The organism is Massilia sp. CT11-137, from assembly GCF_047302885.1.
In the GTDB taxonomy this organism is placed as follows: Bacteria; Pseudomonadota; Gammaproteobacteria; order Burkholderiales; family Burkholderiaceae_D; genus Telluria; species Telluria orientalis.
Map to the genome: position 1 here is coordinate 629958 of NZ_JBKYMP010000002.1, position 57671 is coordinate 687628.

Here is a 57671-nt window from a genome sequence, read left to right on the forward strand (position 1 = left end):
CGCAGGCCAGGCCCACGCCATCGGCACGGCGCGGTTCGTCGACACGGAGGGCAAGGCCGGCGTGGCGCTGGTCCAGGCCGGACGTGCCGCGCCCATCGTCGTCGGCACGGACGAGTATCCCGGCGTGCTGCGCGCGGCGCGCGACCTGCAGCGCGACATCGGCAGCGTGACGGGCAAGACGCCGCAATGGCAGGTCGACCGTCCGGCGGCGTCGGGCGACGTGATCATCGTGGGCACGCTCGGGCGCCATGGCCTGATCGACCGCCTCGCGCAACAGGGCAAGATCGACACGCGTGCGCTGGCCGGCCAGTGGGAAGGCTTCGTCATCCAGGCGGTCGCGGACCCGATGCCCGGTGTGCAGCGCGCCCTGGTCATCGCTGGCAGCGACAAGCGCGGCACGATCTACGGGATCTATACCCTGTCGGAACAGATCGGCGTCTCGCCCTGGTACTGGTGGGCCGACGTGCCGGTCGTGCATCACCGCTCGCTCAGCGTGCCGCTCGACACGCGCATCATGGAAAAACCGACCGTCCAGTACCGCGGCCTGTTCCTCAACGACGAGGCGCCCGTGCTGACCAATTGGGCGAAGGAGCGCTTCGGCGGCTTCAATCACAAGTTCTACGAAAAGCTGTTCGAACTGATGCTCCGCATGCGCGCCAATTACCTGTGGCCGGCCATGTGGTACTCGTCGTTCTATGACGACGACAAGGAAAATGGCAAGCTCGCCGACACGATGGGTATCGTGATGGGCACGTCCCACCACGAACCGATGATGAGGGCGCAGCAGGAGTGGAAGCGCTACGGCAAGGGGCCGTGGGATTACCACCGCAACGGCGAGGTGCTGCGCGAATTCTGGGCGCAGGGCCTGCGCAATACGCGCGATTACGAAAAGGTGATCACGATGGCGATGCGCGGCGACGGCGACGAGCCGATGTCGGAAGACGCCAACGTCGACCTGTTGCAGCAGATCGTCCGCGACCAGCGCGCGATCATCAGGAAGGAGCTCGGCCAGGAACCGGAGAAGGTGCCGCAGTTGTGGGCCCTCTACAAGGAAGTGCAGGACTATTACGAGAAGGGCATGCGCGTCCCGGACGACATGCTGCTGCTCTGGTGCGACGACAACTGGGGCAATATCCGCCGCCTGCCTACCGCCGAGGAACGCAAGCGCAGCGGCGGCGCCGGCGTTTACTACCATTTCGATTATGTCGGCGGTCCCCGCTCGTACAAATGGTTGAACGTGACCCAGATCGCCAAGGTGTGGGAGCAGATGAACCTCGCGAACGAGTATGGCGCGAACCGGCTGTGGGTCGTCAACGTGGGCGACCTGAAGCCGATGGAGGTGCCGACCGAATTCTTCATGGCGTATGCGTGGAACCCGCAAGCGTGGCCGGCGGAGCGGTTGCCCGAGTACCTGCGTGCCTGGGCCACCCGTGAATTCGGCGCGGCGCATGCGGAAGACATCGCGTCCATCGTCGACAAGTACACGCGCTACAACGCGCGGCGCCATCCGGAACAGCTGGAGCCCGAGACCTACAGCCTCACCAACTACGATGAGGCGGAGCACGTCGTCGCGGACTACAACGCGCTCGCCGACGAAGCGGTGCGCGTCGGCCGCACGCTGCCCGCGAACATGCGCGACGCCTACTTCCAGCTCGTGGAGTATCCCGTGCGCGCGTCCGCGAATGCGCTCGACATGTACGTGTCGACCGGCCTCAATCGCCTGTACGCACGCCAGGGCCGCGTGACGACGAACGACATGGCGGCGCGCGTGCGCCAGCTGTTCCAGCGCGACGCTGATCTCGCGAATCAATACCAGCGCGAGATCAGCGGCGGCAAATGGAATCACATGATGTCGCAGACGCGTTTCGGCTACACCAACTGGGACCAGCCCTACCGCGACGTGATGCCGGCCGTGTCGGAGCTGCGCGTTCCCGCGCCCGGCCAGCTGGCGGCGCCGAACGGCATTCACCCGTCCGACCAGATGGGCGTCGCGGTGCAGGGCGACGCCATCGCCTGGCCCGTTTTCCCGATCCGCCAGCTCGTCTTGCCGCCGCTGGACGTCTTCGAAAAGCAGCCGCGTCATCTGGAGCTGTTCAACCGGAGCGCCCAGCCGTTCGACTATGCCATCACGGCGAGCCATCCGTGGATCCGCCTGAGTCACAAGGCCGGCCGCGTGAGCAAGGAGCAGCGCATCGTCGTCGACGTGGACTGGAGCGCGGTCCCCGCCGGCACCACGGTGGCATCGCTGACGATCAGCGGTCCGGCCAAGGCGCAGGTCGAGGTCAAGGTGCCCGTGCACAAACCGGCCGGCCTGGCGCCCGATACGGCGCGGGGTCACGTGGAAACGCAGGGCGTCGTCGCGATCGAGGCGGAGCATTACACTCGCGCGCTGGCGCCATCCGGCCGGCAGTGGCTGAGGATTCCCGGCTATGGCCGCACGCTGTCCGGCATGACCACTTTGCCGGTCGCGGCGGACGCGCTGAAGGTCGCGGATGGCATGCGGCTCGAGTACGAGGTGCACCTGTTCACCGCCGGTGAGCTGAAACTGCAGGCCGTCCTCGGACCGACGCTCAAGTTCCAGCCGGGCGCGGGCTTCCGTTACGCCGTCTCGATCGACGACGAGGCGCCGCAGGTGGTCAACGTCCATGCGGACGGTTCCGAACGCCACTGGAGCAAGATCGTCTCGGACGGCGTCGCGCAGTTCGTCACCACGCATCGTGTCGCACGCCCCGGCCGCCACACGGTGAAGTTCTGGGCGCTCGATCCGGGTCTCGTGCTGCAACGCCTTGTCATCGATGCGGGCGGGCTGCGGCCCAGTTATCTCGGGCCGCTCGAAAGCCCGTACTATCCGGTCACCGGATCCCCAGCAGCGCAATCAGCCCCCAACTGATCGCGCCCAGCCCGACCAGCGACACGACGACGGTCGCCGTCACGTTGCCGCCCGCGCGCAGTACGGCGCGGGCGTCGACGCCGAGGCCGAGGGCCGCCATCGACATGCTGGTCAGCCAGCCCGAGGCCACGTGCGCCGGTTCGAGTACGACGGCCGGCAGGGCATCGACGGACCGTAGCGTCATCAGCGCGAGAAAGCCGACGATGAACCACGGGACGAGTTGCGCCAGCGGCAGCGCGCCGCGGCGCGCGCCGTCGCGCCGGAACAGCGCCAGCCCGAGCACGACGGGTCCCAGCATCAGCACCCGCACCAGTTTTACCAGCGTCCCGATGTGCAGGCTCGCCTGCGACACGGGCGCCGCCGCGGCCAGCACCTGCGGCACGGCATACACGGTCATGCCGGCGAAGATGCCGTACTGGAGGGGCGTCAGCCCGAGGACCCGCTCGAGCAGCGGCAGCACGAGCACGACGACGACGCCCAGCACCGCCGTGAACGCGATCGACGACGCGACGTCCTTGCCCTGCGCATCGATGACCGGCGCGACGGCGGCGATGGCCGAGTTCCCGCAGATCGAATTCCCGCACGCGACCAGCACGGCCATCTCGTGCGGCAGCCGCAGCAGCCGGCCGACGGTGTAGCTGAATGCGATCGCGAGGACGACCGACAGCGCGATCCCGCCCAGCAGCGGCAGCCCGTGCGCGGCGATCGCGCCGGCGCTGATGGATGCACCGAGCAGCATCACGGCCAGTTCGAGGACGACCTTGGCGGAAAAGCGCACGCCGGCTTCGCACGCGGCGGGGACGGTCGCGACGGTGCGAACCAGGCTCCCCAGCAGGATGGCCAGGACGAGGCTTTCGAGCCATGCGCGGCCGAAGAGGGCGGTCTCGCCGCGCTCCAGCAGGACGGCGGCGCCCGTGACGGCGGCACTCAGCGCGATCCCCGGAATGAGCGTGAAGATCTTATTATTCATGGTGTTCTCCTGGTTCGAGCCCGCAGTATCGGCTCGACAGGATCGTTCGGTCCATCTTAAAATTTCGCACAGATCATTCACTTCAATCGAACGATGACCCTCGACCAGCTCCGCATCTTCGTCGCCGTCGCCGAACGCCAGCATCTGACGCAGGCGGCGAATGTCCTCGCGCTGACACCGTCCGCCGTCAGCGCATCGCTGCGCGCGCTGGAAGAGCGTTACGGCACGCCGTTGTTCGACCGGGTCGGGCGGCGCATCGAAGTCAATGCCGCCGGCCGCATCTTCCTCGAGGAGGCGCGCGCCACGCTGGCCCGCGCGGCCGGCGCCGAACGCGTGCTCGTCGAACTGGCCGGGCTGGCGCGCGGTGTACTCGCGCTGCAGGCCAGCCAGACGATCGCCAGCTACTGGCTGCCGCCGCTGCTCGTGCGCTTTCGCGAGACGCATCCGCAGATCGACGTGAGGCTGGACGTCGGCAATACGCAGTCCGTGGCGGACGCGGTGCGCGAGGGCGCGGCCGATCTCGGACTCGTGGAGGGCGGCATCGACGATGCGGCGCTGGTCGCGGAGCGCATCGGCCAGGACCGCATGGCCATCGTCGTCGCGCCCGGCCATCCGTGGGTACGCAAGCGCAGGCTCGCCGCCGCCGACCTGCAGGCTGCCCGCTGGATCATGCGCGAGCCGGGATCGGGCACGCGGTCCGCGCTCGAAGAGATGCTGGCGGCGCAGGGCGTCGACCTGGCCGCGCTGCAGGTCGCCCTGACCCTGCCGTCCAACGAGGCCGTGCGCGCGGCCGTGATGAGCGCGGGCTTCGTGGCCGTCTTGTCGGAACTGGTCGCGGCGCCGTACATCGCGGCGGGTTTGCTCGCCAAGGTGCGCGTGGACCTGCCGCCGCGCGACTTTTTCCTGCTGCGCCACCGCGAACGCTATCGCAGCCGCGCGGCGCAGGCGTTCGAGGCGCTGGTGCGCACTGCCTGATCCGCGCCAGATCGGCAGGATCGGGCAATCCTTCGTCAGTATCCTGCTACCGCCGGGCGGGCCCGGACTCCTATGATGAATCCATCGTTCACGAGGAGTCCTGCCATGAAAACCATCGATACCATTTATATCAACGGCGCGTTCGTTGCCCCGCACGGGCGCGAGCCGCTCGTCCTGCTCGACCCGGTCACCGAGCGCGAAACGACGACCGTGATCCTGGCCGACGAGGTCGACGCGCAGCGCGCGATCGCAGCGGCGAAGGCGGCGTTGCCGGCCGTGGCGCGCACGACGCGGGAAGAACGCATGGACTGGCTGCAGCGCCTGCACGACGCCGTCGCCGCCGCCGAACAGGACATCGTCGACATCATGGTCGCCGAATACGGCGGCACGACGGCGATGGCGACGGGGACCGCGCGCCGCGCCGCCGCATCGTTCGCGATCGCGCGCCGGCTGCTGGGTGAATATGCCTTCGAGCGCGAGGTCGGCGGGGCGCGCGTGACGATGGTGCCGCATGGCGTCGTCGGGCTGATCACGCCGTGGAATGCGAACATCGGTTTCATCGCGACCAAGCTGTCGATGGCGATCGCCGCCGGCAGCACGGCCGTCGTCAAGCCCAGCGAACTGAGTGCCGCGCAGACGGAGCTCATCACCCGCGTGATGCACGGTGCGGGACTGCCGCCGGGCGTCTTCAATATCGTCACGGGCCGCGGCGACGTCGTCGGCGCGGAGATCACGCGCCACCCCGACATCGCCAAGATCTCGTTCACGGGGTCCACGAGCGTCGGCAAGGCGATCGCGCGCGGCGCCGTCGACACCATGAAACGGGTGACGCTGGAACTGGGCGGCAAATCGCCGACCGTCCTGCTCGACGATGCCGACTTCGCGAAGGCGATGCCGCTGGCGGCGCTGGCCGCCGTGATGAACAGCGGCCAGGCGTGCATCGCGGGCACGCGGCTGCTGGTGCCTGCGAGCCGCGTCGCCGAGGCGCATGCACTGGCGGTGCGCGCGTTCGAGGACCTGGTCGTCGGTCCGACGAACGACCCGCGTGTGAACGTGGGGCCGATGGTCACGCGCAGGCAGTACGAGCGCGTGCAGGACTATATCCGCAAGGGGATCGAGGAGGGCGCGACCCTGCTGGCGGGCGGGCCTGGGCGTCCGGACCGGCTGGAACGGGGCTATTTCGTGCGGCCGACCGTGTTCGGCGACGTCCGCAACGACATGACGATCGCCCGCGACGAGATCTTCGGGCCCGTCCTGTCCATCATCCCGTACCGCGGCGACGACGAGGCGATCGCCATCGCCAACGATACGCCCTATGGCTTGCACGCGTACGTGTTCGGCGCGGACCTGGCGCGCGCGAACCGCGTGGCGGCCGGCATTCAGGCAGGGCGCGTGTTCGTGAATGGATTGTATGATGCACCGGAAGCCCCGTTCGGCGGCTTCAAGCAGTCCGGCCTGGGACGCGAGTTCGGTGTCTTCGGCCTGGAGACCTATCTCGAACCGAAAGCCATCATGGGTCATGACACAGCACTCTGAAACCCGGCTCCTGGACCTCGTCGGGCAGGCGATGCGCGGCGCGGACGCGGGCAACCTCGACCTGGCGACGGGTCTGCCCTGGCTCTGGCTCATACGCCGGCCGGCGCCGACGCCCGCCGGGCGCGGCATCCTGACGCCGTCCGTCTGCCTGCTCGTGCAGGGCGAGAAGGAGATGCTGGTCGGCTCGCAGGTGCTGCGCTACGGCCCCGGGTGTTATGTGCAGGCGGGGGTGGCGATGCCCGTGTCCGGCCAGGTCATACGCGCAACCGATGCGGCGCCGTACTACGGCATCCGCGTCGACATCGACCCGAAGGAGGTGGCGGCGTTCGTGCTGGAGATGCAACTGCAGCTGCCGCTGGCGGACGCCGACCCGCCCGCGATCACGGTCGAACGTGCGGACGATGCGATGCTGGACGTGTTCGTGCGGCTTCTCCGTCTGCTCGACCGGCCGCGCGACCTGCCCGTGCTGGGCCGCCTGCTCAAGCAGGAGCTGATTTATCGTCTCGTAACGGCGCCGGGCGGGGCGACGCTGAGCCGGGGCGTCGTCGGCGGCCAGCGCGAGCGCGCGGTGGGCGAGGCCATACAATGGATCCGCACGCACTACAACGAACCGCTCAGCATCGACGCGCTGGCGCGCACGGTGCACATGAGTCCCTCGGTACTGCACCGCCGCTTCAAGGCCGCCACCGTGATGAGTCCTTTGCAGTACCAGAAGCAGGTGCGGCTGCTCGAGGCGCGCAAGATGCTGATGAGCGGCGACGTCGAGGCGGCCAGTGTCGCCTACGAGGTGGGCTATGAAAGCCCGTCGCAGTTCAGCCGCGAGTACCGCCGCCTGTTCGGCGCGCCGCCGTTGAAGGATGCGGAGCAGTTGCGGCGACAGCCCGTCGGCGCACAACCGTAGGAGTCGAGATGACGGAAACAGACCTGGCACTGGATGACGGGCGCACGCTGCACGTTTACGCGCAGGAGAGTGGCCGCCCGGCGGTTTTCTGGCTGCACGGGACGCCGAACATCGGTCTGCCGCCCGAGCCGCTGTTTGCCGACGCCGCCAGTCTGGGGCTGCGCTGGATCGGCTACGACCGCCCTGGCTATGGCGGCTCGACGCCGCGACCGGGGCGCGATGTCGCGTCGGCTGCCCACGACGTCGCGCGGATCGCCGACCGGCTCGGCATCGGCCGATTCGCTGTTGTCGGCCACTCGGGCGGCGGTCCGCACGCGCTTGGCTGTGCCGCGCTGTTGCCGGACCGCGTTCTGGCTGCCGTCAGCATCGCCGGGCTGGCGCCCTTCGACGCCGCGGGATTCGACTGGTTCGCCGGGATGCGGCCGTCCGGCATCGCGGGCCTGCGCGCCGCGCGGGCGGGCAGGGCGGAGAAGGTCGCGTACGAAGCCGCGTCCCCGGAATTCGATCGGGAATCGTTCATCGCGGCCGACTGGAATGCGTTGGCGGGACCGTGGTCGTGGTTCGATCGTGTCGTCGGGCCGGCGCTGGCGGCCGGGTCCGACGGCCTGATCGATGACGACGTCGCGTATGTCTCGCCGTGGGGTTTTGATTGCGCGCGTATTGCGCGGCCGGTGCTCCTGCTGCACGGCGGGCAGGACCGGATGGTGCCGACGTCGCATGCCGAATGGCTGGCGCGTCACTGTCCTTCGGCCGTGTCGTGGCTGCAGCCCGAAGATGGTCATATCTCCATATTGAGTGCGGCACCGCGTGCGCTGGCGTGGCTGAAACAGCATGCCGCGGCGCCGGCAATTTGATTGCGGCTGAGCTTGCAAGGTTGCGGGGCGGTTGCTATACTGCGCGTCCGCTTCACGGCACGGTCGAAATCCAGAGGAAATCGACGCCGCGAAGCGAAAAAAGAAGTTGACGAACATCGCGAAACACTGCATAATCTCGCTTCTCTGCTGCTGACGAACAAAACGATTCGCAAGCGCAGCAAGGCAGTACCGAATACAGCTCTTTAACAATCAACAGTCGATAAGTGTGGGCGTTTGATGAAGTGCCAGCAGCCGCGTAAGTGGCTGCTGAATGCTTAAATTATCAAATGTTCACACAAAAGAAATACGTTGCTCAGCAATGAGTAACGGTCAGTATTTTGAGTGAGCGATCTGCTACGAAAGTAGCAAAAACAGAGATTAAACTGAAGAGTTTGATCCTGGCTCAGATTGAACGCTGGCGGCATGCTTTACACATGCAAGTCGAACGGCAGCGCGGGGCAACCTGGCGGCGAGTGGCGAACGGGTGAGTAATATATCGGAACGTACCCAAGAGTGGGGGATAACGTAGCGAAAGTTACGCTAATACCGCATACGATCCAAGGATGAAAGTGGGGGACCTTCGGGCCTCATGCTCCTGGAGCGGCCGATATCTGATTAGCTAGTTGGTGAGGTAAAGGCTCACCAAGGCGACGATCAGTAGCTGGTCTGAGAGGACGACCAGCCACACTGGGACTGAGACACGGCCCAGACTCCTACGGGAGGCAGCAGTGGGGAATTTTGGACAATGGGCGCAAGCCTGATCCAGCAATGCCGCGTGAGTGAAGAAGGCCTTCGGGTTGTAAAGCTCTTTTGTCAGGGAAGAAACGGCTCAGGCTAATATCCTGGGCTAATGACGGTACCTGAAGAATAAGCACCGGCTAACTACGTGCCAGCAGCCGCGGTAATACGTAGGGTGCAAGCGTTAATCGGAATTACTGGGCGTAAAGCGTGCGCAGGCGGTTTTGTAAGTCTGTCGTGAAAGCCCCGGGCTTAACCTGGGAATTGCGATGGAGACTGCAAGGCTTGAATCTGGCAGAGGGGGGTAGAATTCCACGTGTAGCAGTGAAATGCGTAGAGATGTGGAGGAACACCGATGGCGAAGGCAGCCCCCTGGGTCAAGATTGACGCTCATGCACGAAAGCGTGGGGAGCAAACAGGATTAGATACCCTGGTAGTCCACGCCCTAAACGATGTCTACTAGTTGTCGGGTCTTAATTGACTTGGTAACGCAGCTAACGCGTGAAGTAGACCGCCTGGGGAGTACGGTCGCAAGATTAAAACTCAAAGGAATTGACGGGGACCCGCACAAGCGGTGGATGATGTGGATTAATTCGATGCAACGCGAAAAACCTTACCTACCCTTGACATGTCAGGAACCTCCGAGAGATTGGAGGGTGCCCGAAAGGGAGCCTGAACACAGGTGCTGCATGGCTGTCGTCAGCTCGTGTCGTGAGATGTTGGGTTAAGTCCCGCAACGAGCGCAACCCTTGTCATTAGTTGCTACGAAAGGGCACTCTAATGAGACTGCCGGTGACAAACCGGAGGAAGGTGGGGATGACGTCAAGTCCTCATGGCCCTTATGGGTAGGGCTTCACACGTCATACAATGGTACATACAGAGGGCCGCCAACCCGCGAGGGGGAGCTAATCCCAGAAAGTGTATCGTAGTCCGGATCGCAGTCTGCAACTCGACTGCGTGAAGTTGGAATCGCTAGTAATCGCGGATCAGCATGCCGCGGTGAATACGTTCCCGGGTCTTGTACACACCGCCCGTCACACCATGGGAGCGGGTTTTACCAGAAGTAGGTAGCTTAACCGCAAGGAGGGCGCTTACCACGGTAGGATTCGTGACTGGGGTGAAGTCGTAACAAGGTAGCCGTATCGGAAGGTGCGGCTGGATCACCTCCTTTCTAGAGTGGCACGGGAGCTAACGCTCCATCATCAAGCGCCTACGCTTATCGACTGTTCAAAGTTAAACGAGAAGAGTTTTCGGGGCTGTAGCTCAGCTGGTTAGAGCACCGTGTTGATAACGCGGGGGTCGTTGGTTCGAGTCCAACCAGCCCTACCACGTTACACTGGGGGATTAGCTCAGCTGGGAGAGCACCTGCTTTGCAAGCAGGGGGTCGTCGGTTCGATCCCGTCATCCTCCACCACTATCTTTACGTAAGACGCTGGTTTTAGGTAAGTGTAGTTCTCGTTCTTTAACAATCTGGAAGAAGTAAAGTTTTCTTTAAGCGTGTAGCTGGTCTAACGATCAGATGCACACTTAGGGTAGTAATCTGTATGTATCAACAAACATAGTAAGCTGAACTCTTGTCGATATGACGTTCCCTGATACTCATGCAGGGGCCAACGTTATAGGGACAAGTGAATAAGTGCACATGGTGGATGCCTTGGCGATTACAGGCGATGAAGGACGTAGTAGCTTGCGATAAGCTGCGGGGAGTGAGCAAACACACTTTGATCCGCAGATTTCCGAATGGGGAAACCCGGCCTTTTAGGTCATTGCATACTGAATACATAGGTATGCAAAGCGAACGCGGCGAACTGAAACATCTAAGTAGCTGCAGGAAAAGAAATCAACCGAGATTCCCAAAGTAGTGGCGAGCGAAATGGGATGAGCCTTGTACGTGATAGTCGATCGAATAGTGGAACAGCCTGGAAATGCTGGCCATAGAGGGTGATAGCCCCTTACACGAAATTCGAACGGTGGTACTAAGCGTACGACAAGTAGGGCGGGACACGAGAAATCCTGTCTGAAGATGGGGGGACCATCCTCCAAGGCTAAATACTCGTAATCGACCGATAGTGAACCAGTACCGTGAGGGAAAGGCGAAAAGAACCCCGGGAGGGGAGTGAAATAGATCCTGAAACCGTGTGCATACAAACAGTCGGAGCCTCTTCGTGGGGTGACGGCGTACCTTTTGTATAATGGGTCAGCGACTTACATTCAGTGGCGAGGTTAACCGAATAGGGGAGCCGTAGAGAAATCGAGTCCGAACAGGGCGACAGTCGCTGGGTGTAGACCCGAAACCAGGTGATCTACCCATGGCCAGGATGAAGGTGCGGTAACACGCCCTGGAGGTCCGAACCCACTAATGTTGAAAAATTAGGGGATGAGCTGTGGGTAGGGGTGAAAGGCTAAACAAACCTGGAAATAGCTGGTTCTCTCCGAAAACTATTTAGGTAGTGCCTCAAGTATCACCATCGGGGGTAGAGCACTGTTATGGCTAGGGGGTCATTGCGACTTACCAAACCATTGCAAACTCCGAATACCGATGAGTGCGAGCTTGGGAGACAGACGTCGGGTGCTAACGTCCGGCGTCAAGAGGGAAACAACCCAGACCGCCAGCTAAGGTCCCAAAGATTGGCTAAGTGGAAAACGAAGTGGGAAGGCTAAAACAGTCAGGATGTTGGCTTAGAAGCAGCCATCATTTAAAGAAAGCGTAATAGCTCACTGATCGAGTCGTCCTGCGCGGAAGATGTAACGGGGCTAAGCCAGTCACCGAAGCTGCGGATATGTGCTTGCACATATGGTAGGAGAGCGTTCCGTAAGCCTGAGAAGGTGTCTTGTAAAGGATGCTGGAGGTATCGGAAGTGCGAATGCTGACATGAGTAGCGATAAAGAGGGTGAAAAGCCCTCTCGCCGAAAGCCCAAGGTTTCCTGTTCAACGTTCATCGGAGCAGGGTGAGTCGGCCCCTAAGGCGAGGCAGAGATGCGTAGCTGATGGGAAGCAGGTTAATATTCCTGCACCGTCGTATGATGCGATGGGGGGACGGATCGCGGAAGGTTGTCCAACTGTTGGAATAGTTGGTTCTTGACTCATAGAAGGCGCTTAGGCAAATCCGGGCGCGTAATTCAAGGGGTCGAGACGTGTGTCCTTGTGACACGAAGCAATCGGAAGTGGTTCCAAGAAAAGCCTCTAAGCTTCAGTCATACGAGACCGTACCGCAAACCGACACAGGTGGGCGAGATGAGTATTCTAAGGCGCTTGAGAGAACTCGGGAGAAGGAACTCGGCAAATTGGTACCGTAACTTCGGGATAAGGTACGCCCCGGTAGCTTGAATGGTTTACTCCATGAGGGTGAAAGGGTTGCAATAAACTGGTGGCTGCGACTGTTTAATAAAAACACAGCACTCTGCAAACACGAAAGTGGACGTATAGGGTGTGACGCCTGCCCGGTGCTGGAAGATTAAATGATGGGGTGCAAGCTCTTGATTGAAGTCCCAGTAAACGGCGGCCGTAACTATAACGGTCCTAAGGTAGCGAAATTCCTTGTCGGGTAAGTTCCGACCTGCACGAATGGCGTAACGATGGCCACACTGTCTCCTCCCGAGACTCAGCGAAGTTGAAATGTTTGTGATGATGCAATCTACCCGCGGCTAGACGGAAAGACCCCATGAACCTTTACTGTAGCTTTGCATTGGACTTTGAACCAATCTGTGTAGGATAGGTGGGAGGCTTTGAAGCGGGGACGCCAGTTCTCGTGGAGCCAACCTTGAAATACCACCCTGGTTCGTTTGAGGTTCTAACCTTGGCCCGTGATCCGGGTCGGGGACAGTGCATGGTAGGCAGTTTGACTGGGGCGGTCTCCTCCTAAAGTGTAACGGAGGAGTTCGAAGGTACGCTAGGTACGGTCGGACATCGTGCTAATAGTGCAATGGCATAAGCGTGCTTAACTGCGAGACCGACAAGTCGAGCAGGTACGAAAGTAGGACATAGTGATCCGGTGGTTCTGTATGGAAGGGCCATCGCTCAACGGATAAAAGGTACTCTGGGGATAACAGGCTGATTCCTCCCAAGAGTTCATATCGACGGGGGAGTTTGGCACCTCGATGTCGGCTCATCACATCCTGGGGCTGTAGCCGGTCCCAAGGGTATGGCTGTTCGCCATTTAAAGTGGTACGTGAGCTGGGTTTAAAACGTCGTGAGACAGTTTGGTCCCTATCTGCCGTGGGCGTTGGAAATTTGAAGGGGGCTGCTCCTAGTACGAGAGGACCGGAGTGGACGAACCTCTGGTGTACCGGTTGTCACGCCAGTGGCATTGCCGGGTAGCTAAGTTCGGAAGAGATAACCGCTGAAAGCATCTAAGCGGGAAACTCGCCTTGAGATGAGATTTCCCGGAGCCTTGAGCTCCTTGAAGGGTCGTTCGAGACCAGGACGTTGATAGGTCAGGTGTGGAAGTGCAGTAATGCATTAAGCTAACTGATACTAATTGCCCGTACGGCTTGTCCCTATAACCTTGGCAGTCATTGCCAATGCAAGGGTTCAGCTGTTTGTTGAGACAACAGATTACGAAAACTGCTTCTTCCGGATTCAGAGTGACGCATGCACTATGCAAGCGGCACTCGTACAAGTTATGCCTGATGACCATAGCAAGTCTGTACCACCCCTTCCCATCCCGAACAGGACCGTGAAAAGACTCTGCGCCGATGATAGTGCTGCAACCAGTGTGAAAGTAGGTTATCGTCAGGCTAGTTATTAAGAAAACCCCGTCGAGTGATCTCGACGGGGTTTTTCGTTTTGGAAAAACGAAGCCCGCTCGCCCGGATTGGCACTGCCAATCCTCGCACTGAGCGGGCTTTTTGCTTTTCTACGACAAAAATGCCGAGGATTAAGCGCATGTCCTGCTCGACCCTGCTGGTACGTCCGTACAAACTGGCGAGCGGGGACATGCAGGTGGAAGCGAGCATCGGCGTGGCCCTGCAGTGGCCGTATGAACTGCAGGACCCTGTCCACCTGCCGGCACGCGCGGACCAGGGCCGCGTCGCGCCGGTGGCGGAAGCGCTGGAACGGGAAGCGTCCCGATTGGACGGGGTCAGACGCCCCAGAGCACGTCGGTCTGCTGGTCGCGCGAGGCGCGCAGCATTTCCAGCAGCGGGAACGCGCGGGTCGAGAACGTCACGGTCTCGATCGGCTGGTGTTCCGCGTCCTCTTCGCCTTGATGGGCCTTGACGTCCTGTTCCATCTCGTCGGTGGCCTGGTGCTTCCGGCTTTCTTCGATCTCGTTTTCCAGCAGTCTGACGGCTTGCGTCGCTTCTTCGGCGGTGATGACACCGCGTTCACTGTCCTTGTGCAGGAGGTCCAGGATCCGCTTGGCGTGGTCCTGGTACATCATGACGTTCGGGTAAGCCTTGGATTTAAAGGTGATTAACATAGTTGTCTCATTCTATTGTGAGTAGCCCAACGATATCACGAGTCGGGCCTGGAGGTCAGTGGGCTACCTCTCACACCGGGCGCCGCCGCATTGCGCGGGCCAGCAGCAGCACGAGCAGCCCCGCCGCCAGCACCGCCGCCGCGGCCGGCAGCATCCAGGCCGGTCCGTCCGCCGCCAGCGCGACGAGGAGCCAGCCGAGCCCGCCCCAGCACAGGCTGCTGACCAGTTCCAGCATCGTGCACAGGAAATTTTCCTTGCCGCGCGTCTTGAAATCGCTGCGGGGAGCGGGGCGACCCGTCCACTGCACGATCAGGCCGGCGCTCAGCACGGCCGCGCTGACCGGGAACGCGACGAGCAGGCCCGTCAGCGGCGTGCGCACGACGAGCCATAGCAGCGGCAGCGCGACGAGCAGCAGGGCCGGCATCGTCGCCGCCGCCAGCTTGGCCAGTTGCAGCGTGCGGCGCGGCGCCGGAGCCGACAGCAGCAGGTCGGGCGCATCTTCGGCCGAGATCACGATCCACGCCAGGCTACCCGTCAACGAACTGCACAGCAGCGTGAGGCCGGCGCCCAGCGCGGGGCCGGCCGAGTCGCCGCGCAGGATCAGGAACAGCAGCGGCACGAGGTAGACCAGCTGCAGCAGCACCTGCGCGATCAGGTGCGGGTCGCGCGCGATCAGGCGCCATTCCTTGATGACGACCGTGTCGAACAGGCTGGCGCGGAAACCGAAGCGCAGCGCGCCGGCCGGGCGGGCGCGGACGCGGCCCATGCCGGCGGCCTGCTGCAGGCCATGGACGAAGAAGCGGTGCGTGCGGGCCAGGGTCAGCATGAACGCGAGTCCCGCCAGCAGGACGGCGCCCAGCAGCGGCAGCGGCGCACCGAGGACGGCGTGGCCGGGCAGCCACAACACGCTGTCCGGCCCGAACAGGGACTGGTGCGTCATCATCTCCATGATGCGCGGCCCCACGGTCCCGTCATGGCGCGTGAAGTTATATGCCTGCGACAGCAGGAAGATCAGCGCGCCCGCGATGGCGCCCAGCACCTGCGCCACCACGCGCGTGCGGCGCGCGCCCAGCACGCGCACGAGGCCCAGCGTCAGCAGCATGCCTGCGCAGGCCGTCAGCGTCGCGCAGGCGGCGATCGTCACGTACACGCCGAGCCAGCCGGGATGGCCCAGCACCAGCGCGACGTTGGCGAACGGGCCGGCCAGGTACACGTAGGGCAGGGCGGTGGCGGCCGCGATGCCGAGCAGACGCACCGCGAAGACGCTGCGCGAGGGCAGGGGCGACGACAGCAGCAGATCGAGGTCGCCGCGCTCGAACAGCGCCAGCACGCAGGCCCGCAGGCTGCTCGACAGCATGAAGGTCGAGCACACGACCACCAGCAGGCTGACAGGGATCGCGAGCAGCGCGTCGCCCATGCCGTCGCGGCCCAGTGCGCGCAGCAGCGCGAACGCGATCAGGTGCAATCCGATGAACCCGATCACGAACATGGCGATGGCGGGCCAGCCCGGACGCCGCCTGCCGCCCTTGTTGATGGTCGCGCCATACCAGGCCAGGCGCAGCTCGTGGCCCAGCAGCCAGCGGATGCTTCCGGGCGCGGCACTCACCCTGGCTGTCCTTCGGTCAGGTGCAGGAATACGTCTTCCAGGCTGCCGCCCTGCGTGCGCTCGCGCAGTTCGGCCAGCGTGCCCTCGGCGATCAGGCGGCCCTGGCGGATGATGCCGATGCGCTGCGCGAGACGTTCCGCCACCTCGAGGATGTGCGTCGTCAGGATCACGGTGCCGCCCTGCTCGACGTGCGACACGAGCAGGTCCTTCACCTGGCGCGCGGCGGCCGCATCGAGGCCGGTCAGCGGTTCGTCCAGGATCAGGAGCTCGGGCTCGTGGATCAGCGCCCCGGCCAGCGCCAGCTTCTGCTTCATCCCCCGCGAAAACCCTTCCGTCAGCTCGTGCGCGTGCTTCGTGAGGTCGAGCCAGTCGAGCAGGCGGCGCGCGCGCGGTTCGGCGTCCTGCGCGCGGATGCCCCACAGGCCGGCGACGAATTCCAGGTATTCCGTCGGCCGCAGTTTCCCGTACAGCAGCGGGTCGTCCGGAAGATAGGCCATGCCGCGCTTCGCGCCCGCGGGATCGCGCGCGAGGTCGATGCCGAGCACTTGTACGTCGCCGGCATCCGGGGCCAGCAGGCCGGTGACCATGCGCAAGGTCGTCGTCTTGCCGGCGCCGTTGGGGCCCAGCAGCGCGTACAGTTCGCCGCGCCGCACGGTCAGGTCGAGGCCGTCGACGGCGGGCCGGCCGAAGGATTTGCGCAGGCCGGACAGGCGCAGGGCAGGGGACTCGCTGTTCATCTCAGGGCAGTTTGAAAGACGTAATGAATTGTTCGACCTGTTCGGCGGGCAGCGCATCCTTCTTGCCGATCGCGATCACCTGGTAGAAGCGCTTGCCGCGCGCCTCGAAGTGGCCGACGAGGTGCATGGTCTCGCCGTTGCGGATGCCGCTGGCGTCGACGTCGCGCGTGGCGCGGTCCGTGTCCGCGGTCGCCTTCTGGCTGGTGACGGTGGCGCCGATGTTGCGCACCAGCGCGAGTTGCATCGCTTCCAGCGCGGCCTGGGCACGCGCCGCGTCCGGCGCTTCGGCCGCGCCGACGGCGAACGTCGCGCCATCGACCTCGGCCGCCGTCATCGTCATCGCGACCTGCATGCCGTCGAGGTCGATGGTGCGCGTGAACGTCGCCGGTTTCGCCGGGAACATGACGCGGTAGGGCGCGTCCGGACTTGCATAGTCGCGCCAGTTGTACTTGGGGGAACAGGCCGCCAGAAGCAGGCCGAGCGCGGCCACGAGGGCCGCGAAGCGTCGTCTTGTCATGACGACATGGTAACAGGGCCGGACGGTTCAGGCGACCGGGATCGGGTTCTCCGCGATGTGGGCGTTGAACTCGTGGACCAGCTTGTGCTCGTCCGGCCCGGCGTTGTTGCGCAGCGGGACGGCGATGTCGACCAGCGCTTCTTCGCGGTCCGTGGCCAGGGCCTGCATGGTCTGGGCGATGAAGGCGTCCAGCGGCATGGCGCGCGGGTCGTCGCCTTTGTGGATCAGGTCGGTGTTGACCCACGGCGGCGCGATTTCCTGCACCGTCACGCCGGTAGCGCGCAGCATGAAGCGCAGCGACAGCGTGTACGAGTGCAGCGCGGCCTTGGTGGCCGAATACACCGCGTTCGTGGCGATCGGCACGTAGGCCAGTACCGACGTGTTGTTGATGATCGTCGCGCGCGGCTGCTTCTTGAGGTGGCCGACGAGGGCGGACGTCATGCGGACCGGACCGAGCAGATTCGTCTCGATGGTGGACACGGCCGTGGCGTCGTCGATCGTCCCGGACGGATCGTCGAACGGCATGATGCCGGCGTTGTTGATCAGGACGTTCAGCGCGGGATACTCGGCGATCAGGGTCGCAGCGGCGCGTTCGATGCTGGCCGGATCCGCGATGTCCAGCTCGACGGCGCGCATGCCCGGGTTGGCGCGCGTCACCTCGTCGAGCAGGGCCTTGCGGCGGCCGCCGATGATGACCTGGTTGCCCAGTTCATGAAACGCTTCCGCCAGCGCGCGGCCGATGCCCGAGGTGCCGCCGGTGATGAAGATGGTATTGTTCGTGAGTTGCATGGTGATTCTCCGTTCTGGTTATCAGGGGTGTGGAAGATGTTGTCTTCTGGGATCAATGTTGGCGCAAACATATCTGCCCTGAATGACAAAGAACCCTCTAATCAGGACGAAGTGTGCGTATGCACATATATTCGGAAGCCTATCTACTTTGTCAGTTGTTTTTGGTTGGACCGGAGCGGTTGTCGTATGATTACCATCATGCACTGCAGCAGACGCTGTGGCGCCGGACTCTCCGGCGAACCTGATCATCACTGAGGACAACATGAAACGCAGAATCGGACTCTTGCTGCCACCCGGCTTCCAGGTCCTGGATCTCATGGCGACAACGGTCTACGAACTGGCCAATACCTTGCTGGAAGAATCCATGTACGAGGTCACGATGCTGTCGGAGCACGGCGGCGCGATGACCAGTTCCTCGGGCATCAGCGTGCTCACGGAAGCCGTCACGCGCTACGACTACGACACCTTGCTCGTGGCGGGGCAGATGGCGCCGCGGCGTCCGTCGTCGCCGGGCTTCGTCGAGATCCTGCGCCAGGCCGGCGTGCAGTCGCGCCGCGTGGGCAGCATCTGCACGGGCGCCTTCCTGCTGGCCGAGGCGGGCCTGCTGGACGGCAAGCGCGCCACCACCCACTGGTCGCTGGCGCGCGACCTGCAGCGCATGTACCCGAAGGTGCGCGTCGAGGAAGACCGCATCTTCATCAACGAGGGCAAGGTGTGGTCGTCGGCCGGCATGACGGCTTGCGTCGACCTGTGCCTGGCCCTCGTCGAGAGCGACCACGGCATCGAGCTGTCGCGCAACATCGCCCGCAAGCTCGTCGTCTACCACCGCCGCAGCGGCGGCCAGTCGCAGTTCTCCGCGCTGCTGGAACTGGAGCCGAAGTCCGACCGCATCCAGCAGGCGCTGTCGTACGCCAAGCGCCACCTGCGCAAGCCGCTGTCCGTGGACGAGCTGGCCGAGGCGGCCAACCTGAGCACGCGCCAGTTCAGCCGCACGTTCCGCATCGAGACGGGCCAGTCGCCGGCCCGCGCGATCGAGGTGCTGCGCGTGGAAGCGGCGCGCGCCATGATCGAGGGCAGCAACCACTCGATCGACGTCGTCGCGCGCGAGACCGGTTTTTCCGATCCCGAGCGCATGCGCCGCGCCTTCCTGCGCGCCTTCGGCCAGCCGCCCCAGGCCATCAAGCGCGCGGCCCGTGAACAGCAGACCACGGGCCTCGCCTGATCCTTCGATAGGGATCCGATGGCCTGAATCGAGGGTTATTGGACCCACGCTTCGTCCTCCGTTCTGAAAAGATGCCTGCATCAGGCAACCAGAACGGAGTCGACGATGTCCACCGAACCCACCTCCCTGCCCAGAGGCCTTCTCTTCACGCTGGCGCTGGGCACCTTCGCCATCGGCACCGACAGCTTCATGATCGCGGGCCTGCTTTCGCCGCCGTGGCACTAGCGATCGGCCTGCCGAAGTCGCTCGGTGCCGGCGCGCCGCCCGTCAGCCTGAAGGCGAGACTCGACGCCGCCGTCGGCCTGGCCGTGGGCGGACGCGCGACGGACCGTTTCGGATCCTTCAACGTCGTCGTGCCCGCGCTGCTGTTGCTGGCCGCGTCGTTCTACTACCTCGCCGCGATGGCCGGCTTCGGTCACTGGCCGCTCGGCCTGCTGTTGCCGGGTGTCGTGCTGTGGGGCCTCGCCACGTGGGGCTTTTATCCGGCCCAGCAGAACAGCCTCGTCAACCGCGGCGGCGTGGCGCTGGCGCCCGTCGTGCTGTCGCTGAACGTATCGTTCCAGTACGCCGGCTTCTCGCTGGGCGTGCTGGCGGGCGGGTTCACGGTGGCGCATGCGTCGCCCGGTGTCGTGGGCTGGGTCGGCGGCAGTTTCGAGGTGCTGGCCCTGGTGCTCGTGCTCGTCATCGAGCGGCGCCGGCAGGCGCGTGGATTAGTGGTCGCCGCTTAATGGTCACATAAGCCGCGCCGGTACTGGATCGCCTCGGCCACGTGCTGGGCGTTGACCGTATCGACGCCGGCGAGATCGGCGATCGTGCGCGCCACCTTCAGCACGCGGTGATAGGCGCGCGCCGACCAGTGCAGGTGCTGCATGGCGTCGCCCAGCAGGCGCGCGGCGGCGGTGTCCAGGTGGCAGTGGTGGTCGATCTCGCGCGTCGTCAGCTTCCGGTTGGCCTTGCCCTGGCGAGACAACTGGCGCGCGTGCGCCTGCGTGACGCGCGCGGCGATGGCGGCGCTGGGTTCGCCGTCGGCCAGTTGCGCCATCGTGTCCGGCGTCATGGCCGCCACGGGCACCTGGATGTCGATGCGGTCGAGCAGGGGGCCGGAGATGCGGTCCTGGTAGCGCTGCACGGCGTCCGGCGTGCAGCGGCACTTGCTCGACGGGTGGCCGAGCCAGCCGCACGGACATGGATTCATCGCCGCGATCAACTGGAAACTGGCGGGGAAGTCGGCCTGGCGCGCGGCGCGCGAGATCGTGATGGCGCCCGTTTCGAGCGGCTCGCGCAAGACTTCCAGCACTTTGCGGTCGAACTCCGGCAACTCGTCGAGGAACAGCACGCCGTGGTGGGCGAGCGAAATTTCTCCGGGACGCGGCACTTGTCCGCCGCCGACGAGCGCCACGCCGGAACTCGTGTGGTGCGGACTGCGGAACGGCCGCTTTCTCCACCGTTCGATGGCGAAGCTGCCCGCGAGCGACTGGAGCGCGGCCGTCTCCAGCGCTTCCTCCTCGCGCAGCGGCGGCAGCAGGCCGGGGAAGCGCGACGCAAGCATGCTCTTGCCGGCGCCCGGCGGTCCGATCAGCAGCACGGAGTGCAGGCCCGCGGCCGCTACCTCGAGCGCGCGCTTGACCTGCTGCTGGCCCTTGACGTCGGCGAAGTCCGGGTACACGGGCGGATCGGCCGATGGCACGGGGCGGTAGCGCGCGAGCCGCGCCTCGTCCGACGTCGCGGCGAAGTGCGTGCACACGTCCAGCAGCGAGCGGGCAGGGTAGATGACGGCGTCCGTCACGAGGGCCGCCTCGTCCGCGTTCGCCCACGGCAGCACGAACGCGCGCGCGGACGTGTCCTCGTCGGCGTGCTGGCGCAGCATGGCAAAGCTCATCGCCAGCGCACCGCGCACGGGGCGCAATTCTCCCGACAGCGACAGCTCGCCGGCGAATTCGTAGCCGTCCAGCGCGCCGGATGGGATCTGGTCGGACGCCGCGAGGATGCCCAGCGCGATCGGCAGGTCGAACCGTCCGGATTCTTTTGGCAGCTCGGCCGGCGCAAGATTGATGGTGATGCGCCGGCTGGGAACCTCGAAGCCCGAGTTCTGCAGCGCGGCGCGCACGCGGTCTTTCGATTCGCGCACCTCGGCGTCCGCCAACCCCACGATGTTCATCGCCGGCAGGCCGTTCGCCAGGTGAACTTCGACGCTGACGGCCGGTGCTTCCATGCCGGCCAGGGCGCGGCTTCTGAGGACGGCGAGGCTCATCGGACTCCTTCGACGGTGGGCGAGGCCTCATCTTAGGCAAGCGGAGACGATGCCTGTTGAGAGGGGACAGGCCTGTATGCCGAACTTTTTTCGCGTCGGGTCTGCGAGGTGTCTGGTAATGTAGCGGGCTCCGCCTTCTCCTGTCCACGCATGCCCCGACTGATCCTGACCCTGCTCGCCCTCGCGGTGCTGTTCTGCCTGCTGTGCGGACCCGTCACGTGGGTTGCGCTGCGCCTCTGGAAGCGCGGGGATCTCGACGCCTTCCGGCCGCTGCGGGCCGTGTGGATCGCGCAGGTGGCGCTGGCGTCCGCGCTCGTCTTCGGCGCGGACAGTCTCGGGCTGACCAATCCGATGGGCTGGATGGTGGCGATCGTGTTTGCGGTCAGCCTGGGCGGGGCGGCCTTGTTCGCGCTGTGGCGGATGATGGCACGGGCGAAGGTGCGGATGAGGGTGCGCGGCCGCCCGTAGGCGTCAAGCCTTGGCGTCGGAGGCGGCCAGCTTCGCTTCCAGTTCCGCCACGCGCAGTTCCAGCGCCTCCAGCTTGGCGCGCGTCTTGGCCAGCACCTGGGCCTGGATGTCGAACTCTTCGCGCGTCACCAGGTCCAGCTTCGAAAAGCCCTGGGTCATCATCGCCTTGACGTTGCGCTCGATGTCCTTGGCGGGCGAGTTTTCGATCGCCTGATTGATCTTGCCCTGCAAATCATTGAAAAAATTGTTCATTTCACACTAGTCCTTGAGTCGGCTTGCCGCACCAAGAAGGTGCGTACATACCTGATTTGGTGCGTGCACCGCGACGGCGCACGCGTCCTGGTCCCGTTTGTATTTTGAAAGTAAAAAACTGGGGGCGGAAGGGGTGAAAAACAAGCGGGAACCCGCCCGGCATGGGGGTGGCACGCATCCTGCTAATCAACCATTAACCATAAGAGGTCGCAATCCCGGATTGTAAACCGCAACCCAAGAACATGTTCAACTAAAGGGAGTGTCGTATGAAGCGTCGTAACAGCAACTGGTCCCACGCCGCAGTACTCGCAGCAAGCCTGTGGAGCCTTCACATCGGGCTGGCCGGCGCCGAAGAGCAAAAGCCGGACAATGAAGTGAGTTTCAACGCGGCGGTCACGAGCGATTATCGCTACCGCGGCATTTCCCAGTCCCGTCTCGACCCCGCACTGCAGGGCGGCGCCGACTACACGCACAACCCGACCGGCCTGTACGCGGGCACCTGGCTGTCCACCATCAAGTGGACCAAGGACCTGGGCGGCAGCGGCGACGTCGAGTGGGATCTGTACGGCGGCAAGCGCGGCAACCTCACGGGCGACATCACCTATGACGTCGGCGGCCTGTACTACTTCTACCCGAGCAATGGCCTGCATCCGAATGCCAACACGTTCGAACTGTACGGCCAGCTCGGTTTCGGCCCGGCGTACGTCAAGTACTCGCATTCGCTGACGAACCTGTTCGGCACGGCCGACAGCAAGGGCAGCGGCTACCTGGACATCGGCGCCAACGTCGACGTCGGCAGCGGCTTCACGCTGAACCTGCACGCCGGCCGCCAGAACGTGCGCCACAACGGTTCGTTCTCGTACACCGACTACAAGCTCGGCGTCACCAAGGACCTGGGCATCTGCTCCGTGGCCCTGTCCTGGATCAAGGCCGACACCAGCGCGTACGTGAGCCCGTCCGCGGAAAACCTGGGCAAGTCCGCGGCCCTGCTCACGGTTTCAAAAACTTTCTGAAGAGGCAATCACATGAAAATGATCACCGCCATCATCAAACCCTTCAAGCTCGACGAGGTGCGTGAAGCCCTCTCGGAAATCAACGTCCAGGGTATCACCGTGACGGAAGTGAAGGGTTTCGGTCGCCAGAAGGGCCATACCGAGCTCTACCGTGGCGCGGAATACGTCGTCGATTTCCTGCCGAAGACCAAGATCGAGGCAGCGGTCGACGATGCCATCGTCGACCAGGTGATCGACACCATCCAGAGCGCCGCGCGCACCGGCAAGATCGGCGACGGCAAAATTTTCGTCTCCAACCTGGAGCAGGTAGTCCGTATCCGTACCGGCGAGACCGGCAACGAAGCGCTGTAAGGGGAATCCGATGATCCACACCATTACAAAACTGATCGCAGGCGTATCCGTCGCCGTGGCGCTGGCTGCAGCCGCCCCGGCCATGGCCCAGGATGCCGCCAAACCGGCAGCCGCTGCGGAAGCTGCAGCACCCGCGGCCGCACCGGCCGCCAGCGCACCGGTCGCCGCCGCACCGGCCGCCCCGGCAGCCGCCGCTGCCGCCGCACCGGAAGCGGCCGCTGCGCCGGCTGCCGCACCGACCCCGCAGAAGGGCGACACCGCCTGGATGATGGTCGCCACGCTGCTGGTGATCATGATGACGATCCCGGGCCTGGCCCTGTTCTACGGCGGCCTGGTCCGTTCCAAGAACATGCTGTCCGTGCTGCTGCAGGTGTTCATGATCTTCGCGGTCATCATCGTCCTGTGGTGCATCTACGGCTACTCGCTGGCGTTCACCGAGAAGACCGCGTTCATCGGCGGCTTCGACCGCCTGTTCCTGAACGGGATCTGGGATCCGGTCAAGGGAGCGTTCTCGACCGCGGCCACGTTCAGCAAGGGCGTCGTCATCCCCGAGTTCATCTACGTGGCGTTCCAGGGCACGTTCGCGGCCATCACCTGCGGCCTGATCGTCGGCGCGTTCGCCGAGCGCGTCCGCTTCTCCGCCGTGCTGCTGTTCGTCGTGCTGTGGTTCACGTTCGGTTACCTGCCGGTCGCGCACATGGTCTGGTTCTGGACCGGTCCGGATGCGTTCACCGCCGCGACCATCGATGCCGAGACCGCCAAGGCCGGCTGGCTGTGGCAGAAGGGCGCCCTCGACTTCGCGGGCGGCACCGTGGTGCACATCAATGCCGCTATCGCCGGCCTCGTCGGTGCGATCCTGATCGGCAAGCGCGTCGGCTACGGCCGTGAATCGATGGCCCCGCACTCGCTGACCATGACCATGATCGGCGCCTCGCTGCTGTGGGTGGGCTGGTTCGGCTTCAACGCCGGTTCGGCCCTGGAAGCGGGCGACGTCGCCGCGCTGGCCTTCGTCAACACCCTGCTGGCCACCGCCGCCGCAACCGTGTCGTGGGTCTTCGGCGAGTGGATCACCAAGGGCAAGCCGTCGATGCTGGGTGGCGCCTCGGGTGCCGTCGCCGGCCTCGTCGCCATCACCCCGGCCTGCGGCTTCGTCGGTCCGATGGGCGGCCTGGTCATCGGTCTCGTCGCCGGCATCGTCTGCCTGTGGGGCGTGAACGGCCTGAAGCGCATGATCGGCGCCGACGACTCGCTGGACGTGTTCGGCGTCCACGGCGTGGGCGGTATCCTGGGCGCGCTGCTGACCGGCGTGTTCGCGGCACCGCAACTGGGCGGCCAGGGCATCTTCGACTACGTCACCAACAAGATGTCCGCCGACCCGTACTCGATCGGCCACCAGGTCCTCGTGCAGGCGGAAGCCGTCGGCACCACCATCCTGTGGTCGGCCATCGTCTCGTTCATCGCCTACAAGATCGTCGACGTCGTCGTCGGCCTGCGTGTCCCGGAGGAAGAAGAGCGCGAAGGCCTGGACATCACGAGCCACGGCGAGCAGGCTTATCACTCCTGATTGCCAGGTTGCTAATACGCTAAAGCGCCCTCCGGGGCGCTTTTTTATTTCCTAATTGAATATAGGTCTTTAAAAAACGTTCGAACACCCCAATCTCGGCTTACCATATCGCCAAGAAGCCCGAAGGACGTCATTTTTATGGTTCCCCACCTTGCCACCGCCGTGACCGGTCCCCTGCTGGACCTGGAAAAGAAGATCCTCGAAGCCACGCCCGCCATCGAACGCTGGTTCCGCCTCGAGTGGCAGGAGCACACGCCGCCGTTCTACTGCTCGGTGGACCTGCGCAATGCCGGCTACAAGCTGGCGCCGGTGGATACGAACCTGTTCCCGGGCGGCTTCAACAACCTGTCGACCGAGATGCTGCCGCTGACGGTGCAGGCCGCCATGGCCGCGATCGACAAATACTGCCCGGACGCCCGCAACCTGCTGCTGATCCCGGAAAGCCATACGCGCAACCCGTACTATCTGCAGAACGTGCAGCGCCTGATGCAGATCTTCCGCCAGACGGGCCTGCACGTGCGCCTGGGCTCGCTGTCGCCCGAGGTGACGGAGCCGACGCCGCTCGCGCTCCCGGACGGGAACATGCTGGTCGTGGAACCGCTCGTGCGCTCGCCCAACGGCCGCCGCGTGGGCCTGGCCGACTTCGACCCGTGCACGATCCTGCTGAACAACGACCTGTCCGCCGGCATCCCGAGCATCCTCGAAAACGTCCACGAGCAGTCGCTGCTGCCGCCGCTGCACGCCGGCTGGGCCGTGCGCCGCAAGAGCAATCACTTCAAGGCGTTCGACGAGGTCGCCAAGAAGTTCGGCAAGCTGATCGACATCGACCCGTGGCTCGTGAACCCGCTGCACAGCAAATGCGGCGAGGTCGATTTCCAGGAAGACGTGGGCATGGAATGCCTGGCCGATAACGTGTCGGCGCTGCTGTCGAAGATCAAGAAGAAGTACAAGGAATACGGGATGAAGGACCAGAAACCCTTCGTCATCGTCAAGCCGGATGCCGGCACGTACGGCATGGGCATCATGACCGTCAAGGATGCGAGCGAGGTCAAGGACCTGAACCGCAAGCAGCGCAACAAGATGTCGGTCATCAAGGATGGCGTCACCGTCACCGACGTGATGATCCAGGAAGGCGTGCCCACGTTCGAGTCGATCAACGACGCGGTGGCGGAGCCGGTCGTGTACATGATCGACCGCTACGTCGTCGGCGGCTTCTACCGCGTGCATGCCGAGCGCGGCGTGGATCAGAACCTGAACGCGCCGGGCTCGCAATACGTGCCGCTCGCGTTCGCGCAGCAGCACGCCGTGCCGGACCTGAAGGCCAAGCCGGGCACCGCCGCGCCGAACCGGTTCTATGTGTACGGCGTGGTGGCGCGTCTTGCGTTGCTGGCGGCGTCGCTGGAGCTGGAGCGGACCGATCCGGATCCCGAAATCTATTAATGTCATTGGATGCGGCTGGAGCGTGACGCCAACATATCGCAAACATCCGCGTGGGCTCGGGGAGCCCACCCTACGGCTGGAGCGTACGTATCCGGAAATCTATTGATTCACACGATACGGTCCGTCTCCGGCTTGCGCGCCATGTAGATGAAGTGGGAGCGCAGCGGCGGCAGCACCGTCGCCAGCGCTTCCGGAATCAGCCAGGGCAGGGCGGCCAGGGGGCGGCCCAGCGCCGGAGCAAGCACCAGTGTGCGGTAGTGGCGGCTGGCGGCGGGCCAGAAGCGCAGCAGTTCGACGTCCGTCACCTTGCGCACGTGGGCGTTGCGCGCGCTGCCGTAGCGACAATCGAAGATCATCGTCCAGCCGCCCGGACGCAGCACGCGCCACATCTCGGCGGCCAGGCCGCGCCGCAGGTCTTCGTCCAGGAGCGCCGAAAACACCGAGTGCGCGCTCACGAGGTCCATGCTCGCGTCGGGAAAGATGTCGAGCTGGCCCAGGTGCCAGCGCACGCCGGGCGCCGTGCGGGCCCGGGCCTGCTCCAGGCGGTCGGGCTGCAGCTCCGTGCCGGCGAGGTGGGACGGCGTGGCGCCCCAGTCGATCAGCTGGCGCAGGAAGCCGCCGCCGCCGCAGCCGACGTCCAGCGCGCGCACGGCGGACAGGTCGCGGCCCACCGTCAGCGGCAGCAGGTCGGCCAGCACGCGCGCCCGCGCCGCGGCCTGGCGGACGATGTCGGGCCGGTGCCAGGCGTGTTTCGCCAACGCGGCGCCGCCAGTCCATTGGCGATAGACCTGGTTGATGCGTTCCTGCTCGGCTTGGTCGCTCATAGTGCCCTCCTGCGTCGCATCTTCCCAACTGGTCCGACGGCACGTTTGACGGTTCGCAAATGCAGATTGAATAGATGACGTTTTGCCAACAGGAAGATGCCCCGATAACTCGTCCGCCGGACGCGGCCGCCTTTCCGCGTACATCCGCGTTTCCGGCTAAAATCGTGGCATTGCCTTCATTGGGACCATCATGAAAATCGCTTTTCTCGCCGATCCGCTGTCCGGCTTCAAAATCTACAAGGACTCGACGTTCGCGATGATGCGCGAAGCGGCGCGGCGCGGCCATCGGATCTATGCCTTCGAACAGCGCCACCTGGTGCTGGAAGAGGGCGTCGTGACGGCCGAGGCCACCGAGATCCAGCTGACCGGCGACCCGGACGACTGGTACCGCGAAGGCGACACCGATGCCGTGCCCCTGTCCGCGTTCGACGCCGTCATCGAGCGCAAGGACCCGCCGTTCGACATGGAATACGTGTACGGCACGTATCTGCTGGAACTGGCCGAGCGCCAGGGCGCGCGCGTGTTCAACAAACCCTCGGCGATCCGCGACCACAACGAAAAGCTGACCATCGCCCAGTTCAGCCAGTTCACGTCGCCCACGCTCGTGTCGTCGTCCGGCACGCGCCTGCGCGCCTTCCACGCCGAACACGGCGACGTGATCTTCAAGCCGCTGGACGGCATGGGCGGCGCCGGCATCTTCCGCGTCAAGGACGATGGCCTGAACCTCGGCTCCATCATCGAGACGCTGACGGAAAACGGCGCGCGCACGATCATGGCGCAGAAATACATTCCCGCCATCGTCAAGGGCGACAAGCGCGTGCTCGTCATCGACGGCAAGCCGGTCCCGTTCTCGCTGGCGCGCATCCCGCAGGCCGGAGAAGTGCGCGGCAACCTGGCGGCCGGCGGCACCGGCGTCGCGCAGCCGCTGACCGAGCGCGACCGCGAGATCGCCGAAAGTCTGGGCCCGATTCTGGCGGCCCGTGGCCTGTTGCTGGTAGGATTGGACGTGATCGGCGATTTCCTGACCGAGGTGAATGTCACCAGCCCCACGTGTTTCCAGGAGATCACCGACCAGACCGGTTTCGACGTCGCGGCGATGTTCATCGACGCCGTCGAGAAACGGGTAACAGGAAATTAAAGACATGGTAGGCATCCTGCTGATGACCCACGCTCCGCTGGGCCAGGCATTCATCGCCGCGGTCGCGCACGTGTTCCGCGGCCCCACCGAGCGCTTCGAAGCGATCGACGTGACGGCGGACCAGGACACGAACGAGATCCATGCACTGGCCAAGAGTGCGATCCAGCGCCTGGACGAAGGCGATGGCGTGCTGGTCATCACCGACATCAAGGGCGGCACGCCGTCGAACTGCTGCAACACGCTGGCCGAGGCCGGGCGCGTGGAAGTCATCGCGGGCATCAGCCTGCCGATGCTGCTGCGCGCGATCACGTACCGGCGCGACACGCTGGACGTCGTGGTCGAGATGGCCCTGGCCGGCGCGCAGAACGGCGCCGTCCGGGTCGACAACCGCATCCGGGTCGGCACCTGACCGGACAGATGAACGAGAGAAACGACAATTAAAATATGATTCAACAGGAACTCGAGATCATCAACAAGCTGGGCCTTCACGCCCGCGCATCCGCCAAATTCACCCAGCTGGCCGCCAAGTTCCAGAGCGACGTCTGGCTCACCCGCAACGGTCGCCGCATCAACGCCAAGTCGATCATGGGCGTCATGATGCTGGCCGCCGGCAAGGGCGCCAAGGTGACGCTGGAAGCGGACGGCCCCGACGAACAGGACTGCATCGCCGCGCTCACCGGCCTCATCAACGATAAATTCGGCGAAGGCGAGTAATGCCGGATAGCCGAGGCCGTCATCTGGGAATTTCCATGGCATCGTTCACACTGCACGGCATTCCGGTCTCGCGCGGGATCTCGATCGGGCGTGCGCACCTGCTCACGCCGGCCGCGCTCGACGTCAAGCACTACCTCGTGCCGGAAGAGCAGGTCGAGGCGGAAGTGAAGCGCCTGCAGGATGCGATCGCCGAAGTGCACCGCAACCTGCAGGAGCTGTGGACCGAGCTGCCGAAGGAAGCGCCGACGGAACTGGGCGCGTTCATCGACGTGCACGTGCTGATCCTGTCCGACCCGATGATCTCGGAGGCGCCCCTCGACATCATCCGTTCGCGCCACTACAACGCGGAATGGGCGCTCGTCACGCAGATCGACGAGCTGTCCGCGCAGTTCGACGAGATCGAGGACGAGTACCTGCGCGAGCGCAAGCAGGACATCCAGCAGGTGGCCGAGCGCGTGCTGAAGGTGCTGATGGGGACCGCGCTGCCGGCCCCGCCGCCGGTCGGCGAAGACCACTTCCAGCCGCAGATGATCGTCGTCGCGCACGATATCTCGCCGGCCGACATGCTCGCGTTCCGCGACCGCTCGTTCGTCGGCTTCGTCACGGACGTGGGCGGCCAGAACTCGCACACGGCGATCGTCGCGCGCAGCCTCGACATCCCGGCCGCCGTCGGCATGAGCCAGGCGTCGCGCCTGATCGAGCAGGACGACTGGGTGATCGTCGACGGCGATGCCGGCGTCGTGATCTGCAATCCGAGCGCGCTCGTGATGGAGCAGTACCGCGCGCGCCAGGCCAATTTGATGAAGGCGAGAAAACGCCTCCTCAAGCTCAAGAAGACGCCGGCCGTGACGAAGGACGGCACGCCGATCACGCTGCTCGCCAACATCGAGCTGCCGGACGATTGCGGCCCGGCGCTGGAGGCGGGCGCCGTCGGCGTGGGCCTGTTCCGTTCCGAATTCCTGTTCATGGGCCGCGGCGCGCAGGGTTTGAAAGTGCCGGGCGAGGACGAGCAGTTCGAGCAGTACCGCAAGGCCGTGCTGGCGATGAAGGGCCGTCCGGTCACGATCCGCACGCTCGACGTGGGCGCGGACAAGCCGCTCGACCAGACCGAACACACGGCGCTGAACCCTGCACTGGGCCTGCGCGCGATCCGCTACTGCCTCGCCGAGCCGCAGATGTTCCTCACGCAGCTGCGCGCGATCCTGCGCGCGTCGGCATTCGGCAAGGTGCGCATCCTGATCCCGATGCTGGCGCACGCGTTCGAGATCGACCAGACGCTCGGCATGATCGAGCAGGCCAAGGCCCAGCTGCGCGAGCAGAACATCAAGTACGACGAGGCGGTGGAAGTCGGCGCGATGATCGAAATCCCGGCCGCCGCGCTGGCGCTGCCGATGTTCGTCAAGCGTTTGGACTTCCTGTCCATCGGCACCAACGACCTGATTCAATACACGCTGGCGATCGACCGCGTCGACTACGAGGTGGCGCACCTGTACAATCCGCTGCACCCGGCGGTATTGAACCTGATCGCGATGACGATCGAGGCCGGGCACAAGGCCGGCATCGACGTCGCCGTGTGCGGGGAGATGGCGGGCGACGTCAAGCTCACGCGCCTGCTGCTGGGCATGGGCCTGCGCGAGTTCTCGATGCATCCGGCCCAGCTCCTGGCCGTCAAGCAGGAAATCCTGTCCAGCGACCTGGCGCGGCTCGTGCCGCGCACCAAGCGCATCCTGCGCGCGATGGAACCGGCGGCCATCGCCGAAGCGGTGGAGCAGTTGCAGTCCGTCTAGTTACAACTTAAGAGTCTTCATGGGATCGATCGGAATTGTCTCCCCCCAGGCGATGCACTTCGCCGAACCGTTGCGCCTGCAAAGCGGCGCGGCGATCGGCGACTACACGCTGATGTATGAAACGTACGGCACGCTGAATGCCGACAAATCGAACGCGGTGCTGATCTGCCACGCGCTGAACGCGTCGCACCACGTCGCCGGCCACTACGCCGACCAGCCGAAGAGCGCGGGCTGGTGGGACAACATGGTGGGGCCGGGCAAGCCGGTCGACACCGACCGCTTCTTCGTCATCGGCGTCAACAACCTCGGCTCCTGCTTCGGGTCCACGGGCCCGATGCACACGAATCCGGCCACGGGAAAACCGTACGGCGCGACGTTCCCCGTCGTGACGGTGGAAGACTGGGTCGCCGCGCAGGCGCTGCTGGCCGACCGTCTCGGCATCCGGCAATTCGCGGCCGTGATGGGCGGTTCGCTGGGCGGCATGCAGGCCCTCGCGTGGAGCATCATGTTCCCCGAGCGCCTGCGCCACTGCATCGTGATCGCGTCCACGCCGAAACTCTCGGCGCAGAACATCGCGTTCAACGACGTGGCGCGCCAGGCGATCCTCACCGACCCGGACTACCGCGGCGGCGATTTTTATGAACACGGCGTCGTGCCGAAGAACGGCCTGAAGGTGGCGCGCATGGTCGGCCACATCACGTACCTGTCGAACGACGACATGGCGGAAAAATTCGGCCGCAAGCTGCGCAACGCGGCCGAGAGGAACGACTACAAATTCGACTTCGGCATCGACTTCGAGATCGAATCGTACCTGCGCTACCAGGGCGACAAGTTCTCGGAATACTTCGACGCCAACACGTACCTCCTGATCACCAAGGCGCTCGACTATTTCGATCCGGCGCGCGAGCATGGCGGCAGCCTCGCCAAGGCGCTGGAAAACACGCAGGCTCAATATCTCGTCGCGTCGTTCTCGACGGACTGGCGCTTCTCGCCGGAGCGCAGCCGCGAGATCGTGGAAGCGCTGCTGGCCAACCGCCGCAAGGTGACCTATGCCGAGATCGACGCGCCGCACGGCCACGACGCCTTCCTGCTCGAAGACGTGCGCTACATGAACATCGTCCGTGCCTACTTCGAGCGCATCGCCGGCGAGCAGAAGGAGGCGGCATGAAATACGAAGACCTGACCCTGCGGTCCGACCTCGCGTTCATTGCCCACTGGGTGGGCGACGGCGCGCACGTGCTGGACGTCGGCTGCGGCGACGGCACCATGCTGCGCTACCTGGAGCAGGCCAAGCGCTGCACCGGCTATGGCGTCGAGATCGCCGACGACAAGGTCCTGGAAAGCACGCAGCGCGGCATCAGCGTGATCCAGCACGACATGGAGCAGGGCCTCGACCTGTTCGCGGACGACGCGTTCGACATGGTCCTGTGCCTGTCGTCGCTGCAGATGATGCAGCACGTGGAGGCGCGCCTGCGCGACATCGTCCGCGTGGGCAAGGAAGCGATCGTGTCGTTCCCGAACTTCGCGTACTGGCCGCACCGCGTGGCGCTGCTGAAAGGACGCATGCCGGTGTCGCGCACCCTGCCTTACCAGTGGTTCGATACGCCGAACCTGCGCTGCGCGACGATCTACGATTTCAAGGAACTGGCCGAGAAATGCGGCCTCGAAGTGCTGGAATACGTCGCGCTGGCCGAGGGCAAGCCGGTGTCGTTCCTGCCGAACCTGCGCGGCAGCCTGGCGGTGTTTCGCCTGCGCAAGCGCGATCTCGTGAGCAAGGCCTGACAAGTCGCTGCCCGCTTATGCGTATCGTGTTGTACTTACGAACGCGGCGCGGGCATCATGTGTCCAGAACCCAGCAGGAGAACACCATGAATCGACTCTACAAGCATGGCGCGGCCGTATTGCTTGCCCTCTCCGCCGCCACGCACGGCGCGGTCGCCACGGCTGCCCAGGACGACCGCCCGAACCAGGACCAGGTCGTGCAGGATGGCATCGCCGTCAAGCCACTGAAACGCAATTCGATCGGCGGCGTCTGGCGCGACATCGCGGCGCCCGAGGAAGCCATCAACCAGCAGTCGGCCCAGCAATACCTGGCGCTGATGAGCAAGGCGAAGCAGGAAGGCGCGCTCGTGCCGGAATCCGACCCGCGCGTGCAGCGCCTGCGCGCCATCGCGAAACGCATCATCCCGAACACGGCGCGCTGGAACCCGGATGCGCAGCAGTGGAAGTGGCAGGTCAACCTGCTGCAGTCCGGCGAGGTGAACGCGTTCTGCATGCCGGGCGGGCGCATCGCGTTCTACACGGGCATCATCGACAAGCTGCGCCTCACGGACGACGAGATCGCGGCCGTGATGGGCCACGAGATCGCGCACGCGCTGCGCGAGCACGGGCGCGACCGCCAGAGCAAGGCGGCGGCGACGGGCCTCGCGAGCCAGCTGGGCGGCGCCGCGCTGTCGGCCTGGCTCGGCGTGGACGTGCGCGGCGCGACCAACGCGGCCGGCCAGCTCCTCGTGCTGAAATTCTCGCGCGACGAGGAACGCGAGGCCGACCTCGTGGGCCTCGACATCGCCGCGCGCTCCGGCTACGACCCGCGCGCCGGCATCGCGCTGTGGAACAAGATGGCGGCGCTGAACCAGAGCGGCGCGCCGATCGAGCTGCTGTCCACGCACCCGGGCGGCAGCGAGCGCATCGAGCAGATCGACAGCCACATGAACGTGCTGCTGCCGCTGTATGCGCGCAGCAAGGGCGTGTCGGTCAACCGGTTGCCGCCTTACCGCAGCAACGTCGCGCAGCGTTAAGAGGCGGGATGGCACGATTCGTCAGGAAGGGCCACCAGGCCGCGGCCAACGCCGTCGTGCCGCTGCCAGTGCGGGACGGCGTGGCGCCCAGCTATCTGTGGATCACGGAAACCCGGACCGGCGGCATGCTGGCCTTCCTCGAGGCGCGTTTTCCCGCCATCGCCGGCCCGTCCTGGGCCGAGCGCCTCGTCCGCGGCGACGTCGTCGACGCTCAGGGCACGCCGCTGCAGGCGGAAAGCCACGTACGCCAGGGCATGCGCATCTGGTATTACCGCGAGCTGGAACACGAGACGCCGATTCCATTCGAGGAAAGCGTGATCTTCCAGGACGAGCACCTGCTCGTCGTCGACAAGCCGCACTTCCTGCCGATGATCCCGACGGGGCGCTTCCTGCGCGAGACCCTGCTCGTACGCCTGAAACATAAGTTCGACCTGCCGCACCTGACGCCGATCCACCGCCTCGACCGCGAGACGGCCGGCGTCGTCATCTTCTCGCACAACCTGGCCACGCGCGGCACGTACCAGTCGATGTTCCAGAAGCGCAGCATCCGCAAGGTGTACGAGGCGCTGGCACCGGTGCTGCACGGGCGCGACTTCCCGTTCACCTACCGGAGCCGCATGGTCGACGGCGACAAGTTCTTCGTGATGCGGGAAGAAGAGGGCGAGCCGAATTCCGAGACGTTCGTCGAGCTGCTGGAAACGCGCGGCGACGTCGCGCGCTACCGCCTGCATCCGCACACGGGCCGCAAGCACCAGCTGCGCCTGCACATGGCGTCGCTGGGCGTGCCGATCCTGAACGACGCCTTCTATCCCGTCGCGCTGCCGTGCAAGGGCGACGATTTCTCCGCGCCGCTGCAACTGCTGGCGCGGTCCATCGCGTTCGACGATCCTCTCACGGGAGCAGCACGCAGCTTCGCAAGCGGCCGCGCGCTGGAGTGGCCGGCTTGAAACCGTCGCCCCGGCGAAGGCCGGGGCCCACGTTCGTCAAGCTGCGGCGACGCAAGCAAGACTTGGGGGGATGACGCAGAGCGGCATCCCGCCTTCGCGGGAACGGCGTAGGGTCGAGACGTCAGGCCGTCAGTCCGACGTCGAAGGTGGAGTTGCCGATGATGGCGACGTTCCCCGCCACGTCCTCGATCGCGCTGCCGTTCACCGTGAGGTGGTAGACGCCGTGCAGCGTGCCCAGGTTGAGTTCCAGCGTGTTCCCGTGCGCGATGTCCCAGTTGGTCAACACGTCCCACGCGTGGTGCGAGCGCCCGTGATTGCCGCTGTCGAGCACGTCGACCGTGCCGTTCTGCGCGAACACGATCTTTTCGCTGAACGTCAGGCTGTGCCAGTTCGCCCCCGCCTTGCTGGTCGACTGGGTCAATGCCACCGTCGGTGCCGTCGTGTCGATCGTGACCGACAACGGCGCGGATGCGGCGCCCTGGTTGCCGGCCGCATCTTCCTGGACCACGGTGAACGTGTGCACGCCGTCCGTGAGCGGCCCGCCGCCGCCGAGCGTGACCGTCCAGCTCCGGTTATTGCCGACGTCGGCCCCGCCCACGAGGGACGCGCCGTCGTAGACCAGGATCCGGCCGCCGCTTTCGGCAGCAAGGCCGGTCAGCGTGGGCATCGTGTCGTTCGTGATGCCGTCGGAGGACGAGACGCCCGTGTCGCTCGCCGCCGCCAGTACCGGCTGGCCCGGGGCGTCCGGTTCGATGGCGTCGACCGTGAACGTGAACGGGACCGACAGGTCGCGCGGCGTCACGTTGCCCCCGGTATCCTGCAGTTCCAGCGTGATCGTGTGCTGGCCGTTCGCGAGGTCCCACAGGGGCGAGAACTGCCATACGCCGTTGTCGCCGGCGGTGGTGGAACCCAGGATCTTGTCGCCGTCCCACACTGTCACCTCGGTGCCGGCGGCCACGGTGCCCGTCAGTCCCGGCGCGGCGAAGCTCGTGATGGTGTCGCTGGAGGACAGGCCGTTGTCGGAGCCCGGCGCGAACGTCGCACCCGCGGCGGTCGAGCCGGCGACGGTGATCGTCAGCGGCTGCGACGGCGCGCTCGCATTGTGCGCGGCGTCGTACTGGACGGCCTTGACCGTGTAGGTGCCGTTGGTGCCCAGCAGGACGTCGTCGATGCTCCAGTGGCCGTTGCCGTCGGCCCAGCCGCTGCCGACCAGGCGGTCGCCCACGTACAGTTCGATCTGGGCCCAGCCATCGGCGCCGCTGCCCGTGAAGGTGGGCGCCACGACGCTCGTGACGTTGTCGCCGGCGGTGCCGGTATCGGATGCGGCGGCGAGCGTCGGCGCGGGCAGGGCGTCCGGGGCGTGCGTGTCGATCCGGATCGTGCCGCCGTAGCCGTCGGAGTCGCCGAGGGAGCCGTACGTGATGTGCGCGAGGTCGAGCACGTTGCCGGCGCCGTCCGCGAAATGGTCCGCCAGGTTGTCCTTCGTGACGAAGTTCAGACCGCCCACGTCGTTGTCGCCGGCCGCCACCGTGTACTCGAACAGCGCGCTGCGGTGGTCGTCGCTCATGCCGCGGAACCGGGCCACGGCGCCGTTGTTGAGTTCGAGGCCGGGGTCGCCGCGCACGTCGACCGGTTCGCTGAACGTCACGCGGATCCCGATGGTTGCGCCGACGCCGTAGTCGCCTCCGCTCACGTCGGCCCGGAGGTTCATCGCCCGCGGCGCCGTCACGTCGACGTAGGTGCCGGCCGTGTGGAAGACGATACTGTGCTCCGCCACCTGGTTGCCGGCCAGGTCGGTCAGCGCGTAGGGCAGGTAGAGGGAATAGTCGTTGCCCGAGCCGAGGTGCAGCTCGTCCGCAGCGAGCGTGAGGGTCTTGTGGTCGCTCGAGAAGTTCGCTTCCGTCAGGCCGATGTAGATGCTGGCGCCGTCGTGGTCGTACAGTTGCACGCCGTCGGAGCTGCTCTCTCCGTTCGTCCAGTACACGGGCTTGTCGAACGTGAGGACGAGGTCGCCCGCGATGTCGAACGCCGTGCTGCCGTCGGGCGAACTGGTCACGTTCGGCGCCGTCAGGTCGATCGTGAACTGCTTCGACACCGTGGCGCTGGCATGGCCGGCGGCGTCGACGATGCTCGCGGTGTACGTGTGCACGCCCGGGGACAGGCGGGCATCGGTCTGGTTATACCAGTACGTCAGACTGCCCTCCGGTGAGTTCACAACCACCTCGACGTCCTGTCCGTCGAGCGTGACCTTCACGTGCTGGGTGCCGGTCAGCGAGCCGATGAAATAGCCAGCAACGGAATCGCCGTCGCTGTTCGTGATGCCGTCGTCCTCGTACGGTCCCTGGTCGCTGATGTAGATCCCGGAGATATAGGCCGCCACCGTCGTGTCGTACGTGTAGTTGCCGGAGCTGGCCGTGCCGCTGCCCGCGTTGCCGAGCGTGTCGTGCACTTTCGTCAGATCGACGCCGACGGTATTGGTGTTGTCGACGATGCCCGCGTCGGCCGCGGACAGGGTCGCATACCACGTCCGGTAGTCGTCCGAGTGGTGCAGGTTCGTGAGCGCGGCGTGCGGCGTGTCGAGGGCCGCGGCGTCGAGCGCCGTCACCGCCGCCGAGAAGCGCACCGTGAGACCGACGCTGCCGCCGCTGACCAGCGCGCCGCCGTCCAGCGCGACGGTGGCGGTGAGCGCATCCGTGTTCACGCTGTAGTGCGACAGCGACGCCGCGCTGCCGCTGCCCGCGTTGCCGGCCGCGTCATGCACCTGGGTCAGGTCCACGCGCAGCTGGTTGCCCGTGCTGCTCTCGGCGCCGGCCTCGGCGTTCAGGGTGCCGGTCCACGTCCTGCCGTCGTCCGCCATCGCCAGGCCGCTCACGGTCGCGTGCGGGGCCTGCAGCGCGGCGGCCGTGAGGCCGCTCACGCTTTCCGAGAACGAGATCGAAAAGCCGATGCCGTGCGACGGGCCGATCGTCGTGTCGTCGAACAGGATGTCCGCCACCACGGGCGCCTTGCTGTCGATCGCGTACGCGGCCGTGCTGGCCACGGAGCCGCCGCCCCGGTTGCCGTGGGCGTCGACGACCTGGGCCAGGTCGAGCACGACGTGCAGGCCGCCCGTCTCCACGCCGGGTTGGGCCGTCAACGTCGCCATCCACGTCTTGCCGTCGTCGGCCGCGTGCACGTTGCTCACGGTGGCACCGGGCGCGCTGATCGCGGTTGCCGGCAGCGTGCCCACGCTCTCGGCGAACGCGAAGGTCACGTCCATCGTGCCGCCCGCGTTCAGCATGCCGGCGGCAAGCAGGATCGTCGCGCCGGCGGGGCCGATCGTGTCGACCGCGTATGGGGCGCTCCACGCGCTGCCGGTGCCGGCATGGCCGTTCGCGTCCAGCACCTTGCTCATGTCCACGCCGACGACGTTGCCGGTCCAGTCGCCGCTGCCGTTGGCCGACAGCGTCGCGGTCCAGGTCTTGCCGTCTGCGCTGCCCACCAGGTTCGAGACGCTCGCATGCGGCGCCGAGATCGCGGCCAGGGGCAGGTTCGGCACGGCCTGCGTAAACGTGAACGTGGCCTGGATCGTGTGGGCCGCGTCGAGGCTCGTCCCGTCGAGGGCGATGGCGAGCGTGTTGGCGATGCCCGCGACCGCATAGCCCTCCGACTGGGCGCTGCCGCTGCCCGCGTTGCCGGCCAGGTCGTGCACCCTGGTCAGGTCGACGGACAGCACGTTGCCGCTGCTGGGCGCCAGGTCGTTGCTGGCCAGCGTGCCGGTCCACGTCAGGCCGCCGTCCGCCATGTGCAGGCCGCTGACGGCCGCGTGCGGCGCGCTGATGGCGTCCGTGTCCAGGCCGGCCACGGCTTCGCTGAAGCGGATGGTCAGCGTGGCGCCGTGGGTGGCGTCCAGGTTCGTGTTGTCGAGATCGATGCGGGTCACGGTCGGCGCCACGGTGTCGACCTTGTAGGCGGTCGAGATGGCGCTGTCGCGGCCGGCGTTGCCGAGCGCATCGTGCACCTTCGTGAGGTCGAGCTTGACCGCATTGTCCGCCTCGGTCACGCCGCCCTGCGGGGTGAGCGTGGCCGTCCACGTCAATCCGTCGCTCGAATGCTTCAGGTTCGTGAGCGTTGCGTTGGGTGTTTGCAGCGCGCCCGCCGTCAGGTCCGTCACGGCTTCGCTGAACCGGATCGTCAGGGTGGCGCCGCCGCCGCTGTGCAGCACGGTGCTGTCCAGCGCCAGCGTAGCGGTCGGGCCCTGCGTGTCGACGGCGTAGTTGTCGGAGGTCGCCTTGGCGCTGCCCGCGTTGCCGAGCGCGTCGTGCACCTTCGCGAGGTCGAGGGTCACGGTATTCACCGCATTCTCGATGCCGCTCGCCGGCGTCAGCGTGGCCGTCCACGTCAGCCCGTCGCCCGAATGCTGCAGGTTCGTGAGCGTCGCGTTCGGGGCCTGCAGCGCGGCCGCGGTCAGGTCCGTCACCGCTTCGCTGAACCGGATCGTCAGCGTGGCGCTGCTCCCGCCGTGCAGGGTCGTGCTGTCCAGCGCCAGTGTGGCGGTCGGGCCTTCCGTGTCGACGGCGTAGGCCGCGCCGGTGAAGGTGCCGCTGCCCGCGTTGCCGGCCAGGTCCTTCACCTGCGTCAGGTCGACGGAGACGGCATTGCCGGCCCAGGTGCCGCTGCCGTCCGCGGTCAGGGTCGCGGTCCAGGTCTTGCCGCCGTCGGCCTTCGCGAGGCCGGCCACGTGCGCGTGCGGCGCGCCGATCGCGGCGAGCGGCAGGTCCTGCACGGCTTCGTCGAACGTGAACGTGGCGTGGATGCTCTTGCCGCCGGCAAGTGTGGCGCCGTCCAGCGCGATGGCGACGGCGCCGGGGCCGTGCGTGTCGATGGCGTAGTTGCCGGAGGCCGTGCCGCCGCTGCCGGCATTGCCCGCGGCGTCGTGCACCTTCGCGAGATCGAGGATGACGGCGTTGGTCGCGTCGGTGACGCCGCCCTGCGGGGTGAGCGTGGCCGTCCACGTCAGGTAGTCGCCGGAGTGCTGCAGGTTGGCGAGCGCCGCATTGGGCGCCTGCAGCGCGGCCGCCGTCAGGTCTTTCACGGCCTCGCTGAAATGCAGCGTCAGGCCCAGGGTGCCGCCCGTGTGCACGGCCGTTCCGTCCAGTGCCAAGGTGGCGGTCGGCCCCTGCGTGTCGACGGCGTAGGCGCTGCTTGCGATCGTGCCGCTGCCCGCGTTGCCGGCCAGGTCGGCCACCTTGGCCAGGTCGACGCTGACGGCGTTGCCGGTCCAGGTGCCGGTGCCGTCTGCGGTAAGCGTCGCGGTCCAGGTCTTGCCGCCATCGCTGCTGGCGAGATCGGACACCGTCGCATGCGGTGCCGTGATCGCCTCCGGCGCCAGGTTCTGCACGCGTTCCGCGAACGTGAACGTGGCATGGACGGGCTTGCCGGCAGCGAGCGTGGCGCCGTCGAGGGCGATGGCGACGGCGTTCGGTCCCTGCGTATCGACCGTGTAGGCCGCCGACACCGCGCTGCCGCTGCCCGCGTTGCCGGCCAGGTCCTTCACCTGGCCCAGGTCGACGGCGAGGACGTTGCCGCCCGCGCTGGTGGCCGCGGTGCCGCTCAGCGTGGCGGTCCAGGTCGTGCCGCCGTCCGTCGTGTGCAGGTTCGAGACGGTCGCGTGGCCGGCGTTCAGCGCGGCGGGCGTGAGGCCCGTGACGGCTTCGGAAAACTTGATGGTCGCGACGGCATCGTGGCCGCCGCCGAGCAGGGCGTTGTCCAGCGTGACGGTGGCCGTGGGGGCCTGCGTGTCGACCGTGTAGCTGGCGAGGTTGCTCGTGCCGCTGCCGTGGTTGCCGGCCGCGTCGAGCACCTTGGTCATGTCCAGGCTCAGGACGTTTCCGGGCGCCGTGGTGGCGTCTTTCGGCGCGGTCAGAAGCACTGTCCACGTGAGACCGCCGTCGCTCCTGGCCAGGCTGGTGATCTCCGCGTGCTGCGCGCTCAACGCATCCGCCGGCAGGTCGTCGACGGCTTCGGAGAACGTCAACGTGACGACGATGCTGCCCCCCGCTTTCAGGACGCTGCCGTCGGTGCCGATCTTGAGTAACTGCGGGCCGAGCGTGTCCGGCGCGTCCGGCGTGATGATCGGCACTTGCGAAGTCGAGCGTACGCCGCCGAATGCCACATGGGCTATCGACTGCAGCGCATCCGCGCCCATGACCAGGCTGTAGGTGTGATCGGGCAGCAGGCCGGCCACGTCGAGCTTGACCTGGGTGCCCGTGATGTCCAGGCTGGATGCCGATATCGTGTGCGTGTCGGTCGCGCCGACCACCCGCAGCGTGGGCTCGCCCGTGACGCGGTCGATCACGGTCTGTATGGCACCGTCCGTGATGATGACCGACCCGCTCCCAGCCGCCATGTCGGTGCTGAAATCCAGGGTAATACTCATGTGGCCCGGCGTGAAGATCGGCGTAGGGGGCGCCAGTAACTTCGGCACGAAGGAAAGAGGGGTCTGGGTGGGCATGATCGTTCGCGGACAGTGTTTGACGTCGTGGAAAAAGATTCCACAAGGAAAACTTAGTAAACGATCATATCAACAAACCCACCTTGGAAGTGGGTAAGTTGATGTTTTTACGACATATCTGGCTGGATTCCCCCTTGCCGGGGGGAATTATCAGAGGTGGTAATCGATGATCAGCGGCGCATGGTCCGAAAACCGTTCGTCCTTGTAGATGGAGACGGCGTGCGCCTTGGCGGCGATGCCCGGGGTGGCGACGTGGTAATCGATGCGCCACCCGACGTTCTTCGCCCACGCCTGGCCGCGGTTGCTCCACCACGTATATTGCTCGGGGCGCTGGTCGATGCCGCGGTGCACGTCCACGAGGCCCAGTTCGTCGAAGATCCGGGTCATCCAGGCGCGTTCTTCCGGCAGGAAGCCGGAATTCTTCTGGTTGCCCTTCCAGTTCTTGAGGTCGATTTCCTTGTGCGCGATGTTCCAGTCGCCGCAGATCACGATCTCGCGGCCCTCGGCCTTGAGCTCCTGCAGGTGCGGCAGGAACACTTCCATGAAGCGGAACTTGGCTTCCTGGCGTTCCGGCGACGAGGATCCGGACGGGCAGTAGACGGAAATGACGGTCAGGTTGCCCACGTCGGCGCGGGTGTACCGGCCTTCGTTGTCGAATTCGAGGCAGCCGAAGCCCGTCCTGACGGCATCCGGCTTCGTGCGGCTGTAGACGCCCGTGCCCGAGTAACCCTTTTTCTCGGCATAATGGAAATGGCCGTGGTAGCCGTGCGGCGCGAGGAATTCCTCGGTCATGTCGGCCTGCTGGGCTTTCAGCTCCTGGACGCAGATGAAATCGGCGTCCTGGCTGGCCATCCAGTTGAAGAAACCCTTCTTGTGGGCGGAACGGATGCCGTTCAGGTTGGCGGAGATAATTCGTGGCATGGATCTGGACAAAAGTGCGGTGGGCCAAGGGCGATAGTGTAGCTCGTTTTGACTTCCATCAACACATCCATGGCGGTTAAACAAACGTTAAACGCTCGGTCCGGTATGTTAAACTGGTCCATTGTGCCCGGGGGCCGGGCGCTTTTACCCCGCACAAGGAGTTGACGTGCTGATCAGATCCGATGATCTGCTGTCGGGGAAATACGGCAGGAGTGGACATTTCGTACGGTTCTACGACGAGGGCGACGTCATGCTGGACGAAGTCGCGACGTTCCTCGCGCAGGCCGTGCATATGGGCGGCAAGGGCATCGTCATCGCCACGCCGGACCACATCGACGTGCTGCGCCGGCGCCTCGGTCCGGCGGCGGCCGTGCGGGTCGCGTGGATGGACGCCGACGCCGTGCTCGCGCAGTTCATGGTCGACGGCTGGCCCGAGCCGGCGCGTTTCGAGACCGTGGTGGGCAGCGCGGTGGCCGCGGCCTGCGCCGGCGGCACCGCCGTCCATGCGTTCGGCGAAATGGTGGCGCTCCTGTGCGCGCGCGGCTGCCACGATGCGGCGCTGCGGCTCGAGGAACTCTGGAACGACCTGGCGCGGCGCCAGGTGTTTTCGCTGTTCTGCGCCTATCCCTGGGATGCGTTCCCCACGCCCGAGCTGGCGCAGGCGTTCCGCCGCGTGTGCGCCGAACACGATCATGCCTGCGCCGACACGGCGCTGGCCCTGCCGGCCGAGGGCGACGCCGACATCGGCCGCATCCGGCTCGAGCAGGAGGTCCGGGCGCTGCGCGCGGAGGTGCGCAGGTACAAGGACAATGAACAGGTGCTGCGCCGCAGCGAGCGCGAACTCGCGGACTTCGTCGAGAACGCGGTCGAAGGCCTGCACCGCGTCGGCGCCGACGGCACCATCCTGTGGGCCAACCGCGCGGAGCTGCAGATGCTCGGCTACGGCTGGGAGGAATACGTCGGCCACAACATCGCCGAGTTCCACGTCGACCGCCCGGTCATCGACGACATCGTCACCCGCCTCGCGTGCGGCGACACGCTGTACGACTATCCGGCCCGGCTGCGCTGCAAGGACGGCTCGATCCGGCATGTGCTGATCCACTCGAACGGCAGCTTCGAAGACGGCCAGTTGCGCTACACGCGCTGCTTCACGCGCGACGCGACCGAGAGGCGCGAGCGCGACATCGCGCTCAAGCAGCGCGACCGCATGCTGCTCGACGCCCCGGTGGCGGCGGCCCTGTTGATGGGGCCGGACTTCGTGTTCCGCCTGGCCAACCGCTGCTACCGCGAACTGGTGGGCCGCGACGGCATCGAAGGGCAGCCGCTGCTGCGTGCCTTTCCCGAACTGCGCGGCGGCGAGATCCACCATCTGCTCGAACACGTCCACGCCACCGGCCGCGCGGCCCGCGTGGAAGAGTTGCACGTGCATGGACGCTATCTGAAGTTCAGCGTCGAACCGCTGGCGGTCGAAGAGGGCGAGGAACGCGGCATGATCGTGGTGGCCGTCGACGTCACCGAGCACGTGCGCACCCGCCAGGAGATCGAGCACGCCCACGCCGAGCGCGCCGAACTGCTGGCCGAACTGACGGCCGCCAGCCGGACCAAGGACGAATTCCTCGCCATGCTCGGCCACGAACTGCGCAATCCGCTGTCGCCGATCGTCAGCGCGCTGAAACTGATCCGCATGCGCGGCGAGACCGGCTTCGCGCGCGAACGCGAGATCATCGAACGCCAGGTGCAGCACCTGGTGCGGCTGGTGGACGACCTGCTGGACATCTCGCGCGTCACCCGCGGCAAGGTGGAGCTGCAGTGCGAACGGGTCGACCTCGCGCAGCCCCTGGGCAAGGCCATCGAGATGGCCCGGCCGCTGCTGGAACAGCGCCGCCACCGGCTCGACGTCGACATCGAACCCGACCTGGCCTGGGAGGGCGATCCGATGCGCCTGGCCCAGGTGGTGTCGAACCTGCTGACGAACGCGGCGCGCTACACGCCGCCCGGCGGCCGCGTCGTGCTGCGCGCGCATGGCGTGGACGGCGAACGGGTGCGCCTCGCGGTCAGCGACACCGGCATCGGCATGAGTCCGGAACTGCGCGCCCAGGTATTCGACCTGTTCTTCCAGGGAAAGCGCGCCATCGACCGCGCCGAGGGCGGCCTGGGCATTGGACTCGCGCTCGTCAGGAACATCGTCGGCCAGCATGGCGGCCACGTGGAAGCGCACAGCGCCGGGCCGGGCATGGGGAGCGAATTCGTCGTGCTGCTCCCCCGGCGTACCCCGGCCGCCTGCGCCATGCCGGACGTGGCGCCGCCTGCGAACGCGCCGGCGGCCGTCCGGCGGCGGATCATGGTCGTGGACGACAACGTCGACGGCGCCGACACGCTCGCGCGCCTGCTGGCCGCGCACGGCCATGACGTGCGGGTCTTCCACGAACCGGTGGCCGCCCTGGCCGCCGCGCCGGACTTCCTGCCCGACCTGGCCGTGCTGGACATCGGGCTGCCGGTGCTCGACGGCTACGAGGTGGCGCGCCGCCTGCGCGCGCTGCTGGACGGCCACCCGTGCCGGCTCGTCGCCCTGACCGGCTACGGCCTGCCCGCCGACCGCGAGCACAGCGCCCGGGCCGGTTTCGATACGCATCTCGTCAAACCGGTCAATCCCGATCTCGTCGTGCGGTTGGCTGCGGGCACCGACTAAACGTCTGACGTTTTGATTTATGTCAATACAACTGTGACATGAACAGCCGCCGCCGTCTTGATCGCGCTTGATGTGGATAGAATTACATCTTTCATCCATTAGAAACCCCCATGCTGATCAAGACCGACGACCTGTTGTCCGGCAAACACGGCAAGACGGGGCATTTCGTGCGCTTTTACGACGACAGCGACACGCTGCTCGACGAGGTTGCGTTCTTCATCGAGCGGGCATTGCGGACGCGGGGACGGGCCATCGTCATCGCCACCGGCGCGCACACCGATGCGCTGCGCCGGCGCCTGGACGAGCTGGCGCGCGCGGAAGGGCGTTCCGCCCCGCCGTCGCGCGACGTCGCGTGGTTCGACGCCGAGACGACGCTGGCGCGCCTGATGGTCGACGGCTGGCCCGACCGCGCCCGTTTCGAGTACGAGGTGGGTCGCGTGGTGGCCGAAGCCTGCGCCGGCGGCGCGCCCGTCCACGCGTTCGGCGAGATGGTGGCGCTGCTGTGCGCGCGCGGCCGCTACGACGCGGCCCTGCACCTGGAGCGGCTGTGGAACGAGCTGGCGCGCAAGCTCGACTTCTCGCTGTTCTGCGCTTATCCCTGGACCCTGTTTCCCGCGTCCGACGCGGCGCACGTGTTCCGCCAGGTCTGCGCGGGGCACGACCACGCCTGCGCCGACGTGGCGGCGCCGCTGCCGTCCGGGCAACCCGTCGACATCAACCTGGTCCGGCTCGAGCAGAAAGTGCATGCGCTGCACGCGGAGGCGGCGCGGCGGCGCCGGGCGGAGCGCGACCTGCTGCGGCGCGAACGCGAGTTCGCCGACATGGTCGAGAACGCGGCCGAAGGACTGCACCAGGTCGGCGCCGACGGCACGATCCTGTGGGCCAACAAGGCCGAGCTGCAGATGCTCGGCTACCGCTGGGAAGAATACGTCGGGCACCATGTCGCCCGGTTCCACGCCGATCCGGCCGTCGCCGCCGACATGCTGGCGCGGCTGGCGGCCGGCGAAACGGTGGTGGACCAGCCGGCGCGCCTGCGCTGCAAGGACGGTTCGATCCGGCACGTGGTCATCCGCGCGAACGCCTGTTTCGAGGACGGCCGCCTGCGCTACACCCGCTGCTTCGTGCGCGACACGACCGAACACGTGCGCATGCAGGCCGAACTGGAGGGCGTCCGCCGCGCCGAGGACGCATTCCTCGCCATGGTCGGCCGGACGCTGCGGGCGCCGCGCACGGAACGGCGCCTGCACCGTCTCACGCGGGTGGTGGAACACCGGCTTCGCGGGCGGGGGCAGGGCGGATTACAATACCGGTTTTCACAGTTCGAGGGTCGTGTCGTGGACAATCTGCGCCAACAGTTCATTGCGTTTTCAGTCGAAGCCGAAGTCTTGAAGTTCGGCCAGTTCATCACCAAGGCGGGCCGCCAGTCGCCGTACTTCTTCAACGCGGGCCTGTTCCACGACGGCGCCACGCTCGGCAAGCTGGCCGATTTCTACGCCCAGACCCTGCTCGATTCCGGCCTCGAATTCGACATGCTGTTCGGCCCGGCCTACAAAGGCATCACGCTCGCCTCCGCGACCGCCGTGGCGCTGGCCGCGAAAGGCCGCAACACGTCGTTCGCCTACAACCGCAAGGAAGCCAAGGACCACGGCGAAGGCGGCACCATCGTCGGCGCCAAACTGGCGGGCAAGGTCGTCATCATCGACGACGTGATCTCGGCCGGCACCTCGGTGCGCGAATCGGTGGCGATGATCCGCGCCGCCGGCGCCGAACCGGCCGCCGTGCTGATCGCGCTCGACCGCATGGAACGGGGCGGCAAGGACGGCGTGCTGTCGCCGCTGTCGGCCGTGCAGGAAGTCAGCCAGACCTACGGCATCCCCGTGATCTCGATCGCCAGCCTGGCCGACCTGTTCGGCTACCTCGAGGCCGATCCGTCGCTGGCCCAGCACAAGGATGCCGTCGCGGCGTACCGCGAGCAATACGGCGTGGCCTGAGCCGGCGGAATGTGATGTAATGGCGGCAACTATTTGGGAGCTGCCATGAACAACGTCGCGCGCGGTTTTCTGACTGCCATTCTCTCGTTGGCGCTCGCGGGCTTCGGCCTGTGCGGCGCCGCTGGCACTTTCAGCGGGCTGGCCGGCCTGTCCTCGCCCGGGCCCGAGAACTTCTCGTCGGTCGCGCTCGTTTTCGGCCTGATCGGGCTCGGCATCGCCTTCGTGTGCGGCTGGATTGTCATCAGGTTGTGGCGCAAGCGTCCGCCCGGCGGCGCATGAAGGGTCCCGTCCTGCCCGCTGCGACCGCGCAGTGGGTTCACCTCGTATTCGAATGGCTGGCCCTCGCCGGCGGCGTGCAACTGTACCGCTGGCAGCGCCGGCGCGCCCGTCAACCCGCGCTGCTGCAGCCGGGCTCCTTCGCCGTCGTCGTCGGCTGCATCCTCGGTGCCGCCATCGGCAACAAGCTCGTGTTCTGGATCGAGATGCCGCACCTGTGGCAGGGCATGGTGCCGGACTGGCGCCTGATCGCGTCGGGCCAGTCGATCGTCGGCGGACTGCTGGGCGGCCTCATCGGCGTGGAGATCGCCAAGAAGCTCACGGGTATCCGCCGCTCGACGGGCGACCAGTTCATCCTGCCCCTCGTCGCCGGCACGGTCGTCGGCCGCATCGGCTGCTTCCTCGCGGGCCTGCATGACGGGACGTACGGCGTACCGACCGCGCTGCCGTGGGGCGTCGATTTCGGCGACGGCATCGCGCGCCATCCCACGCAGGTCTACGACATGCTGTTCGTGCTGGGTGTGGGCAGCTTGCTGTGGCGCTGGCGCGCGCCGCTCGCGCGCAGTCCGGGGCTCGCGTTCAAGCTGTATCTCGCGTCCTACCTGGCCTGGCGGCTCGTCGTCGATGGCATCAAGCCGGTGCCGTATGCGTATGCGTTCGGGCTGTCGGGCATCCAGTGGGTGTGCATCGTGGCGCTGGCGTGCTACCTGCCGCTCGTCTTCGCACAATTACGCAGGGAGGTCGCATGACCCGCAAAATCCGCCCCTACCTGTTCTACGACACGACGACCTCCGTCTGCTCGACCTGCCTGCACCCGGTCGAAGCGAAGATCGTGTTCAAGGACGACAAGGTCTACATGGACAAATGGTGCGGCGCGCACGGCACCGAGCGCGTGCTCGTCAGCGACGACGTCGCGTACTACCGCCTGTGCCGCGAAGTCTTCGTCAAGCACCCGGAGATGCCGCAGCGGTTCAACACGAAGATGGAGTACGGCTGCCCGTACGACTGCGGCCTGTGCCCGGACCACATGCAGCACTCGTGCCTGTCCGTCGTCGAGATCACGGACAACTGCAACCTGAACTGCCCCGTGTGCTATGCGGAGAGCGGCACGCACCGCGAGCGGCATCGTCCGTTGGTGGAAGTGATCCGCATGCTCGACGCCGTCGTCGCCAACGAAGGCGAGGCGGACGTGATGCAGCTGTCCGGCGGCGAGCCCACCCTGCATCCGGAGTTCTGGGACATCCTCGACGCCGCGAAAGCGCGCCCCATCAAGCACGTGATGATCAACACGAACGGCATCGTGCTCGCGCGGGACAAGGGCTTCGTGCAGCGCCTCGCCGGCTACGCGCCCGGCGTCGAGGTCTACCTGCAGTTCGATTCGCTGCGCGCGGAGGTGCATCGCGAATTGCGCGGCGCCGACCTCACGCGCATCCGCCGCCAAGCGCTCGACAACCTCAATGAAGCCGGCCTGTCGACGACGCTCGTCGTCACGCTCAAGAAAGGCCTGAACGACGGCGAGATCGGCGCGATCATCGACTTCGCGCTGCAGCAGCCCTGCGTGCGCGGCGTGACCTTGCAGCCGATCCAGGATGCCGGCCGCGTCGAAGACTACGATCCGCGCCTGCACCGTCTGACGGTGTCGGAGATCCGGCGCCGCATCGCCGAGCAAAGCGGCTTGTTCACGCTGGAGGACGTGGTGCCCGTGCCGTGCAATCCGGACACGCTGGCGATGGCGTACGCGATCAAGACGGAAGAGGGCACCGTGCCGCTGACGCGCTGGCTGGATCCGCAGACGCTCGTCGAAGGCAGCGGCAACACGATCGTGTTCGAACGCGACCCCGCGCTGCACGGCGCCGTGAAGAACCGCATCTTTGAACTGTTCTCGACGAACCACTCGCCGGAATCGCAGGCCAATTGCCTGTCGGAGCTGATGTGCTGCCTGCCGCTCGTCAGCGCGCCGTCCGCGCTTCGCTACGACAACGTGTTCCGCGTATTGATCGTGCAGTTCATGGATGCGTATTCGCTGGACGTGCGCGCGCTGAAGAAATCGTGCATCCACTTCGCGCTGCCGGACGGCCGCCTCGTTCCGTTCGAAAGCTACAACCTGCTGTACCGCGACGGCCGCCGGCTCGAAGCGATCCGCGCCGGCATCGCGTCGGACTTCGCGCGCCGGCGCGGGCCGGCCACGATACCGCTGGTACCCGCGACCGACTGAATCAGGCGACCGCGGGCGCGACCACGTACTGCGCCACCTGCGCGGCCAGCGCCTTGCGGTAGGCGGGGCGCGCCGTGCAGCGGTCGCGCCAGGCCGCGAGGCGGGCGAAGCGTTCGACGTAGCCCATGCCGTCGAGCAGGCGCACGACGGTCGTCATGAGGATGTCGGCCGCGCCGAACTCGCCGGCGAGGAAATCACGGCCTTCCAGCCAGTCGTCCACCTGGCCCAGGCGCTTCAGCGCGATCTCCTCGAGCGCGGGACGCTGCGCCTCGGCCCACGGCTGATCCATGGAAAACGCGACGAGGTTGGCGAGGTTGCCCACGTAGGGCTCGACCGAATTCAGCGCGGCGAACATCCACATCGTCGCCTGCGCACGCGCGGCCGGATCGCGCGGCAGCAGGACGGGATGGCGCTCGCCCAGGTGCAGCAGGATCGCGCCGGTTTCGAACAGCGCCAGGTCGCCGTCGTGCAGCACGGGCACCTGGGCGAACGGCTGCTCGCGGCGGTAGGCGGGCGCTTCCTTCTCCTCGAAGCCGATCAGGCGCAGGTCGTAGGACTGGCCCGCTTCCTCGAGGGCCCAGCGCACGCGCAGGTCGCGCACGTGGCCCACGGCAAACGAGGGAACCGAACGGAAGGTGGTCAGCGTGTACATGTGTCGTCTCCTTGTGGTGAATGGAAACCAGAATACGCGGCCACATAATATGTTCAAGAACATAATGTGAATACGCGCATAATGCCGTTCTCGAAAGGAGACGCGAATGCCCTACAGTAGCGAACACAAGGCCCAGACCCGCGAACGCATCGTGCATGCGGCGCGCCGGCTGTTCAACCGCCATGGCTTCGAACAGGTGTCGATCGACCGCGTGATGTCCGAGGCCGGCCTCACGCGCGGCGGCTTTTATCACCACTTCGACAGCAAGGACGATCTGTACGCGGCGGCCGTCGCCAGCTTTAGCACGTGCAATCCGTTCAAGCCCGATTTCAAGGACTCGCCGCCGCCCGCGCCGCGCGAGCTGGCGCGCATGCTGGTCGACATCTACCTGAGCGACGAGGTGTTCGACAACATCGAGGCGCATTGTCCGTTGTACGCATTGCCGGGCGACGTGGCGCGCGCGGGGCTGTCGCCGCAGAAGGCGTACACGCAGCTGATCCGCAATCTCGTGCACGTGTACGCGGGCGCGCTCAAGCACGAAACCGACGGCGAGCAGCGCGCGCAGGCCATCGTCGCGCTGTGCGTGGGCGGGATGGTGCTGGCGCGGACCACGGACGATGCGGCGCTGCGCCGCTCGCTACGGGCGGCGGCAAGGACGCAGGCGCTGGCGCTGCTGGAAGCGATGTAAACGCCGCGTATAAATTCGGGCGTGCCCCCGGTGTCATGACAATTGGTGAGTTTTTCGCGGCGTAAACACCCTAGACTGCTTGGCACCGGGTAGCAGGTGCTACCCGATCACAATAATCAGGGAGTCAACACATGGCCACGCAGCCGCTCTTCGACATCGGAAACGTCATCCTCGCGCCTTCGCCCACCTTCGCACGGCTGAAGGACAAGCCTCGCCCCTTCATCCCCCTGCTCGTCCTGATCCTGCTGACGCTGGCCGTGAGCTGCTGGTACGTCTCGTCGCTCGATTTCGCCTGGTTCCGCGAGCACATGCTGGCGGCGCAGGGCCCCATGAAACCGGAAGCGCGCGCCGCGATGGCGCAGTTCATGACGCCGAAGACGATGATGTGGAGCTCCGGCATCGGTGCCGTGGTGGGCACGCCGCTCATCTGCGCCGTCGTGGCGCTGTACTACCTGTTGGCGGGCAAGGCGATGGGCACCGGCATCGGCTACGGCAAGTGGTTCGGCTTCGCCGTCTGGACCAGTATCCCGCGCCTGCTGACGGTACCCCTGTCGGTGCTGCAGATCCTGACGTCGGGCGGCCGCCTGGCGCCGGAAGACATGAACATGGTGTCGCTCAACTACCTGCTGCTGCACGTGCCCATGTCCAGTCCCTGGTTCGGCTTCGCCACCAATCTCGACCTGACGTCGGTGTGGTCCATCGCGCTGGCCGTGCTCGGCCTGAAGGCCTGGACGGGACGCTCGACCGCCGCCTGCGTGACGGTCGCCGTGCTGCCGTACGCGGTCGTCTACGGCATCTGGGCCGCGAAGATCGCCTTCCTCGGATAAGCGCATGAAGAAGAAACTGATAGGCGCGGCCGTCGTCGCGGCGTTCTTCATCGTCCCCGTGGCGGTGAAGTTCGCGGGCAAGCAGACGCGCCGCGAGGCCGAGCTGGCGACCGTGCAAAAGCTGGCCATCCACCCGGCCATCCTCGCGACCGGCAACCTCGTGTTCCGCCAGGAGGTGCAGCTGTCGGCGGAGGTCATCGGCAAGGTGGCCGGCGTGCTCGTGAAGGAAGGCGACCAGGTGACCCGCGGCGATATCCTGCTGCGGCTCGATCCGACCGTGTACCTGGCCGAGGTGGCGCAGCAGGAAGCGAACCGCCGCAACGCCGCCATCGCGATCGAACGCGCCCAGATCAACCTCGCGAACCAGCAGCGCAACCTGGACCGCACGGGCCAGCTGTACAAGGCGAAGTACATCGACATCTCCAAGTACGACGACGCCGTGCACCAGGTCGATCTCGCCAAGGTCGAGCTGCGCGCCAGCCGCGAGACGCTCGAGCAGGCCAGCGCGCTGCTGTCGCAGGCGCGCGAGCACCTGGCCAAGACGGAAGTGCGCGCGCCCATCGACGGCACCGTGACGGCCGTGCCGATCAAGATCGGCGAGACGGCTGTCGCCAGCGCCACCGGCATCGCGGGATCGTCGCTGATGACGATCGCCGACGTCGGCTCCATCATGGCCGAGGTGAACGTGGACGAAGCGGACATCGCGCGCGTGGGCGTCGGCCAGCAGGCGAAGGTGTTCCCGGCCGCGTTCCCCGACCAGCCCGTGACGGGCCGCGTGGAAAGCGTGGCGATGGCGCCGAAGACCGTCCTCGGCGCGCAGACGCAGGGCCGCAGCTACGTCGTCAAGCTGCGCCTCGACGACGCGAAACTGGCGCTGCGCTCGGGGATGACGTGCCGTGTCGAGATCGTCGTCGGCAACGGTGCCGCGCGCGCCGCGGTGCCGATCCAGGCCGTGCTGAGCGAGGAAATCCCGGGCGCGAAGGACAAGGTGAAGAACACCAGCTACGTGTTCGTCGTGCAGGACGGGAAAGTGAAAAAGACGACGGTGGAACTGGGCCTGTCGGACGACGCCAACCAGGAAGTGACGAAGGGCGTGGCGGCCGGCCAGACGATCGCCGTGGGTCCCGCGCGCCTGCTGCGCGAGCTGCACGACGGCGATGCCGTGGTCGCGAAGAAGGCCGACGTGAAGGTCGCGGAAGGAGCGCATCCGTGATCCGGCTGGAAGGCGTGACGCGGCAGTACACGATGGGCGACCAGACCGTACATGCGCTGCAGGGCGTCGACCTGCACATCCGGGCCAATGAATTCGTCGCGTTCATCGGCGCGTCCGGCTCCGGCAAGTCGACCATGATGAACATCGTCGGGTGCCTCGATCGGCCCAGCAGCGGCGCGTACTGGCTCAACGGCCGCGAGGTCGCGACGATGTCCGGCGACGAGCTGGCGCGCGTGCGCAACCAGGAGATCGGCTTCATCTTCCAGAGCTTTCACCTGCTGCCGCGCGCGAGTGCGCTCGACAACGTGGCGCAGCCGCTGATCTACCGCGGCATCCCCTTGAAGGAACGTCTCGCGCTGGCGGAACAGGCCTTGCAGCGCGTGGGCCTCGGCGGACGGCTGCATCACCGGCCCAACGAACTGTCGGGCGGCCAGCGGCAGCGCGTCGCGATCGCCCGTGCGCTCGTGGGCAAGCCGTCGATCCTGCTGGCCGACGAACCGACGGGTAACCTCGATTCCGCCACCAGCGAAGAGATCCTGGCGCTGATCCGCGAACTGCATGCGGGCGGGCAGACCGTCGTCATGGTGACGCACGAGCCCGAGATCGCGGCGCAGTGCCGGCGCGTCGTGCGGTTGCGCGACGGGCGGATCGTGTCGGACACGAGGAATGATGCGGAGAACGCGGCATGAACCTGTTTCTCGAAAGCCTGCGCTCGGCGCTGGCATCGATCCGCGCGCACCGGCTGCGCAGCTTCCTCACGTCGCTCGGCATCATCATCGGGGTGGCGTCGGTGATCACCGTGATCTCGCTGATCCAGGGCTTGTCGAAAAGCGTCACCGACCAGTTCGAGGGGCTGGGCGGCAACGGCCTGACGGTGCGGCCGCACAACGAGTTCAAGGAGGTCATGCGCGGCAAGGTGAACTACCTGCGCTTCGACGACGTGGAGCAGCTGCGCCTGCGCGTGGACGGCATCCGCAACCTCAGTCCCGTGTTCACGCCCGGCTTTTCCGAGGTGCGTTTCACGGGCATGTCGGCGACGGCGCAGGTGTTCGCCACGACGGCCAGCTACCAGGAAGTGAACGGCCGCTACGCGCGGCTGGGGCGGTTCCTCAGCGCGTCCGACGACGCCGGCGCGCGCCGCGTGGCCGTCATCGGCGAGAAGCTGATCGAGGACCTGCACCTGCCGCCGAACCCGGTCGGGCAATTCGTCCTGTACGCGAACGAGTGGTTCAAGATCGTCGGCGTGATGGAAAAGCGGGGCGAGATCTTCGGTATGTCGCAGGACAACTACATGATCATCCCGTTCAAGACGGGGCAGAGCATCATCGGCAACAACACGCGCCCGCAGCTGCAGATCACCGTGGCCGTGCGCGACCTGGGCCGGCTGGACGCGACCCGCAGCCACATCCGCATGGTCATGCGCCAGGCGCACCGCCTGAAGCCCGACGACACGGACGATTTCGAGATCGAATCGGCCGACCAGATCGCGAAATCGTTCGAGAAGCTGAGCGGTACCGTCACGCTCGTGATGAGCGGCGTGGTCGGCATCGCGCTGCTGGTGGGCGGCATCGGCATCATGAACATCATGCTGGTGTCGGTGAAGGAGCGCACGCGCGAGATCGGCATCTGCAAGGCGATCGGCGCGCGCAGCCGCGACATCCTGCTGCAGTTCCTGATCGAGGCCGTCACCCTGTCGCTGCTGGGCGGGCTGCTGGGCCTCGTGATCGGCTACGCGCTGGGCGTGGGCATTGCCGCGATGATCCCGGACTTCCCGCCGGCCGTCGTGCCGTGGTGGGCGGTGGCGCTGTCCGTGCTGTTCTCGGGCGGCGTGGGCGTCGTGTTCGGCGTCGTCCCGGCCAGCCAGGCGGCGCGGCTCGATCCGATCGACGCGCTTCGCTACGAATAAAACCGGGGTCAGAGCCCTTTTTTTGGCAATTTCCCGGCAAACTTTGCCCAAAACCGGGCTCTGACCCCGGTTTTAGGCAATTGGCGGACGTAAAAAAACCGGAGCGTGCTCCGGTTTTTCGTTGGGGGAAAAGGATCAGGCCGCCAGCTTTTTCTTCAGCAGCTCGGTCACCTGCGCCGGGTTCGCCTTGCCCTTCGACGCCTTCATGCACTGGCCGATCAGCGCGTTGATCGCGGCTTCCTTGCCGGCCTTGTACTGCTCGACCGACTTCGCGTTGTTGGCCAGCACTTCGTCGACGATCGCTTCCAGCGCGCCCGTGTCCGAGATCTGCTTCAGGCCTTCGCGCTCGATGATCGTATCGGCCAGGTTTTCGTCACCCGACTGCGCTTCCCACATCAGGCTGAAGACCTTCTTGCCCGCGTTGTTCGAGATCGTGCCGTCGGCGATGCGCTTCAGCAGCAGGGCCAGTTGCGATGCTTCGACCGGCGAGTTCTCGATCGCGACGTCGGCGCGGTTCAGCGCGGACGACACGTCGCCCATCAGCCAGTTCGCGGCCGCCTTGGCGCTTTCCTTGCCGGCCTTGGCGACGACGGCTTCGTAATACGTGGCCATCGCCTGCGACGAGGTCAGGATCAGCGCGTCGTATTCCGGCAGGCCGTAGTCGCCGATGAAACGTTCGCGCATCGCGGCCGGCAGTTCCGGCATGCCGGCTTGCACGCGGTCGATCCAGTCCTGCGAGATCGCGAGCGGCGGCAGGTCGGGGTCCGGGAAGTAGCGGTAATCCTGCGCGTCTTCCTTGGTGCGCATCTCGCGCGTTTCCTTGCGGTCCGGGTCCCACAGGCGCGTGGCCTGCACGACCTTGCCGCCGTCCTCGATCAACTCGATCTGGCGGCGTACTTCGTAGTGGATCGCTTCTTCCATGAAGCGGAACGAGTTCAGGTTCTTGATCTCGCAGCGGGTGCCGAATTCCTGCTGGCCGACGGGGCGCACGGACACGTTGACGTCGCAGCGGAACGAACCTTCCTGCATGTTGCCGTCGCAGACACCCAGCCACATCACGAGGCCGTGCAGCGCCTTCGCATAGGCGACGGCTTCGGCGGCGCTGCGGATTTCCGGCTCGGAGACGATCTCCAGCAGCGGCGTGCCGGCGCGGTTCAGGTCGATGCCGCTCATGCCGTGGTAGTCCTCGTGCAGCGACTTGCCGGCGTCTTCCTCGAGGTGGGCGCGGGTCAGGTTGACGGTCTTCGTCTCCAGCTTGCCGTCCTTCTCGAACGCGAACGTGAGGCTGCCGCCTTGCACGACCGGGTCTTCGAACTGGCTGATCTGGTAACCCTTCGGCAGGTCGGGATAAAAGTAGTTCTTGCGCGCGAAGACGGATTGCGGCGCGATCTTCGCGCCGACCGCGAGGCCGAAGCAGATGGCGCGTTCGACGGCGCCCTTGTTCATCACGGGCAGCACGCCCGGCAGCGCCAGGTCGACGGGGCTCGCCTGCGTGTTCGGCTCGGCGCCGAACTTGATCGAGCTGCCGCTGAAGATTTTGGAGTTGGTCGTGAGCTGGACGTGGTTCTCAAGACCGATGACGACTTCCCATTGCATAGTGTTCTCTCTTGTCGTTCGTTCGTGCGTCACGCGTGGGCTCGGGGAGCCCACCCTACGATGTTGTCGCCTGCCGTAGGGTGGGCACACTGTGCCCACGCGTATGCATCACACACCTTCCGGTGCGCGGTTGTGCCAATCGGTCGCCTGCTGGTACTGGTGCGCGATGTTCAGCAGCTTCGCCTCGGCGAAATAATTGCCGATGATTTGCAGGCCCACCGGGCGTTTCGCATGCTTCTCGCCCTGGCCGAAACCGACCGGGATCGACATGCCGGGCAGGCCCGCGAGGCTCGTCGACAAGGTGAAGATGTCGGCCAGGTAGTTCGCCACCGGGTCGTTCGCCTTGGAACCCAGGTCCCACGCGACGCTCGGGGCCACCGGGCCCATGATCACGTCGCACTTGTCGCGGAACGCGGCCTGGAAATCGTCGGCGATCAGGCGGCGGATCTTCTGCGCCTGCACGTAATAGGCGTCGTAGTAGCCGTGGCACAGCACGTACGTGCCGACCATGATGCGGCGCTGGACTTCCTTGCCGAAGCCTTGCGCACGCGTCTTCTTGTACATGTCCTGCAGGTCGGTGTATTCCGGGGCGCGGTAGCCGTAGCGCACGCCGTCGAAGCGCGACAGGTTCGACGACGCTTCCGCCGGCGCGATGATGTAGTACACGGGAATCGACAGCGACGTCTTCGGCAGCGAGATCTCGACCAGCGTCGCGCCCAGCTTCACGAATTCGTCCAGCGCGGCGCGCACGGCCTGCTCGACGTCCGCGGCCAGGCCTTCACCGAAGTATTCCTTCGGCACGCCGATGCGCAGGCCGGTCAGGGGCTGGTTCAGGTCGCGCGTAAAGTCTTCGCGCGCGTTGCCCTGTTCCGGCGTGAGGCTCGTCGAATCGCGCTCGTCGAAACCGACCATCTCGTTCAGCAGCAGGGCGCAATCTTCCGCCGTGCGGGCCATCGGGCCGCCCTGGTCGAGCGACGAGGCGAACGCGATCATGCCGAAGCGCGACACGCGGCCGTACGTCGGCTTGATGCCGGTGATGCCGCAGAAGGCGGCCGGCTGGCGGATCGAGCCGCCGGTGTCGGTGCCGGTCGCGGCCGGCGCGAGGCGCGCGGCGATGGCGGCGGCCGAGCCGCCCGACGAACCGCCCGGCACGGCCAGCGCGTCCCACGGGTTTTTCACGGCGCCGAACGCGGAGTTCTCGTTCGACGAGCCCATCGCGAATTCGTCGCAGTTGAGTTTGCCCAGCGTGACCATGCCGGCGTCCGCGAATTTCGTGACGACGGTCGCGTCGAACGGGCTGACGTAGTTGCCCAGCATCTTCGAGGCGGCAGTCGAGCGCCAGCCTTGCGTGACGAAGATATCCTTGTGGGCGATGGGAATACCGGTCAGCGGGCCGGCGTTGCCTGCCGCGATGCGGGCGTCGGCGGCCTGCGCCTGCGCGAGCGACAGGTCCGGATTCACGTCCAGGAACGCGTTATGCTGGCTGGCGGCGATGCGGTCGA

At 65.9% G+C, this 57671-nt stretch carries 44 protein-coding genes, 2 tRNA genes, 3 rRNA genes and 1 pseudogene (2 of these 50 cut by a window edge); 36 read left to right on the forward strand and 14 right to left on the reverse strand.

Features of this window, described 5'->3' with window-relative positions:
- A protein-coding gene (locus ACEN98_RS19560; protein WP_413386554.1) for a glycosyl hydrolase 115 family protein crosses the window boundary here: on the forward strand, positions 1-2890 show its 3' portion. 26 nt of this gene lie to the left of the window's left edge; 2890 of the gene's 2916 nt are visible here — the last part of the coding sequence; the start codon falls outside the window, past its left edge; its stop codon occupies positions 2888-2890.
- On the opposite strand, the gene ACEN98_RS19565 is transcribed toward ACEN98_RS19560, so the two are convergent.
- Complete coding sequence (locus ACEN98_RS19565) at positions 2853-3860, reverse strand: YeiH family protein (RefSeq protein WP_413386555.1); 1008 nt, start codon at positions 3858-3860, stop codon at positions 2853-2855. The two genes, ACEN98_RS19560 and ACEN98_RS19565, sit on opposite strands and share 38 nt — an antisense overlap.
- A gap of 93 nt (positions 3861-3953) precedes the next feature.
- On the opposite strand from ACEN98_RS19565, the gene ACEN98_RS19570 reads away from it, so the two are divergent.
- From ACEN98_RS19570 to rrf, 9 genes are all read left to right on the forward strand, one after another.
- Positions 3954-4835: a LysR substrate-binding domain-containing protein gene (locus ACEN98_RS19570; protein WP_413386556.1), complete on the forward strand. Its 882-nt coding sequence runs from the start codon at positions 3954-3956 to the stop codon at positions 4833-4835.
- Positions 4836-4940: 105 nt separating this feature from the next.
- Complete coding sequence (locus tag ACEN98_RS19575; protein WP_413386558.1) at positions 4941-6371, forward strand: aldehyde dehydrogenase family protein; 1431 nt, start codon at positions 4941-4943, stop codon at positions 6369-6371.
- Positions 6355-7272: an AraC family transcriptional regulator N-terminal domain-containing protein gene (locus tag ACEN98_RS19580; RefSeq protein ID WP_413386559.1), complete on the forward strand. Its 918-nt coding sequence runs from the start codon at positions 6355-6357 to the stop codon at positions 7270-7272. The genes ACEN98_RS19575 and ACEN98_RS19580 overlap by 17 nt, the downstream gene beginning before the upstream one ends.
- A gap of 8 nt (positions 7273-7280) precedes the next feature.
- Positions 7281-8126: an alpha/beta fold hydrolase gene (locus ACEN98_RS19585; protein WP_413386560.1), complete on the forward strand. Its 846-nt coding sequence runs from the start codon at positions 7281-7283 to the stop codon at positions 8124-8126.
- 380 nt (positions 8127-8506) lie between these two features.
- Positions 8507-10035 (forward strand): 16S ribosomal RNA (locus ACEN98_RS19590).
- An 81-nt stretch (positions 10036-10116) separates the two neighbouring features.
- Positions 10117-10193: transfer RNA gene (locus ACEN98_RS19595), tRNA-Ile, on the forward strand.
- Between the two features lie 9 nt (positions 10194-10202).
- Positions 10203-10278: transfer RNA gene (locus ACEN98_RS19600), tRNA-Ala, on the forward strand.
- 208 nt (positions 10279-10486) lie between these two features.
- A 23S ribosomal RNA gene (locus ACEN98_RS19605) occupies positions 10487-13363 on the forward strand.
- Positions 13364-13489: 126 nt separating this feature from the next.
- Positions 13490-13602 (forward strand): 5S ribosomal RNA (gene rrf, locus ACEN98_RS19610).
- Together the 16S, 23S and 5S rRNA genes with 2 tRNA genes alongside form the textbook arrangement of a ribosomal RNA operon.
- A gap of 343 nt (positions 13603-13945) precedes the next feature.
- On the opposite strand, the gene ACEN98_RS19615 is transcribed toward rrf, so the two are convergent.
- The 5 genes from ACEN98_RS19615 to ACEN98_RS19635 form a co-directional block, all read right to left on the reverse strand.
- A complete protein-coding gene (locus tag ACEN98_RS19615; RefSeq protein WP_413386561.1) occupies positions 13946-14284 on the reverse strand; it encodes a DUF1840 domain-containing protein in 339 nt (112 codons plus the stop codon).
- A gap of 70 nt (positions 14285-14354) precedes the next feature.
- Positions 14355-15890: a putative ABC transporter permease subunit gene (locus ACEN98_RS19620; protein WP_413386562.1), complete on the reverse strand. Its 1536-nt coding sequence runs from the start codon at positions 15888-15890 to the stop codon at positions 14355-14357.
- The gene (locus ACEN98_RS19625; RefSeq protein WP_056122101.1) at positions 15887-16627 is read right to left on the reverse strand and encodes an ABC transporter ATP-binding protein; all 741 of its coding nucleotides are present in this window, start codon (positions 16625-16627) and stop codon (positions 15887-15889) included. Before ACEN98_RS19625 ends, ACEN98_RS19620 begins: the two co-directional genes overlap by 4 nt.
- Before the next feature lies 1 nt (position 16628).
- A complete protein-coding gene (locus ACEN98_RS19630) occupies positions 16629-17144 on the reverse strand; it encodes a hypothetical protein (RefSeq protein WP_413386563.1) in 516 nt (171 codons plus the stop codon).
- Between the two features lie 27 nt (positions 17145-17171).
- Entirely contained in the window at positions 17172-17933 is a 762-nt protein-coding gene (locus ACEN98_RS19635) for an SDR family oxidoreductase (RefSeq protein ID WP_413386564.1), read from the reverse strand.
- A 262-nt stretch (positions 17934-18195) separates the two neighbouring features.
- On the opposite strand from ACEN98_RS19635, the gene ACEN98_RS19640 reads away from it, so the two are divergent.
- Positions 18196-19155, forward strand: a complete 960-nt coding sequence (locus tag ACEN98_RS19640; protein WP_413386566.1) for a GlxA family transcriptional regulator — start codon at positions 18196-18198, stop codon at positions 19153-19155.
- A gap of 215 nt (positions 19156-19370) precedes the next feature.
- Positions 19371-19883, forward strand: coding sequence for a hypothetical protein (locus ACEN98_RS19645; protein ID WP_413386567.1), 513 nt, complete (start codon positions 19371-19373; stop codon positions 19881-19883).
- Here the strand turns inward: ACEN98_RS19645 and ACEN98_RS19650 are convergent.
- A complete protein-coding gene (locus tag ACEN98_RS19650; RefSeq protein WP_413386569.1) occupies positions 19880-21406 on the reverse strand; it encodes a YifB family Mg chelatase-like AAA ATPase in 1527 nt (508 codons plus the stop codon). The two genes, ACEN98_RS19645 and ACEN98_RS19650, sit on opposite strands and share 4 nt — an antisense overlap.
- A 108-nt stretch (positions 21407-21514) precedes the next feature.
- On the opposite strand from ACEN98_RS19650, the gene ACEN98_RS19655 reads away from it, so the two are divergent.
- On the forward strand, positions 21515-21874 hold the full coding sequence (locus tag ACEN98_RS19655; protein ID WP_413386571.1) for a hypothetical protein: 360 nt from the start codon (positions 21515-21517) through the stop codon (positions 21872-21874).
- Between the two features lie 3 nt (positions 21875-21877).
- On the opposite strand, the gene ACEN98_RS19660 is transcribed toward ACEN98_RS19655, so the two are convergent.
- On the reverse strand, positions 21878-22126 hold the full coding sequence (locus ACEN98_RS19660; RefSeq protein WP_413342274.1) for an accessory factor UbiK family protein: 249 nt from the start codon (positions 22124-22126) through the stop codon (positions 21878-21880).
- A gap of 266 nt (positions 22127-22392) precedes the next feature.
- On the opposite strand from ACEN98_RS19660, the gene ACEN98_RS19665 reads away from it, so the two are divergent.
- The 4 genes from ACEN98_RS19665 to gshA all read left to right on the forward strand — a co-directional run bounded on the left by ACEN98_RS19665 (position 22393) and on the right by gshA (position 26494).
- A complete protein-coding gene (locus tag ACEN98_RS19665; RefSeq protein ID WP_413386573.1) occupies positions 22393-23139 on the forward strand; it encodes a TorF family putative porin in 747 nt (248 codons plus the stop codon).
- Positions 23140-23151: 12 nt separating this feature from the next.
- Positions 23152-23490, forward strand: a complete 339-nt coding sequence (locus ACEN98_RS19670; protein WP_025511601.1) for a P-II family nitrogen regulator — start codon at positions 23152-23154, stop codon at positions 23488-23490.
- 10 nt (positions 23491-23500) lie between these two features.
- On the forward strand, positions 23501-25054 hold the full coding sequence (locus tag ACEN98_RS19675) for an ammonium transporter (protein WP_413386575.1): 1554 nt from the start codon (positions 23501-23503) through the stop codon (positions 25052-25054).
- 138 nt (positions 25055-25192) lie between these two features.
- Positions 25193-26494 (forward strand): glutamate--cysteine ligase, encoded by a 1302-nt coding sequence (gene gshA / locus ACEN98_RS19680; RefSeq protein WP_036235279.1) that lies wholly within the window; start codon positions 25193-25195, stop codon positions 26492-26494.
- 107 nt (positions 26495-26601) lie between these two features.
- Here the strand turns inward: gshA and ACEN98_RS19685 are convergent, their stop codons facing one another.
- Positions 26602-27318, reverse strand: coding sequence for a class I SAM-dependent methyltransferase (locus ACEN98_RS19685; protein WP_413386577.1), 717 nt, complete (start codon positions 27316-27318; stop codon positions 26602-26604).
- Positions 27319-27508: 190 nt separating this feature from the next.
- Here ACEN98_RS19685 and gshB point away from each other — a divergent pair, with 190 nt between their 5' ends.
- The 8 genes from gshB (at position 27509) to ACEN98_RS19725 (ending at position 34702) form a co-directional block, all read left to right on the forward strand.
- Positions 27509-28456, forward strand: a complete 948-nt coding sequence (gshB, locus tag ACEN98_RS19690) for a glutathione synthase (RefSeq protein ID WP_413386579.1) — start codon at positions 27509-27511, stop codon at positions 28454-28456.
- Positions 28457-28460: 4 nt separating this feature from the next.
- On the forward strand, positions 28461-28865 hold the full coding sequence (locus ACEN98_RS19695) for a PTS sugar transporter subunit IIA (protein WP_371765950.1): 405 nt from the start codon (positions 28461-28463) through the stop codon (positions 28863-28865).
- Positions 28866-28900: 35 nt separating this feature from the next.
- The gene (locus ACEN98_RS19700) at positions 28901-29170 is read left to right on the forward strand and encodes an HPr family phosphocarrier protein (protein ID WP_258853052.1); all 270 of its coding nucleotides are present in this window, start codon (positions 28901-28903) and stop codon (positions 29168-29170) included.
- 35 nt (positions 29171-29205) lie between these two features.
- A complete protein-coding gene (gene ptsP, locus ACEN98_RS19705; RefSeq protein WP_413386581.1) occupies positions 29206-30957 on the forward strand; it encodes a phosphoenolpyruvate--protein phosphotransferase in 1752 nt (583 codons plus the stop codon).
- A gap of 19 nt (positions 30958-30976) precedes the next feature.
- On the forward strand, positions 30977-32125 hold the full coding sequence (metX, locus tag ACEN98_RS19710) for a homoserine O-succinyltransferase MetX (protein WP_413386583.1): 1149 nt from the start codon (positions 30977-30979) through the stop codon (positions 32123-32125).
- Positions 32122-32739 (forward strand): methionine biosynthesis protein MetW, encoded by a 618-nt coding sequence (gene metW / locus ACEN98_RS19715; RefSeq protein WP_413386585.1) that lies wholly within the window; start codon positions 32122-32124, stop codon positions 32737-32739. The genes metX and metW overlap by 4 nt, the downstream gene beginning before the upstream one ends.
- 86 nt (positions 32740-32825) lie before the next feature.
- Positions 32826-33755, forward strand: coding sequence for a M48 family metallopeptidase (locus ACEN98_RS19720; protein ID WP_413386587.1), 930 nt, complete (start codon positions 32826-32828; stop codon positions 33753-33755).
- Positions 33756-33763: 8 nt separating this feature from the next.
- The gene (locus tag ACEN98_RS19725; protein WP_413386589.1) at positions 33764-34702 is read left to right on the forward strand and encodes an RluA family pseudouridine synthase; all 939 of its coding nucleotides are present in this window, start codon (positions 33764-33766) and stop codon (positions 34700-34702) included.
- A gap of 121 nt (positions 34703-34823) precedes the next feature.
- Here the strand turns inward: ACEN98_RS19725 and ACEN98_RS19730 are convergent, their stop codons facing one another.
- Both ACEN98_RS19730 and ACEN98_RS19735 read right to left on the reverse strand, forming a co-directional pair.
- Positions 34824-41195, reverse strand: a complete 6372-nt coding sequence (locus ACEN98_RS19730; RefSeq protein ID WP_413386591.1) for an Ig-like domain-containing protein — start codon at positions 41193-41195, stop codon at positions 34824-34826.
- 150 nt (positions 41196-41345) lie between these two features.
- Entirely contained in the window at positions 41346-42116 is a 771-nt protein-coding gene (locus tag ACEN98_RS19735) for an exodeoxyribonuclease III (RefSeq protein WP_413386593.1), read from the reverse strand.
- A gap of 166 nt (positions 42117-42282) precedes the next feature.
- Here ACEN98_RS19735 and ACEN98_RS19740 point away from each other — a divergent pair, with 166 nt between their 5' ends.
- From ACEN98_RS19740 to ACEN98_RS19765, 6 genes and pseudogenes are all read left to right on the forward strand, one after another.
- On the forward strand, positions 42283-44805 hold the full coding sequence (locus tag ACEN98_RS19740; RefSeq protein WP_413386595.1) for an ATP-binding protein: 2523 nt from the start codon (positions 42283-42285) through the stop codon (positions 44803-44805).
- A gap of 110 nt (positions 44806-44915) precedes the next feature.
- Positions 44916-45956 (forward strand): annotated as a pseudogene (locus ACEN98_RS19745) (MEDS domain-containing protein); the annotation flags it as partial.
- Between the two features lie 183 nt (positions 45957-46139).
- Positions 46140-46796 (forward strand): orotate phosphoribosyltransferase, encoded by a 657-nt coding sequence (gene pyrE / locus ACEN98_RS19750; RefSeq protein ID WP_413389060.1) that lies wholly within the window; start codon positions 46140-46142, stop codon positions 46794-46796.
- Between the two features lie 45 nt (positions 46797-46841).
- Entirely contained in the window at positions 46842-47075 is a 234-nt protein-coding gene (locus tag ACEN98_RS19755; protein WP_413386597.1) for a hypothetical protein, read from the forward strand.
- Positions 47072-47821 (forward strand): prolipoprotein diacylglyceryl transferase, encoded by a 750-nt coding sequence (locus ACEN98_RS19760; protein WP_413386599.1) that lies wholly within the window; start codon positions 47072-47074, stop codon positions 47819-47821. The genes ACEN98_RS19755 and ACEN98_RS19760 overlap by 4 nt, the downstream gene beginning before the upstream one ends.
- Positions 47818-49287: a radical SAM protein gene (locus ACEN98_RS19765; RefSeq protein ID WP_413386601.1), complete on the forward strand. Its 1470-nt coding sequence runs from the start codon at positions 47818-47820 to the stop codon at positions 49285-49287. The genes ACEN98_RS19760 and ACEN98_RS19765 overlap by 4 nt, the downstream gene beginning before the upstream one ends.
- A gap of 1 nt (position 49288) precedes the next feature.
- Here the strand turns inward: ACEN98_RS19765 and ACEN98_RS19770 are convergent, their stop codons facing one another.
- Positions 49289-49939 (reverse strand): glutathione S-transferase family protein, encoded by a 651-nt coding sequence (locus ACEN98_RS19770; RefSeq protein WP_413386603.1) that lies wholly within the window; start codon positions 49937-49939, stop codon positions 49289-49291.
- Positions 49940-50045: 106 nt separating this feature from the next.
- Between ACEN98_RS19770 and ACEN98_RS19775 the strand changes: the two genes are divergently transcribed.
- From ACEN98_RS19775 to ACEN98_RS19795, 5 genes are all read left to right on the forward strand, one after another.
- On the forward strand, positions 50046-50627 hold the full coding sequence (locus ACEN98_RS19775; RefSeq protein WP_413338672.1) for a TetR/AcrR family transcriptional regulator: 582 nt from the start codon (positions 50046-50048) through the stop codon (positions 50625-50627).
- Between the two features lie 131 nt (positions 50628-50758).
- The gene (locus ACEN98_RS19780) at positions 50759-51454 is read left to right on the forward strand and encodes a YIP1 family protein (protein WP_413386605.1); all 696 of its coding nucleotides are present in this window, start codon (positions 50759-50761) and stop codon (positions 51452-51454) included.
- A gap of 4 nt (positions 51455-51458) precedes the next feature.
- Entirely contained in the window at positions 51459-52667 is a 1209-nt protein-coding gene (locus ACEN98_RS19785) for an efflux RND transporter periplasmic adaptor subunit (RefSeq protein WP_413386607.1), read from the forward strand.
- Positions 52664-53356, forward strand: coding sequence for an ABC transporter ATP-binding protein (locus ACEN98_RS19790; RefSeq protein WP_413386609.1), 693 nt, complete (start codon positions 52664-52666; stop codon positions 53354-53356). The genes ACEN98_RS19785 and ACEN98_RS19790 overlap by 4 nt, the downstream gene beginning before the upstream one ends.
- Positions 53353-54573, forward strand: coding sequence for an ABC transporter permease (locus ACEN98_RS19795; RefSeq protein ID WP_413338664.1), 1221 nt, complete (start codon positions 53353-53355; stop codon positions 54571-54573). The genes ACEN98_RS19790 and ACEN98_RS19795 overlap by 4 nt, the downstream gene beginning before the upstream one ends.
- Positions 54574-54708: 135 nt before the next feature.
- Here ACEN98_RS19795 and gatB read toward each other — a convergent pair whose 3' ends face one another.
- Positions 54709-56202 carry an Asp-tRNA(Asn)/Glu-tRNA(Gln) amidotransferase subunit GatB gene (gatB, locus tag ACEN98_RS19800; protein ID WP_413386611.1) on the reverse strand — a complete coding sequence of 498 codons (1494 nt, stop codon included), beginning with the start codon at positions 56200-56202 and terminating at the stop codon, positions 54709-54711.
- 75 nt (positions 56203-56277) lie between these two features.
- A protein-coding gene (gene gatA, locus ACEN98_RS19805; RefSeq protein WP_413389061.1) for an Asp-tRNA(Asn)/Glu-tRNA(Gln) amidotransferase subunit GatA crosses the window boundary here: on the reverse strand, positions 56278-57671 show its 3' portion. 82 nt of this gene lie beyond the right edge of the window; 1394 of the gene's 1476 nt are visible here — the last part of the coding sequence; its start codon lies beyond the right edge, outside the window; its stop codon occupies positions 56278-56280.

Excerpts from the sequence above, each read along its gene's own strand:
- ACEN98_RS19720 (WP_413386587.1), top strand. The coding sequence starts at position 32,826 with ATGAATCGACTCTACAAGCATGGCGCGGCCGTATTGCTTGCCCTCTCC.
- ACEN98_RS19650 (WP_413386569.1), bottom strand. The coding sequence starts at position 21,406 with ATGAGCCTCGCCGTCCTCAGAAGCCGCGCCCTGGCCGGCATGGAAGCA.
- ACEN98_RS19765 (WP_413386601.1), top strand. The coding sequence starts at position 47,818 with ATGACCCGCAAAATCCGCCCCTACCTGTTCTACGACACGACGACCTCC.
- ACEN98_RS19760 (WP_413386599.1), top strand. The coding sequence starts at position 47,072 with ATGAAGGGTCCCGTCCTGCCCGCTGCGACCGCGCAGTGGGTTCACCTC.
- ACEN98_RS19700 (WP_258853052.1), top strand. The coding sequence starts at position 28,901 with ATGATTCAACAGGAACTCGAGATCATCAACAAGCTGGGCCTTCACGCC.
- gshA (WP_036235279.1), top strand. The coding sequence starts at position 25,193 with ATGGTTCCCCACCTTGCCACCGCCGTGACCGGTCCCCTGCTGGACCTG.
- ptsP (WP_413386581.1), top strand. The coding sequence starts at position 29,206 with ATGGCATCGTTCACACTGCACGGCATTCCGGTCTCGCGCGGGATCTCG.
- ACEN98_RS19785 (WP_413386607.1), top strand. The coding sequence starts at position 51,459 with ATGAAGAAGAAACTGATAGGCGCGGCCGTCGTCGCGGCGTTCTTCATC.
- metX (WP_413386583.1), top strand. The coding sequence starts at position 30,977 with ATGGGATCGATCGGAATTGTCTCCCCCCAGGCGATGCACTTCGCCGAA.
- ACEN98_RS19575 (WP_413386558.1), top strand. The coding sequence starts at position 4,941 with ATGAAAACCATCGATACCATTTATATCAACGGCGCGTTCGTTGCCCCG.
- ACEN98_RS19755 (WP_413386597.1), top strand. The coding sequence starts at position 46,842 with ATGAACAACGTCGCGCGCGGTTTTCTGACTGCCATTCTCTCGTTGGCG.
- ACEN98_RS19565 (WP_413386555.1), bottom strand. The coding sequence starts at position 3,860 with ATGAATAATAAGATCTTCACGCTCATTCCGGGGATCGCGCTGAGTGCC.
- ACEN98_RS19615 (WP_413386561.1), bottom strand. The coding sequence starts at position 14,284 with ATGTTAATCACCTTTAAATCCAAGGCTTACCCGAACGTCATGATGTAC.
- metW (WP_413386585.1), top strand. The coding sequence starts at position 32,122 with ATGAAATACGAAGACCTGACCCTGCGGTCCGACCTCGCGTTCATTGCC.
- ACEN98_RS19670 (WP_025511601.1), top strand. The coding sequence starts at position 23,152 with ATGAAAATGATCACCGCCATCATCAAACCCTTCAAGCTCGACGAGGTG.
- ACEN98_RS19675 (WP_413386575.1), top strand. The coding sequence starts at position 23,501 with ATGATCCACACCATTACAAAACTGATCGCAGGCGTATCCGTCGCCGTG.
- ACEN98_RS19730 (WP_413386591.1), bottom strand. The coding sequence starts at position 41,195 with ATGCCCACCCAGACCCCTCTTTCCTTCGTGCCGAAGTTACTGGCGCCC.
- ACEN98_RS19585 (WP_413386560.1), top strand. The coding sequence starts at position 7,281 with ATGACGGAAACAGACCTGGCACTGGATGACGGGCGCACGCTGCACGTT.
- ACEN98_RS19570 (WP_413386556.1), top strand. The coding sequence starts at position 3,954 with ATGACCCTCGACCAGCTCCGCATCTTCGTCGCCGTCGCCGAACGCCAG.
- ACEN98_RS19775 (WP_413338672.1), top strand. The coding sequence starts at position 50,046 with ATGCCCTACAGTAGCGAACACAAGGCCCAGACCCGCGAACGCATCGTG.
- gshB (WP_413386579.1), top strand. The coding sequence starts at position 27,509 with ATGAAAATCGCTTTTCTCGCCGATCCGCTGTCCGGCTTCAAAATCTAC.
- ACEN98_RS19795 (WP_413338664.1), top strand. The coding sequence starts at position 53,353 with ATGAACCTGTTTCTCGAAAGCCTGCGCTCGGCGCTGGCATCGATCCGC.
- ACEN98_RS19770 (WP_413386603.1), bottom strand. The coding sequence starts at position 49,939 with ATGTACACGCTGACCACCTTCCGTTCGGTTCCCTCGTTTGCCGTGGGC.
- ACEN98_RS19695 (WP_371765950.1), top strand. The coding sequence starts at position 28,461 with ATGGTAGGCATCCTGCTGATGACCCACGCTCCGCTGGGCCAGGCATTC.
- ACEN98_RS19630 (WP_413386563.1), bottom strand. The coding sequence starts at position 17,144 with ATGACAAGACGACGCTTCGCGGCCCTCGTGGCCGCGCTCGGCCTGCTT.
- ACEN98_RS19580 (WP_413386559.1), top strand. The coding sequence starts at position 6,355 with ATGACACAGCACTCTGAAACCCGGCTCCTGGACCTCGTCGGGCAGGCG.
- ACEN98_RS19725 (WP_413386589.1), top strand. The coding sequence starts at position 33,764 with ATGGCACGATTCGTCAGGAAGGGCCACCAGGCCGCGGCCAACGCCGTC.
- ACEN98_RS19635 (WP_413386564.1), bottom strand. The coding sequence starts at position 17,933 with ATGCAACTCACGAACAATACCATCTTCATCACCGGCGGCACCTCGGGC.
- ACEN98_RS19660 (WP_413342274.1), bottom strand. The coding sequence starts at position 22,126 with ATGAACAATTTTTTCAATGATTTGCAGGGCAAGATCAATCAGGCGATC.
- ACEN98_RS19665 (WP_413386573.1), top strand. The coding sequence starts at position 22,393 with ATGAAGCGTCGTAACAGCAACTGGTCCCACGCCGCAGTACTCGCAGCA.
- ACEN98_RS19640 (WP_413386566.1), top strand. The coding sequence starts at position 18,196 with ATGAAACGCAGAATCGGACTCTTGCTGCCACCCGGCTTCCAGGTCCTG.
- ACEN98_RS19780 (WP_413386605.1), top strand. The coding sequence starts at position 50,759 with ATGGCCACGCAGCCGCTCTTCGACATCGGAAACGTCATCCTCGCGCCT.
- ACEN98_RS19685 (WP_413386577.1), bottom strand. The coding sequence starts at position 27,318 with ATGAGCGACCAAGCCGAGCAGGAACGCATCAACCAGGTCTATCGCCAA.
- ACEN98_RS19625 (WP_056122101.1), bottom strand. The coding sequence starts at position 16,627 with ATGAACAGCGAGTCCCCTGCCCTGCGCCTGTCCGGCCTGCGCAAATCC.
- ACEN98_RS19735 (WP_413386593.1), bottom strand. The coding sequence starts at position 42,116 with ATGCCACGAATTATCTCCGCCAACCTGAACGGCATCCGTTCCGCCCAC.